General features: G+C 63.8%; 56 protein-coding genes (2 of these 56 running past the window's edge). 31 read left to right on the top strand and 25 right to left on the bottom strand.

Features of this window, described 5'->3' with window-relative positions:
- The 7 genes in view from O7B34_RS11695 to O7B34_RS11665 are tightly spaced (at most 51 nt apart) and all read right to left on the bottom strand, a layout consistent with a single transcriptional unit that may run on beyond the window.
- On the bottom strand, window positions 1-476 hold the 5' portion of the coding sequence (locus O7B34_RS11695; protein ID WP_140714781.1) for a sugar isomerase domain-containing protein. Its footprint begins 316 nt before the window's first position; only the first 476 of its 792 coding nucleotides appear in the window; its start codon is at window positions 474-476; the stop codon falls past the left edge of the window.
- 40 nt (window positions 477-516) lie between these two features.
- Complete coding sequence (locus tag O7B34_RS11690; protein WP_140505665.1) at window positions 517-1,287, bottom strand: GntR family transcriptional regulator; 771 nt, start codon at window positions 1,285-1,287, stop codon at window positions 517-519.
- Window positions 1,284-2,159: an ROK family protein gene (locus O7B34_RS11685; RefSeq protein ID WP_337146222.1), complete on the bottom strand. Its 876-nt coding sequence runs from the start codon at window positions 2,157-2,159 to the stop codon at window positions 1,284-1,286. Before O7B34_RS11685 ends, O7B34_RS11690 begins: the two co-directional genes overlap by 4 nt.
- Window positions 2,156-2,896: a PIG-L deacetylase family protein gene (locus tag O7B34_RS11680; protein WP_337146221.1), complete on the bottom strand. Its 741-nt coding sequence runs from the start codon at window positions 2,894-2,896 to the stop codon at window positions 2,156-2,158. Before O7B34_RS11680 ends, O7B34_RS11685 begins: the two co-directional genes overlap by 4 nt.
- Window positions 2,893-3,747, bottom strand: coding sequence for a carbohydrate ABC transporter permease (locus O7B34_RS11675; RefSeq protein WP_337146220.1), 855 nt, complete (start codon window positions 3,745-3,747; stop codon window positions 2,893-2,895). Before O7B34_RS11675 ends, O7B34_RS11680 begins: the two co-directional genes overlap by 4 nt.
- A complete protein-coding gene (locus O7B34_RS11670) occupies window positions 3,744-4,676 on the bottom strand; it encodes a carbohydrate ABC transporter permease (RefSeq protein WP_337146219.1) in 933 nt (310 codons plus the stop codon). Before O7B34_RS11670 ends, O7B34_RS11675 begins: the two co-directional genes overlap by 4 nt.
- A gap of 51 nt (window positions 4,677-4,727) precedes the next feature.
- Window positions 4,728-5,999, bottom strand: coding sequence for an extracellular solute-binding protein (locus O7B34_RS11665; RefSeq protein ID WP_337146218.1), 1,272 nt, complete (start codon window positions 5,997-5,999; stop codon window positions 4,728-4,730).
- 321 nt (window positions 6,000-6,320) lie between these two features.
- Between O7B34_RS11665 and O7B34_RS11660 the strand changes: the two genes are divergently transcribed.
- From O7B34_RS11660 to O7B34_RS11650, 3 genes are read left to right on the top strand one after another with little or no spacing between them, the layout of a single operon-like run.
- On the top strand, window positions 6,321-7,613 hold the full coding sequence (locus O7B34_RS11660) for an ABC transporter substrate-binding protein (RefSeq protein WP_337146217.1): 1,293 nt from the start codon (window positions 6,321-6,323) through the stop codon (window positions 7,611-7,613).
- A 47-nt stretch (window positions 7,614-7,660) separates the two neighbouring features.
- Window positions 7,661-8,551, top strand: a complete 891-nt coding sequence (locus O7B34_RS11655) for a carbohydrate ABC transporter permease (protein WP_337146216.1) — start codon at window positions 7,661-7,663, stop codon at window positions 8,549-8,551.
- Window positions 8,548-9,411: a carbohydrate ABC transporter permease gene (locus O7B34_RS11650; protein ID WP_337146215.1), complete on the top strand. Its 864-nt coding sequence runs from the start codon at window positions 8,548-8,550 to the stop codon at window positions 9,409-9,411. Before O7B34_RS11655 ends, O7B34_RS11650 begins: the two co-directional genes overlap by 4 nt.
- Window positions 9,412-9,588: 177 nt before the next feature.
- Here O7B34_RS11650 and pcaD read toward each other — a convergent pair whose 3' ends face one another.
- From pcaD to O7B34_RS11635, 3 genes are all read right to left on the bottom strand, one after another.
- Window positions 9,589-10,401, bottom strand: a complete 813-nt coding sequence (pcaD, locus tag O7B34_RS11645; RefSeq protein WP_337146214.1) for a 3-oxoadipate enol-lactonase — start codon at window positions 10,399-10,401, stop codon at window positions 9,589-9,591.
- A 264-nt stretch (window positions 10,402-10,665) separates the two neighbouring features.
- Window positions 10,666-11,166 carry an aldose epimerase family protein gene (locus O7B34_RS11640; protein ID WP_337146414.1) on the bottom strand — a complete coding sequence of 167 codons (501 nt, stop codon included), beginning with the start codon at window positions 11,164-11,166 and terminating at the stop codon, window positions 10,666-10,668.
- Window positions 11,142-11,594, bottom strand: a complete 453-nt coding sequence (locus O7B34_RS11635; protein ID WP_337146213.1) for an aldose epimerase family protein — start codon at window positions 11,592-11,594, stop codon at window positions 11,142-11,144. Before O7B34_RS11635 ends, O7B34_RS11640 begins: the two co-directional genes overlap by 25 nt.
- A 52-nt stretch (window positions 11,595-11,646) precedes the next feature.
- Here O7B34_RS11635 and O7B34_RS11630 point away from each other — a divergent pair, with 52 nt between their 5' ends.
- The 8 genes from O7B34_RS11630 (at window position 11,647) to O7B34_RS11595 (ending at window position 19,917) form a co-directional block, all read left to right on the top strand.
- Window positions 11,647-12,447, top strand: coding sequence for a FadR/GntR family transcriptional regulator (locus O7B34_RS11630; RefSeq protein ID WP_337146212.1), 801 nt, complete (start codon window positions 11,647-11,649; stop codon window positions 12,445-12,447).
- On the top strand, window positions 12,444-14,171 hold the full coding sequence (locus O7B34_RS11625; RefSeq protein ID WP_337146211.1) for an IlvD/Edd family dehydratase: 1,728 nt from the start codon (window positions 12,444-12,446) through the stop codon (window positions 14,169-14,171). The genes O7B34_RS11630 and O7B34_RS11625 overlap by 4 nt, the downstream gene beginning before the upstream one ends.
- A gap of 11 nt (window positions 14,172-14,182) precedes the next feature.
- Window positions 14,183-14,962 (top strand): SDR family NAD(P)-dependent oxidoreductase, encoded by a 780-nt coding sequence (locus tag O7B34_RS11620; protein WP_337146210.1) that lies wholly within the window; start codon window positions 14,183-14,185, stop codon window positions 14,960-14,962.
- Window positions 14,963-14,994: 32 nt separating this feature from the next.
- On the top strand, window positions 14,995-15,993 hold the full coding sequence (gene araD1, locus O7B34_RS11615) for an AraD1 family protein (RefSeq protein WP_337146209.1): 999 nt from the start codon (window positions 14,995-14,997) through the stop codon (window positions 15,991-15,993).
- A gap of 52 nt (window positions 15,994-16,045) precedes the next feature.
- Window positions 16,046-17,071, top strand: a complete 1,026-nt coding sequence (locus O7B34_RS11610) for an ABC transporter substrate-binding protein (protein ID WP_337141385.1) — start codon at window positions 16,046-16,048, stop codon at window positions 17,069-17,071.
- Between the two features lie 76 nt (window positions 17,072-17,147).
- Entirely contained in the window at window positions 17,148-18,251 is a 1,104-nt protein-coding gene (locus O7B34_RS11605; protein WP_337146208.1) for an ABC transporter ATP-binding protein, read from the top strand.
- A 35-nt stretch (window positions 18,252-18,286) separates the two neighbouring features.
- Window positions 18,287-19,120, top strand: coding sequence for an ABC transporter permease (locus O7B34_RS11600; RefSeq protein WP_337146207.1), 834 nt, complete (start codon window positions 18,287-18,289; stop codon window positions 19,118-19,120).
- Window positions 19,117-19,917, top strand: a complete 801-nt coding sequence (locus O7B34_RS11595) for an ABC transporter permease (protein WP_337146206.1) — start codon at window positions 19,117-19,119, stop codon at window positions 19,915-19,917. The genes O7B34_RS11600 and O7B34_RS11595 overlap by 4 nt, the downstream gene beginning before the upstream one ends.
- A 3-nt stretch (window positions 19,918-19,920) precedes the next feature.
- On the opposite strand, the gene O7B34_RS11590 is transcribed toward O7B34_RS11595, so the two are convergent.
- The 7 genes from O7B34_RS11590 to O7B34_RS11560 form a co-directional block, all read right to left on the bottom strand.
- Window positions 19,921-21,315 (bottom strand): FAD-binding oxidoreductase, encoded by a 1,395-nt coding sequence (locus O7B34_RS11590; RefSeq protein WP_337146205.1) that lies wholly within the window; start codon window positions 21,313-21,315, stop codon window positions 19,921-19,923.
- 213 nt (window positions 21,316-21,528) lie between these two features.
- Window positions 21,529-22,788 (bottom strand): ABC transporter substrate-binding protein, encoded by a 1,260-nt coding sequence (locus O7B34_RS11585; RefSeq protein ID WP_337146204.1) that lies wholly within the window; start codon window positions 22,786-22,788, stop codon window positions 21,529-21,531.
- A 47-nt stretch (window positions 22,789-22,835) separates the two neighbouring features.
- Entirely contained in the window at window positions 22,836-23,267 is a 432-nt protein-coding gene (locus O7B34_RS11580) for a hypothetical protein (protein WP_337146203.1), read from the bottom strand.
- Window positions 23,264-24,319 carry an aldo/keto reductase gene (locus O7B34_RS11575; protein WP_337146202.1) on the bottom strand — a complete coding sequence of 352 codons (1,056 nt, stop codon included), beginning with the start codon at window positions 24,317-24,319 and terminating at the stop codon, window positions 23,264-23,266. The genes O7B34_RS11580 and O7B34_RS11575 overlap by 4 nt, the downstream gene beginning before the upstream one ends.
- Window positions 24,316-24,675 (bottom strand): TIGR04076 family protein, encoded by a 360-nt coding sequence (locus tag O7B34_RS11570; protein ID WP_337146201.1) that lies wholly within the window; start codon window positions 24,673-24,675, stop codon window positions 24,316-24,318. Before O7B34_RS11570 ends, O7B34_RS11575 begins: the two co-directional genes overlap by 4 nt.
- Window positions 24,668-25,156, bottom strand: coding sequence for a DUF3830 family protein (locus O7B34_RS11565; RefSeq protein ID WP_337146200.1), 489 nt, complete (start codon window positions 25,154-25,156; stop codon window positions 24,668-24,670). The genes O7B34_RS11570 and O7B34_RS11565 overlap by 8 nt, the downstream gene beginning before the upstream one ends.
- Window positions 25,153-25,887, bottom strand: coding sequence for a GntR family transcriptional regulator (locus O7B34_RS11560; protein ID WP_337146199.1), 735 nt, complete (start codon window positions 25,885-25,887; stop codon window positions 25,153-25,155). Before O7B34_RS11560 ends, O7B34_RS11565 begins: the two co-directional genes overlap by 4 nt.
- Before the next feature lie 126 nt (window positions 25,888-26,013).
- On the opposite strand from O7B34_RS11560, the gene O7B34_RS11555 reads away from it, so the two are divergent.
- Genes O7B34_RS11555 through O7B34_RS11535 form a run of 5 tightly spaced genes read left to right on the top strand, consistent with a single transcriptional unit; the run spans window position 26,014 to window position 30,746 of the window.
- Complete coding sequence (locus O7B34_RS11555; protein WP_140714819.1) at window positions 26,014-26,814, top strand: ABC transporter ATP-binding protein; 801 nt, start codon at window positions 26,014-26,016, stop codon at window positions 26,812-26,814.
- Window positions 26,811-27,560, top strand: coding sequence for an ABC transporter ATP-binding protein (locus O7B34_RS11550; RefSeq protein WP_337146198.1), 750 nt, complete (start codon window positions 26,811-26,813; stop codon window positions 27,558-27,560). Before O7B34_RS11555 ends, O7B34_RS11550 begins: the two co-directional genes overlap by 4 nt.
- Window positions 27,557-28,465, top strand: coding sequence for a branched-chain amino acid ABC transporter permease (locus O7B34_RS11545; RefSeq protein WP_337146197.1), 909 nt, complete (start codon window positions 27,557-27,559; stop codon window positions 28,463-28,465). The genes O7B34_RS11550 and O7B34_RS11545 overlap by 4 nt, the downstream gene beginning before the upstream one ends.
- Complete coding sequence (locus O7B34_RS11540) at window positions 28,462-29,445, top strand: branched-chain amino acid ABC transporter permease (protein ID WP_337146196.1); 984 nt, start codon at window positions 28,462-28,464, stop codon at window positions 29,443-29,445. Before O7B34_RS11545 ends, O7B34_RS11540 begins: the two co-directional genes overlap by 4 nt.
- Window positions 29,442-30,746, top strand: a complete 1,305-nt coding sequence (locus O7B34_RS11535) for an NAD(P)/FAD-dependent oxidoreductase (protein WP_337146195.1) — start codon at window positions 29,442-29,444, stop codon at window positions 30,744-30,746. The genes O7B34_RS11540 and O7B34_RS11535 overlap by 4 nt, the downstream gene beginning before the upstream one ends.
- A gap of 22 nt (window positions 30,747-30,768) precedes the next feature.
- On the opposite strand, the gene O7B34_RS11530 is transcribed toward O7B34_RS11535, so the two are convergent.
- From O7B34_RS11530 to O7B34_RS11515, 4 genes are read right to left on the bottom strand one after another with little or no spacing between them, the layout of a single operon-like run.
- Window positions 30,769-31,425 carry a GntR family transcriptional regulator gene (locus tag O7B34_RS11530; RefSeq protein WP_337146194.1) on the bottom strand — a complete coding sequence of 219 codons (657 nt, stop codon included), beginning with the start codon at window positions 31,423-31,425 and terminating at the stop codon, window positions 30,769-30,771.
- 16 nt (window positions 31,426-31,441) lie between these two features.
- The gene (locus tag O7B34_RS11525) at window positions 31,442-32,740 is read right to left on the bottom strand and encodes an aspartate aminotransferase family protein (RefSeq protein WP_337146193.1); all 1,299 of its coding nucleotides are present in this window, start codon (window positions 32,738-32,740) and stop codon (window positions 31,442-31,444) included.
- Window positions 32,741-33,799, bottom strand: a complete 1,059-nt coding sequence (locus tag O7B34_RS11520; protein ID WP_337146192.1) for a phosphotransferase — start codon at window positions 33,797-33,799, stop codon at window positions 32,741-32,743.
- Window positions 33,796-35,097, bottom strand: a complete 1,302-nt coding sequence (locus tag O7B34_RS11515; protein ID WP_337146191.1) for an ArgE/DapE family deacylase — start codon at window positions 35,095-35,097, stop codon at window positions 33,796-33,798. The genes O7B34_RS11520 and O7B34_RS11515 overlap by 4 nt, the downstream gene beginning before the upstream one ends.
- 579 nt (window positions 35,098-35,676) lie before the next feature.
- Between O7B34_RS11515 and O7B34_RS11510 the strand changes: the two genes are divergently transcribed.
- From O7B34_RS11510 to O7B34_RS11490, 5 genes are all read left to right on the top strand, one after another.
- On the top strand, window positions 35,677-36,198 hold the full coding sequence (locus tag O7B34_RS11510) for an AraC family transcriptional regulator (RefSeq protein WP_337146190.1): 522 nt from the start codon (window positions 35,677-35,679) through the stop codon (window positions 36,196-36,198).
- 121 nt (window positions 36,199-36,319) lie between these two features.
- Window positions 36,320-36,982, top strand: coding sequence for a 2Fe-2S iron-sulfur cluster-binding protein (locus O7B34_RS11505; RefSeq protein WP_337146413.1), 663 nt, complete (start codon window positions 36,320-36,322; stop codon window positions 36,980-36,982).
- A 2-nt stretch (window positions 36,983-36,984) separates the two neighbouring features.
- Window positions 36,985-37,971, top strand: a complete 987-nt coding sequence (locus tag O7B34_RS11500; RefSeq protein ID WP_337146189.1) for an FAD binding domain-containing protein — start codon at window positions 36,985-36,987, stop codon at window positions 37,969-37,971.
- 9 nt (window positions 37,972-37,980) lie between these two features.
- Entirely contained in the window at window positions 37,981-40,272 is a 2,292-nt protein-coding gene (locus O7B34_RS11495) for a xanthine dehydrogenase family protein molybdopterin-binding subunit (protein ID WP_337146188.1), read from the top strand.
- Between the two features lie 138 nt (window positions 40,273-40,410).
- Entirely contained in the window at window positions 40,411-41,085 is a 675-nt protein-coding gene (locus O7B34_RS11490; protein ID WP_337146187.1) for a GNAT family N-acetyltransferase, read from the top strand.
- A 13-nt stretch (window positions 41,086-41,098) separates the two neighbouring features.
- Here the strand turns inward: O7B34_RS11490 and O7B34_RS11485 are convergent, their stop codons facing one another.
- Both O7B34_RS11485 and O7B34_RS11480 read right to left on the bottom strand, forming a co-directional pair.
- Window positions 41,099-42,742 carry an acetolactate synthase large subunit gene (locus O7B34_RS11485; RefSeq protein ID WP_337146186.1) on the bottom strand — a complete coding sequence of 548 codons (1,644 nt, stop codon included), beginning with the start codon at window positions 42,740-42,742 and terminating at the stop codon, window positions 41,099-41,101.
- Window positions 42,743-42,836: 94 nt separating this feature from the next.
- A complete protein-coding gene (locus tag O7B34_RS11480) occupies window positions 42,837-43,739 on the bottom strand; it encodes a LysR substrate-binding domain-containing protein (RefSeq protein ID WP_337146185.1) in 903 nt (300 codons plus the stop codon).
- 102 nt (window positions 43,740-43,841) lie between these two features.
- Between O7B34_RS11480 and O7B34_RS11475 the strand changes: the two genes are divergently transcribed.
- The 6 genes from O7B34_RS11475 (at window position 43,842) to O7B34_RS11450 (ending at window position 49,609) form a co-directional block, all read left to right on the top strand.
- Window positions 43,842-44,831, top strand: a complete 990-nt coding sequence (locus tag O7B34_RS11475) for a zinc-dependent alcohol dehydrogenase family protein (protein WP_337146184.1) — start codon at window positions 43,842-43,844, stop codon at window positions 44,829-44,831.
- Window positions 44,832-45,016: 185 nt separating this feature from the next.
- Complete coding sequence (locus O7B34_RS11470) at window positions 45,017-45,316, top strand: TFIIB-type zinc ribbon-containing protein (protein WP_027145106.1); 300 nt, start codon at window positions 45,017-45,019, stop codon at window positions 45,314-45,316.
- 73 nt (window positions 45,317-45,389) lie between these two features.
- Window positions 45,390-46,382 (top strand): Tim44 domain-containing protein, encoded by a 993-nt coding sequence (locus tag O7B34_RS11465; RefSeq protein WP_337146183.1) that lies wholly within the window; start codon window positions 45,390-45,392, stop codon window positions 46,380-46,382.
- Window positions 46,383-46,740: 358 nt separating this feature from the next.
- Window positions 46,741-47,292: a MaoC family dehydratase gene (locus O7B34_RS11460; protein ID WP_337146182.1), complete on the top strand. Its 552-nt coding sequence runs from the start codon at window positions 46,741-46,743 to the stop codon at window positions 47,290-47,292.
- Between the two features lie 2 nt (window positions 47,293-47,294).
- Complete coding sequence (locus O7B34_RS11455; protein ID WP_337146181.1) at window positions 47,295-48,455, top strand: CaiB/BaiF CoA transferase family protein; 1,161 nt, start codon at window positions 47,295-47,297, stop codon at window positions 48,453-48,455.
- Window positions 48,456-48,487: 32 nt separating this feature from the next.
- Window positions 48,488-49,609 (top strand): extracellular solute-binding protein, encoded by a 1,122-nt coding sequence (locus tag O7B34_RS11450; protein WP_337146412.1) that lies wholly within the window; start codon window positions 48,488-48,490, stop codon window positions 49,607-49,609.
- 19 nt (window positions 49,610-49,628) lie between these two features.
- On the opposite strand, the gene O7B34_RS11445 is transcribed toward O7B34_RS11450, so the two are convergent.
- Together O7B34_RS11445 and O7B34_RS11440 are read right to left on the bottom strand one after the other, a co-directional pair.
- Complete coding sequence (locus O7B34_RS11445; RefSeq protein WP_337146180.1) at window positions 49,629-50,468, bottom strand: amidohydrolase family protein; 840 nt, start codon at window positions 50,466-50,468, stop codon at window positions 49,629-49,631.
- 65 nt (window positions 50,469-50,533) lie between these two features.
- On the bottom strand, window positions 50,534-51,319 hold the full coding sequence (locus O7B34_RS11440) for an IclR family transcriptional regulator (protein WP_023771193.1): 786 nt from the start codon (window positions 51,317-51,319) through the stop codon (window positions 50,534-50,536).
- Between the two features lie 168 nt (window positions 51,320-51,487).
- Between O7B34_RS11440 and O7B34_RS11435 the strand changes: the two genes are divergently transcribed.
- From O7B34_RS11435 to O7B34_RS11420, 4 genes are all read left to right on the top strand, one after another.
- Complete coding sequence (locus O7B34_RS11435; protein WP_337146179.1) at window positions 51,488-52,807, top strand: ABC transporter substrate-binding protein; 1,320 nt, start codon at window positions 51,488-51,490, stop codon at window positions 52,805-52,807.
- A gap of 122 nt (window positions 52,808-52,929) precedes the next feature.
- Window positions 52,930-53,826 (top strand): carbohydrate ABC transporter permease, encoded by an 897-nt coding sequence (locus O7B34_RS11430; RefSeq protein ID WP_337146178.1) that lies wholly within the window; start codon window positions 52,930-52,932, stop codon window positions 53,824-53,826.
- 17 nt (window positions 53,827-53,843) lie between these two features.
- On the top strand, window positions 53,844-54,710 hold the full coding sequence (locus O7B34_RS11425; RefSeq protein ID WP_337106681.1) for a carbohydrate ABC transporter permease: 867 nt from the start codon (window positions 53,844-53,846) through the stop codon (window positions 54,708-54,710).
- Between the two features lie 4 nt (window positions 54,711-54,714).
- Window positions 54,715-55,441: the 5' portion of an ABC transporter ATP-binding protein gene (locus O7B34_RS11420; RefSeq protein WP_337146177.1), read on the top strand. Its footprint extends 371 nt past the window's final position; the window shows 727 of its 1,098 coding nt (coding positions 1-727); it begins with the start codon at window positions 54,715-54,717; its stop codon lies beyond the right edge, outside the window.

The following is a 55,441-nucleotide window of genomic DNA, read 5'->3' as shown; positions in this document are numbered from 1 at the left end:
CGCTTGCCGGAGGAATGCGTCGCCGGCTTGTCGAGATTGTTCTTGCTGGTCACCGCGACGACGAAGATGCCGCGCTTCCTGGCATAGAGAGCGGTGTCGATGCCGGACGAATTGCGGCCGCTGTGGCCGAAGATGATGATTGAATCGCCCTTGTTGAGCGGCTGGTGGTCGAGGAATTTCTCGGCATACTTTTCAGTTCGCTCCAGCCACAGAAGCTCGCGCACGCCGCCGGCGCCGAGCACGTTGTGCCACATCACGCGCGGGTCGGTCAGCGGGTTGAAGCCGACATAGCTGCCGTAGCGCGGGAACACTTCCTGCACAGGCAGCACCGAATGGCCCGAACCGTAGAGGTGGACCAGCCCGCCGCCTTCCAACGAGTCGGCAAAGCGGCTGGCGGCCTGGCCGAAGGCCTCTTCATTGGTTTTCGCTGCCTTGTCGATGAGAGCGGCGAGACGGTGGATGTAGAGATCGGACACGTGGGGTACTCCTTTTTAAAGATCTGCTTGGGAGGGTGGATCAGCTTCGCGGATTGGACGGGACGCGCCCGGCGCGCAGTGTCGAGCGGATTTCGTAGCGGTCGCCGCGCATGATGGAGACGGTGAATTCGAACGGGCCGCGCTCGTCGGTGGTGATGCGCTCGACGATGAAGGCGGGGCTGCCGGCGGGCAGGTCGAGCAGTTCGGCATCCGCCGCCCCAACCGCGCCGACGCGGTAATTTTCCCGCGCGGCCGCCGGCACAATGCCGTAGTGACGCTCCAGCGCCTCGTAGAGCGAACCTTGCAGCAGGCCGGCGTCGAGGAAGCCCGGCACGCGCGCGGCCGAAAGCTGCGCCGTCTGGATGCCGATCGGCTCGCTGTTGCCCAACCTGAGACGCCTGATGCGCACCACCGGATCGCCCTCCTCGATCTCCAGCGCGCCGGCGGCAGCCGCATTGGCTGATGTCAGTCCGCAGTCAAGCAGGCGCGAGCCGGCGACCACACCCATATTGCCCATTTCCTGGGTGAAGCTGGTCAGCTCGCGCGTGCCGGCCACCAGCGTGGTGGAGCGCACGAAGGTGCCGCGGCCATGCTCGCGCCTGAGCAGTCCGCCTTCCTCCAGATTGCGTAGGGCGTGGCGCAAAGTGATGCGGCTGACACCGAACAGGGCACACAGCCGGTCTTCGGCCGGGATCTGGTCGCCGGTCGCCCATTCGCCGCTCTTGACGATGGCGCGGATCGCCTCCTCGACCTGATACCAGAGCGGCTCCGGCCGTCTGCGGTCCGGCTGCTGAAAACTCGCTTGGCTCATCGCACCTGTCTCCACTCTTTCCCCGCGCGACCAGCCAATGCCGCGCCGATAAGGCCGGCGCCCGGGCCGAACCGGCCGGACCGAACCTCGATGCCACGCAGATGCGACGGCAACTGGCGCAGCAGCGCGGCAAGCAGCGGTGGTCGGATCACGTCCAGCGCCTCGGCCAGTCCTCCCGAAATCAGAACCGCCTGCGGATCGAGCAGCGCCACGGCGCCGGCAAGCGCGGTGCCGAGCCGCCGCGCCGGCACTTCCAGCAAGGTCTGCGCGGCGAGTTCCCCGCCTTGGGCCGCGGCGATCAGCTGGCGGCCATCGGCGAGGCCAATCTGGGCGGCAAGCGCATCGAGTGCCCGGCCCGAGGCGACGCGCTCCAGCCAGCCACTGCGCTCCTCGCCATGATCCTTGATGTCGGCGCAGGCCCAGCCGAACGAACAGGCGCCGCCATGCGCGCCGGCAACGATGCGGCCGTTGGCCAGCACGGCCGAGCCGATGCCGGTGCCGATGGCGAGCAGGATCGCATCCGACATGCCCTTGGCCGCGCCCTCGACGACTTCCGCCAGCAGCGCGATCTGCGCGTCGTTGCCGAGCGCCACGGGCAGGCCTGGAAACAAGGCCTGGATGTCGACGCCGTCGAGAAACGGCAGGTTCGGGATCCAGCGGCAGACGGCACCTTCGACGAGCCCAGGCACCGCGATGCCGAGCGCCTCGATCGCCCCAGCCTCGGTGCGCAGGGCCTGGATGCGGGCGACGAACGAATCAAGACTGGCCGGCGCCGGCTCGCGGCTCGGCATGTCCAGCGCACCGACGTCGCCGGTGAAGACGGCGGCGCGCAGATTGGTGCCGCCGAGATCGATGGCCAGAACCCGCGTCATCGGCCAGGCCCTTTGCCGAACGGCGGCGCGAACAGGCCGCTGCCGGCATTCCACGAATGCGACGCCGCCGCGAAGCCTTGTGCGTAACGCGTACCGCGCAGGCAGCCGCGCAGCCGGTAGAGCGCGCTGTAGTAGTCGACATAGGGAAAGCTGCTGAGGCCCCGGGCCAGCTCGTATTCCTCGACCGCCTCGCTCCAGGCCTCGAAGCCATCGCTGACATCGACGAGATGCTCGGGCCGAAAACCGTCATCGTCCTCCCAGTTCTCGCCGAACAGGAGCAGTTGCGGCGTGTGCGCCGCGTGGTCGCTGGCAACGGTCGGCAGGGCGGCGTAGAAGATGCCGGTCCGCGTCAGATGCGCGGCGGCGCGATGGTCCTTGTGCCAGCTGCCGTGCCAATGGGTAATGACGATCTCGGGTTTGAGTTCGCGAATGATGTCGCATACCTCGAGCGCCGTCTCGTCGTCCGACGGCAGGAAGGCGTCGCGCAGGCCGAGGCTGCGCACCTTGACACCAAGCCGCTCAGCCGCCCTGCCCGCTTCCTCTTCCTTCTGCACGCAATAATGCGCGGGGATGAGACAGGGATGCCCCTGCTCGCCCATGGTCAGGTGCAGGAATGTCACCGTGGCACCGCGCTTTACGGCGGCGGCGGCCAGCGGCCCGGCGATCACCTCGGCATCGAAGGCGTGCGCGCCGACAACCAGGATGGACTTGGCGGCGTAAATCCTGTCCTCGATCATTTCATACCTCCCCCGGCACCGACGCCTTCGCGAATCTGGCGGGCAAGCAGACAATACATGATCAGGATGGGCGCCATGGAGATCGCCAGCGAGGCGAACACCAGGCCCCAGTCGGTGCGGAACTGGCCGACGAAGACGCTGATCGCCAGCGGCACAGTCTTGTAGCGGTCGTCGAAAATGAAGATCAGCGGAAAGAAGAAGTCGTTCCACACGGCGATCGCCGTGAAGATGGCGACGATCGAGACCGCCGGCTTCACCATCGGCAGGATGATCTGGAACAGGATGCGGACCTCGCCGGCGCCGTCCATACGCGCCGCCTCGTCGAGTTCGGAGGGCAGCACGCGCATGAAGTTGGCGAAGATGAAGACGGCGAAGGGAATGCGGATCGCCGAATAGACGAGGATCAGGCCCGTCAGGGAGTCCAACAGGCCGAGGTTGCGCATCAAGGTGAACAGCTCGACAGAGGCCAATCTGATCGGCAGCATGATGCCCGACAGGAACAGGCCGAGCATGATGGCGTTCCAGCCGAGCTTGTAGCGGCTGAGCGGATAGGCAGCCATCGCCGAGACGACGATGATGAGAATGACCGCGCCGCCGGTGACGATCAGGCTGTTGATGAAATTGTGGCCGAGATCGGCGCGCATCCACGCCCGGACGAAATTGTCGAAAGCCCAACTTTGCGGCAGGCCGAGCCGGTTGTCGTAGATTTCGGCCGTGGTCTTGAAGCAGGAGACGACGAGAATGTAGAGCGGCAGCAGAACCGCCGCTGTCCAAATGGCCAGCAAGGTCCAGCCCGGCAGCCGCGCCAGTCTTGGCGGAAACGTCCTGTACGGGATCGCCGGCGCGCTCATAGCTGCACCGTGCGGCGATCGAAGAAGCGCAGCATCAGCAGCGTGCCTATGCTGAGGATCAGGAACAGCACGGTGCCCAAGGCCAGCGCCAGACCGATATCAGTGATACCGACAGCGCCCTCGGCGCCGAAGGCCAGCCGGTAGAAATAGGTCACCAGCGTGTCGGTCGAATAGCTCGGATTGCCCTGCACGCCTTGCATCACATAGACGATGTCGAACTGGTTGAAGGTGTTGATGAACGACAGCGTCGTCAGCGTGCCGAGCGCCGGCATCAAAAGCGGCAGCGCGACGGAAAACAGCAGGCGCGCATTGCCGGCGCCGTCGAGCTTCGCCGCCTCGAAGATCTGGCCGGAAATCTGCCGCAGGCCCGCCGTGTAGATCAGCACCGGCAGGCCCATCCAGTTCCAGGCGTCGACGGCGATCAGCATTCCAAGCGCGGTGTGGCTGTTGCCGAGCACGGTGAGGCTGCCCTGATGGAGGCCGAGCCCGTTCAGCGCCCATTCGACGACGCCGCCCGGCGCCAGAAGCAGGCGCCACAGCGCCCCGACGATGACGGGGCTCAGAACCGCCGGAAAGAAAAACACCGACTGGAAGAAGGCCGCTCCCCTGTCGCGCAGGAACAGCAGCCAGGCGAACAAAAGGCCGATGCCATTCTGGAAGAGCATGATGCCGAAAAACCAGACGGTGTTGTGCCACAGCGCGCCATAGAGCCGCGCACCGCTGGGAAAGACAAACAGGCGCGAAAAATTCGACAGGCCGGCGAATTCGACCATGCGCAGGCCCTTCCAGATGAAGAAGCTGCCCCACAGCGACATCGCCAGCGGATAGAGGACGAAGAGCATGTAGACGGCCAGCGCCGGCAGGATGAAAAGCACGGCCATGCGCTGCTGCGTGCGTTTCAGGCTGCTTGGGTGGTGAAAATTGGTCATGCGTTGTTCTGTCCGGCGAGAGGCCGGCCGCGATGCGACCGGCCTGGCTCCTCACTGCTTCGGCTTGAACCAGGTGGCGACGGCGGCCTGCATATCGGCGGCCAGCTTCTCCGGCGCGATGTTGCCCTCGACCATGTCGATGATCTCCGACTGCAACACAGAGGACGCCGTCGGCGACTGCCAGCGGAAGCCGACCAGTGTCAGATAGGGCGTCGAGTTCTTCGACATTTCCATCATCTGCGCCAGCACCGGATCCTTCACGGTGACGTCGGTGCGGGCCGGCGGCCAACCGAGCTCATCGGCGAACATCTGCGCGAATTCGGCCGAAGCCATGAAGCCCAGCACCTTGGTCGCGGCCTCCTTGTTTTGACTCTCGGAGACGAGACCATAGGAGCCGTCCGAGAAGGCCGACGTGTAGAGCTTTGCCCCGGCATCGTCGGCTGGGAACGGGAAGATCGAGAATTTCAGCTTCGGGTTCTGCGCCTTAAAGCTGCCGTTCTCAAAGGACCCACCGAGGAACATCGCCGCCTTGCCGCCGATGAACTGCTGCGTGGCCGTGGTGTAGTCGATGCCGGCGAAGCCGTCCGGGAAATAGGGCCTCAGCTCGGCGAAGCGTTTCAGCGCCGCGACATAGCGCGGATCGTCGAAGGTCGCCTTGCCGGTCATCATCTCGTCGTAGAAACCAGGGCCGTAGACGGTCGGGCCAATGACGCCGACGCCGATCTCCAGCTCCCAAGCGGAGCCATTGGCGCCGCCGGTTGCGATCGGGGTAATGCCGGCCGCCTTCAGCTTGCCGCAGGCGGCGACGAAATCCTTGTAGGTCTTGGGGATCTCGATGCCTTGCGCGGCAAAGATATCCTGATTGTAGAACACGCCCATCATCGGCACCGAATAAGGCACGCCGTAGAGCTTGCCGTCGGCGCGGCCGCGCGCGCCGCCAAGGGCGGCATCCGGCATGTTCTTCAATTCCGGCACGCTGTCGTCGAGCGCGTCGAGATAGCCGGCATCGACGAAGGGCTGCAACTCGCCATAGGCTTTTAGCTGGGCGATATCGGGCCCGCGACCACCGCGCAGCGCGGTGCTCAGCCGGTTCTGGTAATCGGCGTCCGGCGTGAACTGAATGTCGACCTTGATGCCGGGGTTCTTGGCCTCGAAGGCATCGAAGATGCGACGCATCGCGGCCTCGTCCTCGGTGCGCCAACTCCACAGGGTCACCGTGCTGTCGGCCCACGCCGGCGGGGTGACGAAGGTACCCGCGCAAGCGGCGGCAAGGCCGCCGATCAGCCCAAGCGCGGCGCGCCGGTGAATTGAAAGCATGCTCATTGCCAGTTCTCCCGTTTTCCCTGTCCGTGGCGTCTCGCGGCGCCTCGATGCCGCAAGAGAGTCATTCGTTCGACCCAAGTCATTATAACGACATAGCGTTGTTCGCAAGAGGTGTCATTTTCCATTCGGGCAGAATCGTCGAGTTCCCGATCCAACAAATCTGCATAACTTGCTGTTTTAAACACACAAAATTATTACTTCTGAAGCACAAGAAGATCCGCGTCGATTCTGCAAGCAGCTTTTTCGCAAACAGGGCCTTGCGCCCCTGCTTCATGTTGTCATAACGTCATCGTGATCGCTATGCTCAAATGGAGGACGAGGATGTCGTTTGCCTGGACGTCGAAACTGGCACTGGCCGCGGGCCTTGCCATCCTGCCGGCCAGCGGCTGGGCGCAATCGGTCAACATCTCCTACCTGACGCACTGGTCGCCCGAAACGGTGGCGCTGCTGGAGGCGGCGGCCAAGGGCTATGCCAAGACCAATCCGGATGTAAGCGTCACCGTGCGCGCCGTTCCGTTTGGCGACCTCCTGACCACGCTTCGCTCCCAAGGCGGTAGCGCGGACGGCCCAACGATCGGCGGTATCTACGATCTCTGGCTGCCGGAACTCGCCCGCGACAAGCTGGTCGCGCCCGCCCCTGAGGCGGTGGCGAGCGAAGTCAAGGGCGCCTGGCCGGCGGGCGTCGTCAGCGCCGCTTCGGTCGGCGGCAAGCTCTACGGAATTCCCAATGAAATCGACGTCTATGCGCTGAACTACAACAAGGCGCTGTTCAAGCAGGCGGGCATCGCCGCTCCACCAAAGACCTGGGACGAGTTCAGGGATGCGGCGAAGAAGCTGACCAACAAGGATGCCGGCCAGCAGGGGTTCGGCATGATCAATTCCTGGGCGGCCGGCGTCGTCCATCCCTTCGCCTCGCTGCTGGTTTCCAATGGCGGCGAGCTGGTCAAGGACGGCAAGCCGGTGCTGGACAGCAAGCAGTCCGGCGAGACGTTTCAGCTCTATGAAGACCTCATCAAGTCTGGCGCCAGCGTGCCGGGCATGGCGACGGCCGACGCCAACACCACCGGGCCATTCCTCGACAATTTCGTCTCCGGCAAGACCGGCATGATCATCATGGCCAACTGGTGGGAGAGCGCGCTGAAGACCGGCATGGGCGACAAGTTCACCGACATCGCCACGGCACCTATCCCGGTCGGCCCGAGCGGCGAAAAGCCACATTCGATCTCCTATTCCTGGATGACCGTGGTCAACGCCAATGCGGGCCAGGCCGAGCAGAAGGCGGCATGGGAATTCCTCGCCTGGCTCAACAATCCGAAATCCGGCAAGAGCGGCGCTTCGGCGATGTCCGATATCTTGATGTCGATGGGCATCCTGCCGTCGCGCACCTCCGACATCGAAGCGCACAAGGACAAGCTCGGCTCGGAATTCCTGTCCGGCTATGTCAGCGTGCTCGCCGATGCAAAACCCTTCCCGGTGGTGCCGGGCGGACAGGAATTCTCGGAATCCCTACAGCAGACGATCGAGGCGTTGCAGTATGGCCAGGTCTCGGCCAAGGATGCGCAAGCGACGGCGCAGGCCGACGCCACTTCGATCCTGGAACGCGCCGCCAAGTAGTAATCAGAGCCAAGTAGTAATCAGAGCCAAGTAATGATCAGACCATAATGATCCAGAGGTACCGTGCCTCGGCGGGCATCATGCTTACGCCCGCCGCGACGCTGATCGGCATCTTCATCCTGTTGCCGATGCTGCTCACCGTCTGGCTGTCCTTCCAGGACTGGTCGACGCAGACGCCATTTTCCAGTGCGAGCTTCATCGGCCTCGACAATTTCCGCGAGATCTTCGGGCCGACCTCGGTCGGGCGCGACTTCAAGGGCGCGCTGACCAACACCGCGATCTATACCGTTCTGTCCGTCGTCCTTATCCTGCCGCTCTCTGTGACCTTCGGCCTGATGGTCTACCAGCGCGATGTCGCTGGCGGCACGGCGCTGCGGACCGTGCTGTTCTCCACCTATATGGTGCCGATGATCGCGGTGGCGCTGGTCTGGTCGAAGCTCTATTCGCCGAGCGAAGGACCGCTCAACCAGATGCTTGGCCTGGTCGGTGTCGGACCGCAGCCCTTCTTGTCGTCGCCGCGTTCGGCGCTGATCTCGATCGTCTTCCTCAACGTCTGGCAGCAGGTCGGTTATTTCACCGTGCTGGCGATCGCCGGTCTGACGCAGATCCCAGGCAGCCTCTATGAGGCGGCGAAGCTCGACGGCGCCAACCGCTTCGAACAATTCCGCTTCATCACCTTGCCGCTGATGCGGCGCACGCTTCTGTTCAGCGCCGTCATCGCCATCATCAACGCTGTGCAGGTGTTCGAGCCTGTGGCCCTGATCACGCAGGGCGGGCCAGTCGGCTCGACCAATGCCTTGACCTATCACATCCGCCGCGTCGGTATTGAACGCGCGCAGGGCGGACTGGGCTCGGCCATGGCTGTCATGCTGATGCTGTCCCTGATCGTCGTCGTCTGGGCACTCTTCGCACTCGCCAACCGGAAGGACCAGGAATGAGCGCGGGATCGTCGAGCCGGTTTGCGCGAAGACGCCCCTCCGGCCGCAAGGCGCTGCTGGCGACGCTGATGCTGCTCGTCGCCGTCGCATCCGCCTTCCCGTTGGTGTGGATGGTGCTGTCCAGCCTGAAAACCCCGGCCGAAAGCATGCAGGTGCCGCCGGTCTGGATCCCGCATACGCCGAGTCTCGATGCCTATGAAAAGGTTTCCGGCGTGGTCAATGTCGGCCGCTCGATGTGGAACTCCCTGGTCATCGCCTCGATCACCACGGCCGGCATCCTGGTCACCAGCATGATGGCCGGCTACGCCTTCGCCAAATACCACTTCCCCGGCCGCTCGCTCTTGTTTTCGGTGCTGATCGCCACAATGTTCCTGCCGCCGATCGTGACGCTGATCCCGCTCTACCGCCTCGTCGGCTCGATCGGCCTCAATGCCAGCCTCGCCGGCATCATCGTGCCCAACCTCGCCAACGCCTTCGGCATCTTCCTGATGCGCCAGTTCATTGCAGGCGTGCCCGACGATCTGATCGACGCCGCGCGCATGGACGGCGCCTCGGAGCTGCTGATCCTGTTCAAGATCGTGGCGCCGAGCGTCGCGCCGGCGATCGCGGCACTGGCACTCTTCGCCTTCGTCTATCACTGGAACAGCTATCTGTGGCCGCTGACGGTGCTGCAGGGCAATGCCGACGCCTATCCCATCGTCATCAGCCTCAGCCGGCTGTTGAGCTACAACCGGGGCGCTGTCAACACCGGGCTGGTGATGGCCGGCGCGACGCTGGCCGTGCTGCCGCCGCTCATCCTGTTCGTCTTCCTGCAGCGCTTCTTCGTCGATTCCATCGTCGGCTCGGCGATCAAGGGTTAGCTAAAGCACGATCCCGAAAGGTGGATACCGGTTTTCGGATAAGATCATGCTCAAACAGAGATAGAGCCCCATCCCCGATCCATCGGGATAGAACAGGCCCTAACAGGGCAGGCCGACATAGTTTTCCGCCAACTTGATGATCGAACGCTCGCGCTATCGATGGGGTTTTTGGAGACATCATCCTTGAGCGGGCTTTCCCTCGGGAAGCGAGGCGACAAAGTCGCGGATCAAGGCGGTGAGCGCTTCAGGTTGTTCGACGCAAGGAATATGTCCGGCGTCGCGGATGATCTCGAAACGCGCGCCGGGGATCAGGCCGGCCAGCGAACGGACGAGATCGGGAGGCGTCGAGCCATCCTGGTCGCCGACGATGCAGAGCGTCGGCACGGCGATGCGGCGCGCCGCGTCGGTGAAATCGGCATCGCGGACCGCCATGCAGGTTCCGATATAGCCGGGCAGTGCCTGTCTGATCAGCATGTTGCGGCAGCCGGCAAGATCGGCGGCGCGCCCGGCATGGAAATCCGGCGTGAACCACACTTTCATCACGCCGTCGGCGATCGCCTCGATGCCGTCGCGCTCGATGGTCGCAATGCGGCTGTTCCAGCTCTCGGCAGTGCCGATCTTGTGGGCCGTATCGCTGAGGACCAGGGCGTGGACGATCTCGGGCCGGCGGGCGTAGAGGCGTTGCGCGACCATGCCGCCAACCGACAGGCCGACCAGGACAACCCCGTTGAAACCGAAATGGTCTATGAGGGCGCTCAGATCGTCGGCATGGTCGTCAATCGAGCGTACGCCGGTGCCATTGTCGGAAAGCCCGTGACCTCGCTTGTCATAGACGAGCAGAGGCATCTCGCCGGCCAGAAGCGCAACGACCTCGTCCCAGATGCGGAAGTCGGTGCCGAGCGAATTGATGAAGACCAGCGGTGGCGTCCTGCCGTTCGCCTCGACATACCGGTGATGCAGCGTGATCCCGCCAAGGGTGACGAATGGCACGATTTCGATCCTCCATGTCCACATTGCACAAGGCATTTGGTTCGGCAAAATGATATTTGCACCAACGGCATGACCGCGCCGGCCACCGAGATCGAGACGGTCTCGGAATCATTCGGCCGCGCCTTCATGCGGCAGAGCCATGCGGTGTGATCATTTCAGCCGACGAGGTCGCCAACGAGATCTCGAGCGGCGGTCGGAGATGAAGCACGGATGCCATTTGGCGGCGTCAGGGCTCCGGCGTCGTCTTGCGGCTGACAAGGAAGATCAAACCGCCAATGACGGCGTGAAGCGAACGCTGGCGGATCGCCTTTGGCCGGGCGCCAGCACGATGCAGCCGGTGCTGACATCCTCGTGATCTATCCGGTTGAAGGCATCGGTGATGTTGCTGACCGGCTCGGCGCAAAAGAACGGCTCGCCGGGCGGGGTGTAGAGGACGAGGAAATCGAGCGGCGCCTCCGCCTCGATATCCAGCTGCCGTCCACGTTCGGGCCAAGAAATCCGGGCGTGGCGCGCCCATCCGGTGAAGACCGTGTCGAAGTCCACTTCCGATACGTCAAAGCCGATGGATGGGTCGGCGCCTGCGGGCGGCGGGATATGCCGGATGGGCAGGACCTGCGTATCGGTTTCCCACATGCCCGATACCCGGGCCTGGACATGCGTCCACGGTGTCGCCGGAAAGTAGGGATGGAGGCCGAAGCCGACCGGCATCGGCGCGTCCGACAGGTTGCGCACCGCAATGGTCATGCAAAGCCTGCCGCCTGCCAGAGAGATCTTCTGCTCGGCTTCATAGCTCCATGGCCAGGAATCGGGGCGTGGCGATAGCGCAGGACGATCATGCTCGCTTCATGGCTCACGACCGTCCATGGGTGACGCCAGCCATGGCCGTGCTCATGATGTGGATCGTCCGGACCCGTCGGGAGTCGAATGGGGCGCCCGGCGAATTCGAAGCGGCCACCCCTGATCCGGTTGGAATAGGGCACAAGCGGAAAGCAAGCCATGGCGCCGGCATCGCGACGGCTGATCGCCGCTGGATCGGCCGGGCGTAGCCAATCCACGGCTGAACCATTTTGCCACCACCGATACGACGCTAGCGCTCCGCCGGCTGCCGGAGCAATTTCGACCGTCGCGATGCCGTCAGTGATCGAGACCAGCTCCGTGCGTTGCGCGGCAACGGCTGCGGATTTCTTTGTCATCGGCACTCCCCAATCCCTTGACTCCAACCGCCATGGCTATAAGACATATCATATGAATAGTATGAAGAATAGAAAATCATTCAGCACCGCGCGCACGTCACGGGTTGCTGTGGCGGTTTCCAGCGGTTCCACCGCGCTGCACGCGACGGTGGTCGAGCAGATCGGCTTGCGCATCGTGCAAGGCGATTTCCTGCCCGGCGAAGCCCTGCCGAATGCCGATGATTCCAGCGAGATGCTGGGGGTCAGCCGCACGGTGCTGCGCGAGGCGATCAAGGTGCTGGCCGGCAAGGGGCTGGTGGAATCGCGGCCGAAGACCGGCACACGGGTGCGCCCGCGCGCGGACTGGAATTTCCTCGATCCCGACGTCCTGTCATGGCGCTATGCTGGCGGTGTCAGCGCCGACGATGTCCGGGCATTGTTCGAATTACGCCGCGCCATCGAGCCGATGTCGGCGGCCCTTGCCGCCCAGCGCGCCACGCCGGTGCAGGTCGCCGAGATCCATGCCGCGCTCACCGAAATGGAAGCAGTCAGCGACGACGGTGACCGCTTCGCCAAGCCTGACCTTCTGTTCCACCAGACTATTCTGCGCATGACCGGCAACGAGCTGATCGGCTCGCTGGCGGCGCTGGTCGAGACCGCATTGGTAATGAGCTTTCGCCTCTCCAACGACAATCCTGCGGGCCAGCGCCACTCCTTGCCGCTGCACCGGGAAGTGGCCGAGAAGATCGCCGCCGGCGATGCCGCGGGCGCGCAAAAGGCGCTGCTGGTGCTCATCGACAATGCCGAGGATGACGTGCGCCGCAGCGTCGAGAACCGCAACAAACGCCGCAACGATCGGGGCCTGCAATCGTGACCGAGACCAAGCGCAAACTGCGGTCCGAAGCCTGGTTCGGCGGTGAAGGCAAAAACGCCTTCATGCATCGCAGCTGGATGAAGAACCAAGGCATCCCGGCAGATGCTTTCGACGGCCGCCCGGTGATCGGCATCTGCAACACCTGGTCGGAACTGACCCCGTGCAATGCCCACCTGCGGGCGCTGGCCGATCACGTCAAGCGTGGTGTCTATGAAGCCGGCGGCCTGCCGCTGGAATTCCCCGTGATGTCGCTGGGCGAAAGCAACATGCGTCCGACCGCCATGCTGTTCCGCAACTTGGCCAGCATGGATGTCGAGGAATCCATCCGTGGCAATCCGATTGACGGCGTCATCCTGCTGGTCGGCTGCGACAAGACCACGCCGGCGCTGCTGATGGGGGCTGCCTCGTGCAATCTGCCGACCATCGCCGTCTCTGGTGGGCCGATGCTCAACGGCAAGTTCCGCGGACAGGATATCGGCTCGGGGACGCATGTCTGGAAATTCGCCGAGGAGGTCAAGGCCGGCCGCATGCCGATCTCCGACTTCCTCGCGGCCGAGCAGGGCCAGAGCCGGTCGGCGGGCAGCTGCATGACGATGGGCACGGCCTCGACAATGGCCAGCATGGTGGAGGCGCTCGGCATCGGCATGCCGGACAATGCCGCGATCCCGGCGGTTGATTCGCGCCGTGGCGTGCTCGCCCAACTGGCCGGACGGCAGATCGTCGACCTCGTCCGCCGGGACGTGACGATTTCGCAGATCTTGACCAGGGAGGCCTTCGAAAACGCCATCCGCGTCAACGGCGCGATCGGCGGCTCGACCAATGCGGTGCTGCATCTGATCGCCATCGCCAACCGGGCCGGTGTCGATCTCAGCCTCGATGACTGGGACCGCCTTGGCCGCGACGTTCCGACCATCGTCGACCTGATGCCGTCGGGCCGGTTCCTGATGGAAGATTTCTACTATGCCGGGGGGCTAGCTGCGGTCATGGCGTCGCTTGATGAAGTGGGGCTTCTTCATCGCGACGCCATGACCGTCAGCGCCAAGACCATCGGTGAACTGATCGATGGCGCGCCAAACTACAACCGTGAAGTCATCCGGCCGCTGAGCGAGCCGCTGACCAAGGAAGGAGGCATCTCGATCCTGCGCGGCAATCTGGCGCCCAATGGGGCGGTCATCAAGCCGTCGGCGGCAACGCCCGAGCTGATGCAGCATCGCGGCAAGGCCGTCGTCTTCGAGAACATCGAGCATTACTACGCCCGCATCGACGATCCGGAGCTGGATATCGATGCGTCTTCGGTGATGGTGCTGAAGAATTGCGGACCGCGCGGTTATCCCGGGATGGCCGAGGTCGGCAACATGCCGCTGCCGGCCAAGCTGCTCAGGGAAGGCGTCTCCGACATGGTGCGCATTTCGGACGCGCGCATGAGCGGCACCGCCTACGGCACGGTGGTGCTGCATGTGGCGCCCGAGGCCGCGGCAGGCGGCACGCTTGCGCTGGTGCGCGACGGCGATCTCATCGAGCTCGATGTTGCCGGTCGCCGGTTGGAGCTGCTGGTCTCGGATGAGGAACTGGCGATCCGCCGCCGCGACTGGAAGCCGCCGGCCCCGCCGCAGGGTGGCTACCAGAGCCTCTATGTCGAGCGCGTGCTGCAGGCCGACAAGGGCTGCGATTTCGACTTTCTCGTCGGTCGGCGCGACGCCGGCATCCCCCGGCATTCCCATTAGAGAGGCGCGTGATGACGGATCAGATCGGCAGCTACGCGACCTACCCCAGCCTCAAGGGCCGCAGCGTGTTCATAACCGGGGGCGGCAGCGGCATCGGCGAGAGCCTGGTGCGCCATTTCTGCGCCCAAGGCAGCCGCGTCGCCTTCGTCGACCTGGCGCAGGAGGCTTCACGACGCCTGGTCGATGCGATCGCGACCGAAGGACATCCCGTCCCACTGTTCATTCCCTGCGACCTGCGCAATGTCGAAGAGCTGCAGGCCGCCACCGCGCAGGCGGCGCGGCACAACGGGCCGATCCAGGCGCTGTGCAACAATGCCGGCAATGACGACCGCCATCAGACCAAGGATGTGACTGTGGCCTATTGGGATGACCGCATGGCGGTCAATCTGCGCCATCAGTTCTTCGCGGCCCAGGCGGTGCGTCCGCAGATGAGCGCGCATGGCGGCGGCTCGATCATCAATTTCGGCTCCATCACCTGGATGGTCGGCGATCCCGATTGTCCGGCCTATGTCACCGCGAAAGCCGCTGTCTATGGTATGACGCGGGCGCTGGCCCGCGAACTCGGCCCCGAGCGCATCCGCGTCAATTGCATGGTGCCTGGCTGGGTCATGACGGAGCGCCAGATGCGGCTGTGGCTGAACCCGGCCGGCGAACGCCAGATCGCGGAGCGGCAGTGCCTGCCCGACCGGCTGCAGCCTTCCGATATTGCGCGCATGGCGCTGTTCCTTGCCGCCGACGACAGCCGCATGTGCACGAGCCAGCAGTTTATCGTCGATGCGGGCTGGGTGTGACCGGTACAGCCTCAAGGGAAGAAGGGTATTTCATGCGTCTTGTTCAGTACACATCGCTCGATGGCGGCAGGCGGGTCGGCCGCGTCTCCGATGACGGCAATCGCCTGCATCCGCTCGACAAGACCAGCACCGTGCTGGAACTCGCCGAAGCGGCGATCGCCGAGGGCGTGTCGATCGCGTCGCTGATCGAGAAGCGGACAGGTGCGGCCACGGTCGACTATGGCGAATTGCTGCGCGAAGGTCGCGTGCTCGCTCCCGTCGACCATCCGGAACCGGCGCGGTTCCTGGTCACCGGCACCGGCCTGACCCACACCGGAAGTGCCGCCGCGCGCGACAAGATGCACGTGCTGACCCACGGCGAGGACGCCGAGGAATCGGACTCGCTGAAGATCTTCCGCATGGGTCTGGAGGGCGGCAAGCCCGGTGCCGGCAAGATCGGAATCCAGCCCGAATGGTTCTTCAAGGGTGTCGGCACCTGTGTCGTGCCGCCTGGCGCCGATCTGCCGATGCCCGCATTCGCGAAAGCTGGCGCAGAAGAGGCCGAGATCGTCGGGCTCTACCTCAATGGGCCGGACGGCCGCCCCTACCGCATCGGCTATGCGCTGGGTAATGAATATTCCGACCATGTGACGGAGGCCGAGAACTACCTCTATCTCGCCCACTCGAAACTCCGCTCCTGCTCGATCGGCCCGGAACTTTTGATCGGCGACCTGCCCGAAGAAGTGCGCGGCCATTCCCGCATTCTGCGCGACGGCACTGTTATCTGGGAACAGGAGTTCCTGTCGGGCGAAGCGCACATGTCGCACTCGATCGCCAATCTCGAACATTTCCATTTCCGCTACCCGATGCACCGCAGGGCGGGCGACCTGCACGCCTATTTCTTCGGTGCGGCGGTGATGAGCTACGCCTCCGGCGTCAAGACGGCTTCCGGCGACGAATATGAAATCCAGGCACAGGCATTCGGCAAGCCGCTGCGCAACCGGATGATGTCGGTGCCGGACGAGGGACTGGTCGCCGTCACCCGGCTGTGACGGCGACAGCCCCGGAAATTACGGTCCACCAGAACGACAATGGGAGATTAAAATGGGACTGAAGAAAGCGTTTCTGAGACTAGCGACCATCGGGCTCGGTATCGGCCTGATGACATCGGCGGCGCTGGCCGCGAACCTGCGCGTGCTGGCCTGGGACGGCTATGCCGACCCGGACTGGGTGAAGGACTTCACCGCCGCCACCGGCATCGGCGTCGATGTCGTCTTCATCGGCAGCGATGACGAAATCTGGGCCAAGATCAAAGGCAGCGAAGGGCAGGACTTCGATGTCTTCGCCGTCAACACCGCCCAGCTGCAGCGCTACATCAAGGCCGATCTGGTATCGCCGATCGACATCACCAAGCTGGCGAACCAGAAGGACGTGCTGCCGCGCTTCCGCGATCTGTCCCAGGTCAGCGGCGACACCAAGGACGGCAAGGTCTACGGCATTCCGTTCTGCTTCGATTCCATCGGGCTGATCTACGACACCGACAAGGTCAAGCCGGCGCCTACCTCGATGTCGGTCCTGTGGGATCCGGCCTACAAGGGCAAGATCCTCGCCTATGACAATGGCGAGCACAATTTCTCGTTCACCGCGCTGACGCTCGGCTACAAGGATCCGTTCAACCTCAATGAGGAGCAGATGGCGGCGGTCAAGGCCAAGCTGGTCGAACTCAAGCGCAATGTGCTGAGCTTCTACACCACCGCCGACGAGGCCCAGCAGATCTACCAGAACAATGACGTTGCGCTGATCTGGGCCAATTACGGCCAGCAGCAGGTCAAGGCGCTGCAGAAGATCGGCGCCCATGTCGCCTACGTCAACCCGAGCGAAGGCGCGCTTGCCTGGCTCGACAATTGGGTGATCTCCAAGGGCGTCCGCGACAATGCCGCAGCCGAGAAGTGGATCGACTTCATGCTGACCAAAAAGGTCAGCGGCGAGCTTTCCGAGCGTACCGGGTTCGGCAACACCGTGGTCGAGTCGAGCAGCGCCGGCGGCAATGACAAGCTGGTCTGGCTCAACAATGTCGAGGACCCGCTCAAGCGTTCGGACATGTGGAACGAGGTCAAGGCGACGCCCTGATCCCTTCCGCACTTGACCTCGAAGGACCCGGCGGTCCGGTCGTTCCGGACCGCCGAAGCGTATGCGAGAATAATCCATGAGCCAGAACACCGACCTCTTGACGCTGCGGTCCGTCTCGAAATCCTACGGCACGGTTCCCGTGCTGCACGACATCGACCTGTCGATCCGGGACGGTGAGTTCCTCACCGTTCTCGGACCATCAGGCTCGGGCAAGACCACGGTCCTGCGGCTGATCGGTGGGCTGGAGCCGTTGAGCTCGGGCGAGATCCAGCTGGACGGCCAGGACATCAGCCGCATGCCGATCAACAGGCGGCCGTTCAACACCGTGTTCCAGGACTATGCGCTGTTCCCGCACATGACGGTTTCCGGCAATGTCGGCTATGGGCTTTCGGTGCGCCATCTCAAGCGCAAGGAGATCGCGCGCCGTGTCGGAGAAGCCCTCGAACTGGTACAGCTCGGCCGCTTTGCCGAGCGCTTCCCGGCGCAGCTTTCGGGCGGCCAGCGCCAGCGCGTCGCGCTCGCCCGGGCGCTGATCTGCCAGCCGCGCCTGATCCTGCTCGACGAGCCGCTCGCGGCACTCGATCTCGAATTACGCCGGCAGATGCAGGAATTCCTGAAATCCATCCAGCGCGAGATCAAGACCACTTTCCTGTTCGTCACCCACGACCAGGAGGAAGCGATCGGCATGGCTGACCGGATCTGCGTCATGCAGGCCGGCCATATCCGCCAGCTCGGCACGCCGCACGAGCTCTACTACAAGCCGAATTGCGAGTTCGTGGCGCGCTTCTTCGGTGAGAACAATCTGGTGGCCGGAAAGCTCGGTCCCGTGCAGGGCGGGCAGCGTCCGATCGAGACGGCCCTTGGACGCCTGGTCTGCTCGATCGGCGACCAGCCGCATCTGAAGACCGCCCCCGACGGCGCCAACGCCTTTGCGGCGTTCCGTCCTGAAGCCTTGCGTCTTGCGGATGCCAATGATGGCGACAACCGCTTTTCCGGCAGCATCGCCGAGCTGGCCTTTGCCGGCTCGTCGACAGTCGCCACGATCATGGCGGGGGCGGACGATGCAGCGCAACGCCTGCGGTTGCGCATGCCGAGCCGGATCGACGGCAGCGCGCTCAAGTCAGGCGAGACGGTCTCGCTCTGCTTTGCGCCGCATGAAGGCCATCTGGTGCTGGCATGAGCGGAGCCGGCTCGACACACGCGGCGGAACGGCGATTGTCACAGTTGGTCACACTGCTGGCGTTTGCCCTGCCGGTGATCTTCGTTCTCGTGCCGCTGGCGATCTTCCTGGTCTATAGTTTCTTCAGCGTCGACCAGGGCACGATCGTCTACGCGCCGACGCTCGGCAACTATGTCAGGTTCTTCACCGACCCTATCTTTCTGCCGGTGTTCTGGAACACCATCGTGCTGTGCGTGTCGGTGGCGGTGATCTGCATCCTGCTCGCCTATCCCGCGGCCTATTTCCTGACGACGCTGAAGGGACGGTGGCGCTATGCCTTGCTGATGCTGCTGCTGGTGCCGCTGCTGATGAGCTACGTCATCAAGATCTACGCAATCCGCAGCATCCTCGGCCTAAACGGCTTCCTCAACAAGGCGCTGGTGGCGATCGGCATCCTGGATCAGCCGTCGACGCTTTTCGTGTTCAACATGAACGCCATCCTTTTGACGCTGAGCCTGCTTTTGATCCCGTTCGCCATCCTGCCGATCTTCCTGTCGCTGGAGCGGATCCCGCAGACCTTGCTGCGTGCCTCGGATGACCTTGGCGCGAGCGGCCTGCAGACGTTCCTGCGCATCACTTTGCCGCTCAGCCTGCCCGGCGTCGCCTCGGCGGCGAGCTTCGTCTTCGTGCTGGCGATCGGCGATTTCCTGACGCCGCAGATGGTCGGCGGGATCAGCGGCTTCACCTTCGGCCGCATCCTCTACAGCCAGTTCGGCACCGCCTATAACTGGCCGTTCGGCGCGGCGCTGTCGGTGGCGCTTGCGATCGTGGTGGTCGCCGCCATTCTCATCGGCGAACGGTTCGGACGTAGCCGGGGGACGTCGGTATGAGCGCGCTACCCCGGCCGTCCACCATCTTCTTGGCCGCGATCACAACGCTGGTCGCGGTGCTGCTCTACAGCCCGCTTTTCGTGCCGATCGTGTCGTCGTTCTTCACCATTTCACATGGCAATGTCGACTGGTCGTCGCCCACCCTTTCGACCTATGTGGCGCTGGCGGGGAACCATGACATCCTGGCCGCCCTGCGCACCACGTTGATCGTCGGCGTCTGTACCGTCGTGCTGTCGGTGGTCAGTGGAACGCTGCTGGCGCTCTACTATCACGGCCGCCGCTCAGGACGTTCAATCCTGCAGTTCATCGTCTTCCTGCCATTCCTGATGCCACCGATCATCAGCGGCCTGGCGCTGCTGATCTTCTTCCGCGAGATCGGCCTCGAGCGCTCGCTGCTGACGGTCGTCATCGGCCACACCGTCTTCGTGCTGGCGATCGTCTATCGCACCGTGCTGATGCGGCTGCAGTCGATGAGCCGCACACTCGTCGAAGCATCCTACGATCTCGGCGCCAGCGGCTGGCAGACCTTCTGGCGCATCATCCTGCCGAACCTGTCGAGCGCCATGGTCGGCGGCGCCATCCTGGCCTTCGCGCTGTCGTTCGACGAAACCATGATCACCATCCTGGTCACCGGCACGCAAAGCACGCTGCCGGTCAGGCTGTGGGCGATGATGCGGCTTGGCTTCTCGCCCGACATCAACGCGCTGGTGGCGCTGATCCTGATGTTCACCGTCCTGCTCTGCGTGCTCGCCGCCCGTTTTCTCATTCCCAAGCAGATGGCGACGGAACGGAACTGAGGTTTAAGCCAACGGGTTGAGGTCGAAGACTCGTCCTGGATTGAGAATGTTGTTCGGATCGAGCGCGGCCTTCAGCCGCCGCATCGTGGCGATCTCGGCGTCGCTGCGCACCAGATGCAGCCACTGCTTCTTGTCGAGGCCGATGCCGTGCTCGGCCGACACGCCGCCTCCGGCCGCCGCCACGCCGCGATAGATGATACCGTAGGCCGCCGCCGGATCCACCGTCAGGACCTGATAGTGCAGGTTGCCGTCGCCGAGATGGCCGAAGACATAGATGTCGGCGCCGGGATCCACGGCATGAATGGCGGCATCGGCTTCCCGCAGGAAGGTTGCCATGCGCGCCAGCGGGATGCTGATGTCGACGCCGATCAGGCCTTTCATCGAAAACAGGACGCGGTTGGCATCCTCGCGCACATCCCACAGCGCGCGGAATTCGCGCGGCGACTGCGAGACGACCACATCGTCGACGACGCCGTCCTCGACCGCCTGCATCAGCACCTCGGCGAAGCGCTCGCCGTCGCGTTCGGGCTCGCTGCCCTGGATTTCGGCCAGCACATAGACGGGTGAGCCGGGAGGCAACGGCGCCGGCATGGCCATGCTGGCGACCATGATGTCATAGAGCGGCGCGAAGTTGACCTCATAGGCTGATAACAACGGACCGAGCTTTTGCCGGAGCAGCGCAAGCAAGGCGATCGCCGCATCGAGCGAAGGCAGCGCGCAGAAGGCGTTCACCTCGGAAGCACGCTTCGGGTGCAGTTTGAGCGCGGCGCGGGTGACGACGCCGAGCGTCCCTTCCGTGCCGATGAAGAGCTGGCCGAGGTCGTAGCCGGAATTGTCCTTGGGCAGGCCTTTCAATGAAGTCAGAACGCTGCCGTCGGCAAGCACGGCCTCCAGTCCCAGCACCTGTGCGCGGTACATGCCGTAGCGCAGCACGCGGATGCCGCCGGCATTGGTGGCGATGTTGCCGCCGACCATGGCCGAGCCGCGCGCGCCGATATCGACGCCGAACATCAGACCGGCGCCATCGGCGGCCTCCTGCACGGCCTGCAACGTTGCGCCGGCTTCGACAACGATCGTGGCGGCTTGACGATCCGGCGCGGCAAGGCCGGTCATGCGCTCCAGCGACAGCACGACCTCGCCCGGCTGGACGCGCGCGCCACCGGCCAGCCCGGTGCGTCCGCCCTGGATGACGACCGGCTGGCGAAGAGCGTTGCACGCGGCTAGTGCTGCCGCGACACCCTCGGTGTCGCGCGGGCGCAGCACGGCTTCGGCAAGCGCGCCGAGCTTGCCGTCGGGATCGTCAAGGTAGCGCTGGTCGACGTCGGAGCCGGCGAGCACGCCGCCCGCGCCCAGACTGTCGCCAAGCGCGGAGAGAAGCTGTTGCGTTTCAGGCGACATCGGGCTCAGGCGCCTGCGTGACAAGGCGCATCGTCAGCATCCAACAACCGGATGGCCCGATGAGTATCCTTATCCAACACGCTCGCCATTCCCCAAATTGCAGCCGGCCGATCCTATTCGTGATTGCATGCCGTGCAAGCGATACCGGCCTGCCTTAGGCGATACCGGCATCAATCGCGAGAGCCGAGATTGATGCCGGAAGGACCGCGCAGATTACTGAAGCTTGGCCTGCAGCGCGTTGACGTCGTCGGTGGTCATTTCGCCGTCGGTGGTCACCTTGCCGTCGGCAATTTTCCACAGCCGGAACGGACCGGTGATGTCGCCAAACTTGTCGAAGGCGACCGGACCGATGACGCCTTCATAGCGGATCGGCTTGCCATCCTTGATCAGGCCGAGCGCCTTGGCGAATTCTTCCTTGCCGGCATAGATCGGCGTGCCGGCCGGGTCGACCGCCTTGTACATGGCATCCTTGATCTTGGCCGGCTCCTCGGAGCCAGCAATCGCGATGGCGAGCCCGACAATGGCACCGGCATCATAGGAGCGGTCGGCCGCGGGGTTTGACGGTTCGATGCCGGAAAACGCCTTGTAGTTCTTGGTGAAATACTCCGTCGAGGCGGTCGGGCTGGTGCCAGAGGACGTGCCATAGGCGTCCTTCAGATAGTCGGCGCCAACCGACTCGATGAAATCAGGGCTGTTCATGCCGTCGTTGAGCAGGAATTTCTGCACGCCGCCCTGCGAGATCCAGGTGCGGGCAATGGTGGCGCCGTCGACGGGCGTGCTGACCAGGTAAAGCCCATCCGGCTCGCCGGCCATCGCCGCGGTGACTTCCGAGGCATAGCTCGACTGCTTCTCGTTATAGGGCGTGTCGGAGACGATGGTGCCGCCGAGCGCTTTGTAGGCACGCGAGAATTCGGCCACCATGTTGACGCCGAAGTCGTTGTTGACGTGGATGATGGCCAGCTTCTTAAAACCCTTGTCGACGGCGTATTTGGCGGCGGCCACGCCCTGCAGCGCGTCCGAGGTGATGGTGCGGAAGAAGATGCCGTTGGTTTTGCCGTCGCGACCGAGTGTCGTCAGCGTGGGCGAGGATGAGGCCGGCGAGACCTGGACGATCTTGGCCGGCGCGGTCACCGAGGTCAGGATCGGGATCGACACAGAGGAGATGATGCCACCGATGATAACAGGCACTTTCTTGACCTGAACCAACTGGGTGGCGGCGTCGACCGCGATGTTGCCCTGGCTCTGGCTGTCGCGCGTGTCGGTAACGAGATCGCAGCCGCGTACCCCGCCGGCTTCGTTGATGTCGCGGAAGGCCATCTCGACCGACTTGGCGCCGGCCTGGCCGTATTCGCCGGCCGGGCCGGTCAGTTCCATGACGAGGCCGACGGTGATCTTGCAGTCGGCGGCCTGTGCGGCACTGGCAATCGTGACGAGAGCAAGAGCGGTGGTGAGCTGGAGTATCGTTTTTCTCATTGTTGTTCCCCTTGAGTTACACGAACTGATTTGACGTCTGGAAAGTCTCAGTGTTCCGGCACCTGCAGCCAGGTTTCATGCAGATGCCGCCATTGGACGCCGTTGGGCGCCGATGAACTGGTGGTGAAGACCGCGCTCGACTGGCGACGGCTGTGCTTGCCCGCGCGCAGCTGCGCCTCGACATAGAGGACGACGATCGTACCGGCTGCCTGCCAGCCGGGCCGGATGTCCTCGATCGAGATGGCGAAGCCGTTGTCGCAGGTGGCGCGGCTGGAGCGCACATGGTCGATCACGGCATCGCGGTCGAGGATCTGGCCGCCTGGTGCGATCATGGTCAGGCCTTCGCCCATGACGGCTTCGAAGCGGCCGAAATCCACTTGGTCAGCGCGTTCGGCAATGAACCAGTCGACGAAAAAGCGATGCAGGTCGACGACTTCGGCGCTGCCCCGCGAAAACAACTTGTCGTTCGTGGTTTTCATATCCGGCCCGCGTTGAGATTGTAGTGCATGATCGAGCCGTGGCGGCCGTGCCGGTCGCGCTCCAGCGTGTAGACGTCTCCCTCAAGACCGTTGCCCCGCGCTATGACGGCGGCAATCCGCGCACGGTCATCGGCGTCGAGTACGACATCCATGATTCTGGCGTTGGCCAGCGCATGCGCCTGGTTGCGGGCACCGACGATGACCGCCGCCACTTGCGGCTGCTCCAGCACCCAGGCGCTGGCGATCGTGGCAATGTCGACGGCGTGGCGGTCGCCGACCGCCTTCAATGCGCGAAGCAGTTGCTGGAACAGGTCCCAGCCGCCGAAATCGTCGATGATCAGCTTGTATTTCACCAGCGAGCGGTTTTCGAGCGGCACGGCGGGTTCGGCGACATCGAGCCATCTGTCGCTGAGGAAGCCGCCGGCCACCGAGCCGTAGCAGAGGAAGCTCACGCCGTTTTCCTGTGCAAGTGCGGCGAGGCTGTGCGCCGGGCGCTGATCGAGCACCGAATATTGCAGCTGCTGGCTAACCAGCGGTATGCTGGCTGCCAGGATTTCAGCAAGCCGGGGCGTGTCGAAATTGGTGGTACCGAGATTGCGCAGCTTGCCCTCGAGCCGAAACTCGTTGAGCCAACCCATCGCCTCGACATAGCGCGGCTGCGCATAATCCCACCAATGGAACTGCACGAGGTCGAGCCGCTCGGTCTTCAGCCTGCGAAGCGACTGGTCGACGATGCCCCTGATGTAGTCACGGCTGATCGTAGCGAGCCGTTCGAGGTCGGGCACCAGTTTGGTGTGCACCTTCATTTTGGCCGCTGCATCAAGGCCGCGCTCATTGGCCAGCCGCAGGCGCGCGGCGCCGATCAGCTCCTCGACACCGGTGTAGATATCGGCGCAGTCATAGGTCCAGATGCCGGCGTCGAAGGTGGCGATGAGGTCGGTCACGGCTTGGCTACGATCGATGGCGCCATGGCCGCCGGCCAGTTGCCAGCCACCTCGTATGACACGCGAAACGGTATAGCCGGGGCTGAGCTCGAAGGCCTTGGCGGTCATGTCAGGTCATTCTCCTTCGGCAGCGGCACGGCCGTGGTTTCGGCATGGCTGAACCGCCGCTTACCGGTCCTGACGATCCTTAACCGGCTGGCGCAGTTGGGATCGGGACAGGCGATCTCGGCGTCCGAGGTCATCCAGTCATTCGGGTGGGTCGGGCGCTGCTTCGCCGCCAGCAGCGGCAGCACCGCCGAGATCGAATAGATCGAGAAGCCCTGCCCCGCCGGCATCGACAGCATCTCGCCCTTGAGTTCGAAATAGTCGCCGGCCTTGGCGCCGCAATAGATCGGCTTGCCCTGCGGGATGACCGCCTCGACGCGAAGATCGAAGAGCTCGAAACTGTCGTCGCGTTCAGCCATTCAAGCCTCCCAGGCTGAAGGTAACGTCGCAGGCGCCATTGCGCCGGATCACCCCGCAGGCAGCCGCGAATTGATCGCGCTCTTCGAGCTTCACTTGCGCCACCACGCTTCCGGCCAGCCAGCCGATCGGGAACAGAAGCCGCGCGCCCTGCCCGTAGAACAGGCCGATGTCGAAGATCGCATTGGGATTGCCGCCCCACATGCGCGGCGGCACGTAGGACAACACGATGTCGCCCGGCTGCGGCGTCAGCGTCGCGTTCTCGGCCGGCAGCGGTTGGGCATAGGCCCGCCCCTCGAGATCGGCGGCGGGAACCGGGCAGGAAATCTCAGGTCCCGTCCACATGGCGTGAATGGCGGGGACGACACGTGGCGTGGCGAGATAGGCCGTGAGAAAGGCAGCGTTTTCCGGCGCCTTCCCCGGCAACAGCAGCGCCGTGACGGAAAGCTTCGAGCGCGGCTCGCTGATCCTGATGGAGGTCATATCTGGGCTTTCGCGGCGGCGGATTGCAGTTTGCTGCGTAGGAAGGTGAAGGGTCGGCTGATGTCGGCCACAAGCGCTTCGCGCGCCGCGCGTGCGTCCTGCGTGGCCAGCGCCTCAACGATGCGGCGGTGATACTGGGCGGTGTCGACCTCGCCGGCTTCCGAGAAGGCGTAGATGGCGACGCGGATGCAAGGACCTGATTGCAGCCACAGGCTCTCGATCATCGGGATCAGCACGGCCGAGCCGCAGGAGCGGTAGATCTCGAAGTGAAAGCTCTGGTTGAGCGTCACTTCGCGGTCGACATCCTTCTTGTGTTTCAGCGCCCGCATCTCGTCCCATTCGCCGAGAATGGTTTCGATGGTGGCTATCTGGCGCGGCCCCATGCGAGCGGCGGCCAGCGCGATCGCCTCGCCCTCGATCAGGATGCGGGCCCGCAAAAGATCGTCGAGACGTTCCAGCGTGATTGGCGGTACCCGCACTGAACGGTTGGGCAGCGCCTCCAGCGCCTTTTCCGTGATCAGCCGGCCAAGCGCCTCGCGCACCGGCATGGTCGAGGTGACCAGCGCATCGGCCAGACCGCGGATCGTAAGCACCTGGCTCGGCTCGAACAGACCGCCGATCAAGGCCCGACGCAGCTCGGAATAGACGCGATCCTGCACCGTTTCGCGACCGACCGGCGCGAGTTGGGCCGCGATCGCCTCGTTGTTTTTTTCGACGGCAGCCTTTTGCATGGAATTCCGTTCTCGGCGGGTTTTCGGCTTGCGGATGAAATTAAAGCCGAATAGCGTGATCAAAGCAAGTGTGATCACAAATCATAATCAGGAGACGGCGACGACCGTCTTCGGCCAGAGGGTTTGATGAGCGAGGCAGCGGAAAGGCAGGGGAAGGAGACCCGTCCGCCGGTTCTGACGGCAAGCCACGTCGTCAGGCGGTTCGGCGGCCTTGTCGCCGTCAATGATGTCTCATTCGATGTCAAAGCGGGCGAAATCCTTGGCCTGATCGGACCCAACGGCGCCGGCAAGACGACGATGTTCGACCTGCTGGCCGGCAGCATCCTGCCCACCAGCGGCGATATCCTTCTCGACGGCACGCGCGTCTCGGGCGAAGCCGCTCACCTGCGCATCGGCCGTGGCCTTGGCCGCACCTTCCAGATCCCCCGCCCGCTGCCCAATCTGACGCTGATCGAAAACATCATGCTGGCGGCACAGGGCCAGGCCGGCGAAAGGCTGCTCGCCAACTTCATCACGCCGTGGCGGGTGGCGGCGCAGGAAAGAGCTGCCCGGACAAAGGCGCTCGAACTGCTGGAACTCGTCACCCTCAGCCATCTCGCGCATGAGCCGGCGCGCGTGCTGTCTGGCGGCCAGCGCAAGCTGCTCGAACTCGCCCGGGTGATGATGGCCGATCCGGCGATCATCCTGCTCGACGAACCCGCGGCCGGCGTCAACGCAACGCTGCTCGAAGTCATCATCGACCGCATCCGCGACATCAACGCGCGCGGCATCACCTTCCTGCTGATCGAGCACAATATCGACATGGTGACGCGGCTCTGCCATCGCGTCCTGGTCATGGCGAGCGGCCAGTTGCTGAGCGAAGGCACTGCGGAAGAAGTCGCCCGAGACCCGCGCGTCATCGAGGCCTATCTCGGAGGTACCGCATGAGCGAGGCCGTCCTCGATGTCCGCGACCTCGAAGCCGGTTACGAACCCGGCGTACCGATCGTGCGCGGCGCCTCCATCACCGTCGGCAGAGGCGAGATCGTCGTCGTGCTCGGCCCCAATGGCGCCGGCAAGTCGAGCTTCATCAAGGCAATCGCCGGCCTTGTCCCGATCACCGGCGGCACGGTGCTGCTGGACGGCAGGGACATCACCGCCGCGCCCGCCCACACCATGGTGCGGCTTGGCCTTGCCTTCGTGCCGCAGACCGAGAACATCTTTCCGCTGATGTCGGTGGAGGACAATCTCAGGGTTGCCTGCGGCATTCTCGAGCGGCGCGAAGTCCCTGTCCGCATCGAGGAAATGTACGCCGCCTTCCCCGACCTCGTCCGCCAGCGGCGCACCGCCGCCGGCAATCTGTCCGGGGGACAGCGGCAGATGCTTGCCGTGGCGCGGGCACTGATCATCCATCCCAAGGTGCTGGTGCTGGACGAGCCGTCGGCTGGCCTGTCGCCGAAATTCGTCGCGATGGTATTCGAGATGCTGGCCGGCATCCGCAAATCCGGCGTTACTATTCTTTTGGTCGAGCAAAACGCCAAGGCAGCGCTTGCCATCGGCGACCGCGCCTATGTGCTGGTCGAGGGCAAGGACCGGCACGAGGGCGTCGCCTCCGAACTGTGGAATGATCCTGTCGTGGCCGAGCTCTATCTTGGCCAGCGCCCCTCTCAAGCCGGCAAGGGAGGCGCGGCATGAGCCTGCAATTCATCGTCGACGGATTGCTGACCGGCTCGATGATCGGCCTCGGCGCCATCGGCGTCACGCTCACCTATTCGATCCTGCGCTTCTCGAACTTCGCGCATGGCGACTTCATGGCCTGGGGCAGCTATGCGACGCTGGCCATGGTCGGTGCCATCGGCGCGACATTCGGCAAGGTGGCGCCGATCGGGCCGCTGTCCTTCGGCTGGCCGCTCCTTGTTGCACTGGTCATCGGCATGGCATTCACCGCTTTGCTGGCGCTGCTGCTCGACAAGGTGTTGTTCTCGCGGCTGCGCTCGCAAGGCCAGGCAATCATCGTTGTGATGGCGAGTTTCGGCGCCTCGATGGCGCTGCGCAGCCTGCTCGAATTCACCTTCACCTCGCGGCCGACCTACTTCAGCCGGGCGATCCAGATCGCCATGCCGGTCGGCTTCGGCATCCGCATCACGCCCGACCAGATCGCCCTGTTGCTGCTGACCGCCGTGCTCGTGCTCGGCGTGCATCTGTTGATGACGCGTACGCAGACCGGCCGCTCGATGCAGGCGCTGAGCCAGAACGCGGCACTGGCCCGCATCGTCGGCATCGACGTCGCCAAGGTGGTGCGCGTCACCTGGATCATCGGCGGCGCGCTCGCCTGCGTGGCTGGCGTGATGATCGGCATCCTGGTGCAGATCCGCCCGTTCATGGGCTTCGACATGCTGCTGCCCATGTTCGCCGCCGCTATCCTCGGCGGCATCGGCAGCATCCCAGGCGCGGTGCTTGGCGGCCTGATCATCGGGCTCGCCGAAGCCGGCGCGGTGCAACTGATTGGCGCCGAATGGCGCGCCGCCGTCTCCTTCATCATCCTGATGGCGGTGCTGTTCGTGCGGCCGATCGGCCTTTTCGGAGTTCGGGAAAGATGATCGATCTGGTCGGCTACGGCGCGTTTTTCCTGACCACGGCGCTGATCTTCTCGCTGGTCACGCTGGGGCTCAATCTGCAATGGGGCCTGACCGGCCTGTTCAATGTCGGCCTCGCCGGTTTTGTCGCCATCGGCGCCTACACCTCGGCACTGCTGACGACACCGGACGACCCCGCGCGCCTCGGCGGCTTCGGCCTGCCCATCCTCGCCGGCTGGGCGGGCGCCATGATCGTCGGCGGCATGGCCGCCGCGCTTACCGGCATGGCGACGCTGCGTCTTAGATCCGACTATCTGGCGATCACCACCTTCGGCGTGGCCGTCGTCGTACAACTGGTCGCGCTCAACGCGCAGAAGCTGACCGGCGGACCATTCGGCATCGGCTTCATCCCGCGTCCCTTCGGCGGCCTGGCCGAAACGCCGCTGCTGTTCAACCTGTCGAACCTTGCTGTCGTTTGTGCCGTGACGCTGATTGCCTATCTCGCTTTGGAACATCTGTCGCGAAGCCCGTGGGGTCGCGTGCTGAAGGCGCTGCGGGAGGACGAGCGGGCGGCGATTTCCCTCGGCAAGAGCGCGCGCTTCTATCGCGTCCAGGCGTTTGCCGTCGGCGGCGCCATCATGGCGCTGGCCGGCGCGCTGCAGGCGCACTTCACCGGCTTCATCGCGCCAGACAATTACCTGCCGATCCTCACCTTTCAGGTCTGGGTGATGCTGATCGTGGGCGGCTCGGGCAGCAATCTTGGCGCCGTCATCGGCAGTGTCCTGGTCTGGGGGATATGGGCGGGATCGGGCACGCTGACCAGCGTGTTCTTCCCGCCCGAGCAGCAGGCACGCGCTGCCTCGCTGCAGATCGTCGCCATCGGCGTCATGCTTTGTGTGATCCTGCTGATCCGGCCGAACGGATTGTTCGGCGACAGGCCGCGGCGGCCGCGCTTTGGCAAGCGTAAGCGGATCGCTACGGACAAAAGCAGTTCCGGCTCATGAATGCTCCGGTCCGGCAGGGTGCGAATGGCACTTCGCTCTGGCATGCGATCAACCGCGATCGCCGGGAACGGCCGACGCTGCAAGGCAGGCTCGATGTCGATCTGGCCATCGTCGGCGGTGGATTTTCCGGTCTGTCGACTGCGCTGCACGCCGCTGAAAAAGGCATCTCCGTCGCTGTGCTCGAAGCCGAGATCATCGCCTGGGGCGCGACCGGCAGGAACGCGGGTTTCGTCGTGCCGAACTTCGCCAGGATGGATCCGGACAACATCCTTGCGCATCTCGGCCCCGAGCGCGGTGAACGCCTCATCAATTTCGCCGCCGGCAGTGCCGACCTCGTTTTCGGCCTGATCCGGCGGCACGGCATCGACTGCCACGCTGTGCAGAACGGATGGATCCAGCCGGCGCACTCGCCCGCCGCCTTGCAGAAGGCCAAATCACGTGCGGACCAATGGGCGCGGCGCGGACGGCCTGCCGTCACCCTGGATCGGCAGGAGGTCGAAGCGCTGACCGGCGCGCGCGGCTATGTCGGTGCCTGGATGGATCGTTCCGGCGGCGTGCTCAATCCGGTCGCCTATGCGCGCGGACTGGCCGATGCGGCGGAGAAGACTGGCGCGAAGATTTTCGAACACACGCCGGTCACCTCGATCGATCGCGGGGCCGATGGCTGGGTGCTTAAAACAGGGTTGGGCTTGGTACGCGCGGCCAAGGTATTGATCGCCACCAACGCCTATGGCGGGTCGCTCAGTCCGTTGCTGCGGCGAACCTATATTCCGCTGAAGGTTTTCCAGATCGCGACCGCGCCGCTGCCGCTCGAAATCCGCACGCGACTGCTTCCCGGGGGGCAAGGCGTCGGCGATACCAGGCGCAATCTCTTCACCTTTCGCTTCGACGCCGATAACCGCCTGATCAGCGGCGGCATGCATATTCTTGGCGCTGGCGCCGATACGCGCGTGCCGCAAACAATCTGGCGGCGGCTTGCCAGCCACCTCGACCTGCCCGATTTGCCGCCGCTTGCCTACAGCTGGTCGGGAATGGCGGCGGTCGAACCGGATTTCCTGCCGCACCTCCTGGACCTCGGCCCGGGGCTGATCGCCGGCCGCGCCTGCAATGGACGCGGCATCGCCATGACCACGGCGATGGGCAAGGTGCTGGCCGACTGGGCCGCTGGAACCGACGCGCGTGATTTACCGCTGCCCTTTGCACCGCCGGCGCCGATCCCGTTCCATGTCCTGCTGCGGCACGCACCCAACATGCTGCTTGGCTGGAGCATGCTGCGCGACCGGATGGACGAGACGGCATAGGCCGACCGAGCCTGCCGTGCGATCAGTCCGTCGTGCAAAGGTTTTCGGATAGGATAGCGGCCGCCGCGACAATGTCCTGCTCGAGGGAAGCCCGAACGGCTGGACCGTTGCGCTGTTCCAGCGCGACGACGATCCTGTGGTGTGCGTCATTGGACTGCGGGATGTAGCAATCGGCCCGCATCAGCAGCTTGAGATAGGGCCCGACCCGACCCCAGAGATCGCGGATCATATTCAAGAGGATCGGCGCGCCGGCATGCTCATAGATAGCAAAATGGAAGGCCTCGTTCAGGGAAAGATAGGTCGTGGCGTCCTGCGCCTCGATGGCCCGCTGCATGCCGGCGAGCGCGGCTTGTATGTCGGCCAGCCCGCTTTCAGTCATCCGTGACGTAGCCATCTCGCCCGCCAGCCCCTCGACGGCGATGCGGATGCGCGTCAGTTCCGCGAAAGCGGGCGCGGAGAGCAACGGCACGATGATCGAGCGGTTGTTCTGCATTTCCAGAAGCCGCTCGGCGACCAGCCTTTGCAACGCCTCGCGGATCGGCGTGGTCGATATGCCAAAGGTTTCGGCGAGCTTGCGGATGACCAGCGTCTGGCCGGGGCTGAAACCACCTGAAATCAATTCCTGCTTGAGCGCGCCATAGGCGCGGTCATTGAGGGTTTGATGCTCGAGCTTCAGCATGCGCGGACTGCTCCGCTCACCATTTCGACAGCGCGCGGTCGAGCGTCTCGGCCAGTTGCTCGGCATTGTCTCTGGAAAAGGGCAGCGGCGGCCTGATCTTCAGCACATTGCCACGTGGGCCACAGGACGAAATCAGCACGCCGTCCTCGCGCATGGCTTCGACGACGGAAGAGGTCTTGGCAGCGGCGGTGGCCCCATCCTCCGCCGTCAGCTCGACGCCGAAATAGAGGCCATTGTGCCTGACATCGGCGACCATGCGGTGGCGGCTCTGCAAGGCGCGAAGCAGGTTCCTCGTATGGGCACCGACTGTCCGCGCGTTCTCGATCAGCCCCTCGCCCTCGATCACCTCGAGCACGGCGATGCCGACGGCGGCCGCGACCGGATTGCCGCCGAAGGTGTTGAAGTAGCCGGTGTTCGAACCGAACGAGCTCACCAGCTGCGGCCGCACGATCACCGCACCCATCGGATGCCCGTCGCCGATCGGCTTGCCCAAGGTGACGATATCAGGCTCAAGGCCGTAATTGGCGAAGCCCCACATGCCCTGGCCAAGCCGGCCGAAACCGGACTGGACCTCGTCGGCGATGACGATGCCGCCGGCTTTCCTGACGTGATCGGCCGCCTCGCGGATGACAGAACCATCGGGGAAGAAAATGCCATCGCTGGAAAAGGCCGAATCGAGCAGCAGCGCCGCCGGGCGGATGTTTTGCGCGCGCATATCGTCAATGGCGGCGGCGACATTCCTGGCGAAATCATGCGCGGCGCGGCCGCCGTCGCGGAACGTGTCCGGCGCTGCCACGGCTCGATGTTGCGCGGGTACGCCCTTGGCGCCGACCGCCGCCGGCGACAGCTGCGCGGTGGCGATGGTGGCGCCGTGATAGGCGAAGTCGGTGATGATCACGCCGGTGCCGCCGCTCGAATGCTGGGCGATACGGATGGCGAGGTCGTTGGCCTCGCTGCCGGTGCAGGTGAACATGGCGTGGCCGAGATGGGACGGAAGCGTGCCGAGAAGCTTTTCCGCGTAGTCGAGGATGATCTCGCTGAGATAACGCGTGTGCGTGTTGAGCGTGGCTGCCTGCCCCGACAATGCCTCGACGACGCGCGGGTGGCAGTGTCCGACCGAGGCGACGTTGTTGTAGGCATCGAGGAATTTTCGGCCCTGCGCATCGTAGAGCCAGACACCGCTGCCACGCACCAGATGGATCGGGTTGCGGTAGAAGGCGCGATAGGTCGGCCCGAGCAACCTGGCGCGGCGTTCAAGCAGCGCGCGCTCGGCATCGGCAGAAGCACTTGCGGGCGAGGGCTGGGACACGGGCATCTACTCCGGCTTGGAATGGTCGAGAAAATAGCGGCGGGCTTCAGCGGACGAGAGACCGTCCAGCCGCCCGAGCGAGGCCCAGACCTCGGTGATGAGGCGCAGGACATAGTCGCGTTTGGCCGGAAACCGCTCGGCCTGCCAGCTGGCTATATTGGCGATGAGTGCGAGGCGGGCACGAATGAGGTGGAAGAGGATGCCAAGCTCTTCAATCTCGAGCGGCTGCACGGACTGATAGCCGGCGACGAAGCGTGCCGCAGGCGCCAGCGGATGACCTTCAGCCGGCCAGCGATAGACGGCCCCGATGGCGAGATCGCAGATCAGCGGCGAGTGGATCATGTCGCCGAAATCGAGAATGCCGCTGACCATTTCCGGCCGCGAGGCATCCATCACCACATTGTAGGAGTTCATGTCGTTGTGGACGATCTGCGCGCGCAGCCCGGGGATGACCGGCGCCGCGTGCTGCTCGAAAGCGTCGATGACGCGCTCGACCATGGCGCGATGGCCGGCGTCAGTGATATGCGGCAGCATCGGCCGTGTCTTGGCGACCTTGCGGATGTCCCACAAAAGGTCGCTGCCGGCGGCCGGATGGAAGAAGCCGCGCAGTGCCCGGCCAAGCCGGGCGAGGAAGATGCCGAGATTGCGATCCTGCGCCGCTGACGTGGGCGAGCGCGAAAGCAACTGGCCGGGCAGATAGGTAACCAGCCGGACGACGCGCGGCGCCGATCCGCCGACGCTGACCATGAACTGCGCTTCGCCTTCGAGGCTCTTGCGCACCGAGGGAACGGGCAAGGCCGGGTCGACCGTCATGATATGGTCGAGCGCCTTGTTCTGGAAATCGGTGAAGCCGGCCTCTTCCGCCGGATGCGAGACCTTCAGGACGAACTCGCCCTCGCCTTCTGTCTGGATATGGAAATTATGGTCGCGCTCGCCCGGTAGCGGGCGCGCACTGCCGGTGAGCCCGTAGTGCCGGCGCAATATGGCAAGCGCCTCGGCGATCGAAACGTCAGGCGCATTCTCGGCGAGCGTTTCGCCGAAGGCATCCGATACGGCCGCGTTCATGACCTGACCTCGGCATCGACGGGTTCGAGACCGCACCAGTCGGCGATGAAGAGCGCGATGGTCTGGGTGACCTTGCGGACGGAGTCGAGATCGACGGCCTCGTCATAGCCATGCGGCATGCGGCAGATGGGGCCGTAGACGATCGCCGGCGTGTCGGCATAAAGGCCGAAGAAGCGCGCATCGGTGGTGGCCGAGGTGACATGCTCCGTCAGCGGCTCACCCCACACGGCGGTATGGCTGCGCCGCAGCACGGCTTCCATCTCGTCGGCACCTTCCAGCACATAGCCCTCGGCCATGAAGCCGTTATAGGTCATCCTGGGCGGGCGATTGGCGAGGAACGGATCGGCGCGTGCCGCATCGGCGATGCAGGCCTCCAGTTCGGCCCTCGCATCCTCCAGCTTCTGGCCGGGATAGGTCGCGACACGCATCTCGAAAACACAGCGCGCCGGAACGCTCGATGTCCACTCGCCGCCCTCGATCTTGCCGAGGTTGAAGCGGATGGGGTGCGGATGATCGCAGAAATGCTTGTCATCGACTTTTCTCGCGTTCCAGACGATTTCGAGCTGCTTCAGCGCCTGGATGATGAGGAAGGCCTTTTCGATGGCGTTGGCGCCGGCCGAGAAAGCGCCCGACGCGTGCTGCGGATCGCCGTCGACCTCGACCCTGAACCAGATCGGCCCGACCTGCGCCCGCATCAGCCTTGGCTCCAGCGGCTCAGGAATGAAGGCGGCATCGGCGCGGTAGCCGCGCTGCAGGCAAGCGAGCGCGCCGTTGCCGGTGCACTCCTCCTCGACCACCGACTGCAGGAACACTTTCGCCGCCGGCTGGTAGCCAAGGCCGCGCAAGGCGGCCAGCGCATAGAGACAAGCCGACAGGCCGGCCTTCATGTCGCCGGCGCCGCGGCCATGCATCCAGCCGTCCTCGATCACGGGATCGTAGGGGTCGCGCACCCAGCGGTCGAGCGGTCCCGTCGGCACCACGTCGATATGGCCGTTGAGGATCAGCGAGCGACCGGTGGCATTTCTCGGCGTGTGGGTGGCAACGACGTTGAAGGCATCGTCATACGAAACCGCGACGGGTGAAAATCCGGGCAGGTCGCGAATCGCGTCAACGTCGACACGCCTCATATCGACCGCATAACCATTGGCTTCATAGGCAGCCGCCATGAAGGATTGCGCGGCATGTTCCTCACCGCGTTGCGAGGGAAAGCGCACGAGATCGGCCAGGAAGGCAAGTTGACGGTCGAATCCATCGTCGACCGCCCGCAAAATGGCTTCATCCGCAATCCGCTCAGGCATTATATTCCGCTTTCCCGTCAATGGTGTATCATATCTCATATGCCATTAGAAGGGAGGCCGGTCGCTCAAGAGGCAAGCCTAAGCCCGGCCGACCTGGAAAATGGGCCAGGCTGCCCCACATACGTAGCAGGGGCGTTCGCATAGGTCACCGGCGGGTCCGGATGCAAAGCGTTTGGACCAACAGGGCTGCGCGAGACAAAACGAAGGGATGTCGCTTTGTCATTCAGACCGCTGCTTGGTGACGGACTGATCCGGGCCAGCAATCAAAACACGGAGGCCCCGCAAACGGCTTCTTGGGACGATTCATCCGTTGTATTTGACAGTCGGCGGTGGACTTGCCAGGAGGCAGAACTCCGTTGGACAGCGCCTCATCACCTCATTGTGCTCACCGAGGAAGGCGGCACCTCCCGGACATCTATCCGCTCCGAAGCAAAATCTCTCTACGATGGGAAGGACAGGCCAGGAGCCCTCACTTTCGTCCCCGCTGGCGCGGAGCGGTTCGGCTTTTATCGCAACGTCGACCTCTCCTATTCCGCCTTGTGGGTTGACCCAGATCGTGGGATTCCCGGATCCGAATGCTTGAGCGATTTGCCAATCCTGGTGAACAAAAGCGACGGCGTTGTCAGCGCGCTCTTACGTTCGCTTCGCGCCGAGATGGCGTTCGGCCACAAGCCGGACACCCTTTACGTCGAGCATCTTGTTGCCCTTGCCAGCCTCCGCGTGGCTTCGATGGATCGCGCTCAACCGTCGACCGCGTCACATGGCTGCCTCGGCCGCCGAACGCTGGCTCGGGTCAGGGATTATATAGACGCACACATGAAGTCCGACATTTCGCTGAGCGATCTGGCGACTATCGCAGGAATGGCGGCCGACACATTTGCGCGTCGCTTCAAGGCGACGACCGGTCGCGCACCCTATGCTTATGTGATCGAGGAACGTGTCCGGCGGGCGGAGTCGCTGCTGCGTGAATCCGAATTGCCGATAAGCGTGATCGCATTCCACTGCGGCTTCTCGAGCCAAAGTCATTTCACCTCGACCTTCGGACGACTGAGGGGAATGACCCCTCGGGTCTATCGGGCCCATTTTTCTCCGGAATCCTGACATTGTGCCCGGTTTCTTGAAAGAAACCGGCTTGGCTCTCCCCTACGTCAGTCGCGCCAATGAAGCAAAAGCCCGGCGAGACCGCTTTCGGCTTTTGCCGCAGCGAAGAGGAGAGCATTGCATGGTCGAGACTGGCAAGAAGAATTGGCCGACGCGCCGAACGGTGCTGGAAGGTGGGGCTGCGACCGGTTTGCTGCTGGCAGCCGGCGTGCCCGTCCAAGCCCAACGGGCGGATGTCGTCGCAACGCCCGTTTCCGCTGTGACGCCCGTGCCGACGATGCCGATGTCGTTGAGGATCAATGCAGAGGAATTCGCTGTCGAAATCGATCCGCGCACGACACTGCTAGACGCGCTGCGCAATCATCTCGGCCTCGTCGGTTCCAAGAAGGGCTGCGACCATGGCCAATGCGGTGCCTGCACCGTTCTGGTGAACGGGAGGCGGATCAACTCCTGCCTGACCCTCGCCGCCATGCATGAAGATGATGAGATCACCACCATTGAGGGCCTCGCTAACGGCGATGAACTGGGTCCAATGCAGGCGGCATTCGTCGCGCGTGATGGTTTCCAGTGCGGCTATTGCACCCCCGGTCAGATCTGCTCGGCCGTCGGAATGCTAGGCGAGGTGGAAGCCGGCTGGCCAAGCCATGCCAGCGCCGACATCACAGCGCTTTCCGTAGCGCTCACTGACGCCGAGATCCGCGAGCGCATGAGCGGCAACATCTGCCGCTGCGCCGCTTATCCCAACATTGTCGCGGCGATCCGCGATGTGGCAGAGGACGCCTGAACATGCAGTCTTTCACCTATGAGCGTGCCAGTGACGTGAGAGAGGCAGCCGCCGCAATAGCCGCCCGACCGGAGGCGAAGTTCATCAGCGGCGGCACCAACCTCCTCGATCTTATGAAGCTCGAGATCGAGAAGCCGGCGCATCTGGTCGACATCAGCCGGCTGCCGCTCGATCGGATCGAGGACGGGCCGAATGGCGGCCTTCGCATCGGAGCGCAAGTCCGCAACAGCGACCTTGCTGCCGACCAGCGCGTGAGGTCCCGCTATCGGGTCCTATCTCAGGCACTTCTCGCAGGCGCCTCGGGCCAGATTCGCAACAAGGCTTCTACCGGCGGCAACCTGCTGCAGCGAACGCGTTGCTACTATTTCTATGACCGCAACATGCCCTGCAACAAGCGCGAGCCGGGTTCCGGCTGTGCGGCACTCCAGGGATTCAACCGGGTGCACGCCGTTCTCGGTGCTAGCGAAGGCTGCATAGCGGTCCATCCCTCGGACATGGCAGTGGCCATGGCTGCGCTCGACGCCCAAGTCGAGACCGTCGCGCCCGGCGGCGAAACCCGCACTATACCGATTGGCGACCTTTACCGGCTTCCGGGCACAACGCCGCATATGGAGACGGCACTCGGCCATGGCGAAATGATTACTGCCGTGACCTTGCCACCTCCGTCTCCAGGCCGGCAACTTTATCGCAAAGTGCGCGATCGTGCCTCCTTTGCGTTCGCGCTGGTATCGGTCGCGGCGATCGTCGAGGTCTCCGGCGAGCGCGTTCGGAGCGCGCGGATCGCCATGGGCGGCGTCGCTCCGAAGCCGTGGCGTGCAGCGAAGGCTGAAAGTGCACTCGTCGGCGCGGCTGCTTCCGACCATGCCTATGCGGAGGCCGCCGAGGATGCCCTCGCCGGCGCGGTGGGCCATGGCGATAATGATTTCAAGATTCCGTTGGCGAAGCGAATGGTGCGGCACACACTCGCCGTGGCCGTCAAAGGCGCATGAGGTGGCAAGATGACCAGAACTACAACCAACGCGACGGAGCGGAGTTCTCCAAACAGCAGCGTTATCGGCCGGCCGAGCGACCGCATCGATGGTGCGCTCAAGGTTATGGGTCGGGCAACCTATGCCTATGAGCATGCGGCGGGCGAAGCCACCGCCTATGGTTATATTCTCGGCGCTGCGATCGCCAAGGGTCGCATCGTGGAGATCGACACGACAGATGCCGAGCAGGCACCGGGCGTCCTGCATGTGATGACCCACCGGAATGCGCCGCCACTGCCGGTGTTCGGCCCGCCGGTCACGCCGACGGTGCCCGAGGTTTTCACCCGTGCTCGGCCCATGCTCGCGACCGACCGCGTGCGCTACTACGACGAGCCGGTCGCCCTTGTTGTGGCCGAGACATTCGAGGCGGCGCGCGCCGCCGTAGGGCTCATCAGGGTCCACTACGAGCGAGAAGCGGGCATCTTCGACCTGAAGGAGCGTCTGACCGAGGCCTACACGCCCAGACGGACCAATGCTGGCTTTGAGACAGACAGCGCCGTCGGCGACTTCGAGGGCGCCTTTGCCGCCGCTTCCGTGAAGATCGATGCGACCTACCGAACGCCCTTCGAGCATCACAACCCAATGGAACCTCACGCTACGCTGGCGATCTGGTCCGGCGACGAGGTAACGATTTATACTGCGGCCCAGACGCTCGCGAACTTCCGGGCCGGCATCGCCAATACGCTCAACATCTCGCCCGAACGCGTGCGCATCGTGAGCCCATACATCGGCGGCGGCTTCGGTTCCAAGCTTATCATACATGCCGATACGGTTCTGGCGGCACTCGCCGCGCGGATCCTCGAGCGCCCGGTGAAGATCGCGCTGACTAGGCAGCAGATGTTCGCTAACGCAGGCCACCGCGCGGAGATGATCCAGCAGGTAAGGCTCGGTGCGAACCCTGACGGGCGGCTTGCAGCGATCGGGCACGATGTCTATTCGGCGACGTCCCGCTTCGAGGAGTATTGCGAGCAGACGGCGGTCTTCGCACGCTCGCTCTACGCGGCTCCAAACCGACTGACGCGCCACCGGCTCGTCTCCGTCGACCTCAATCGCGGTGAGTGGATGCGCTCGCCCGGCGAGGCGCCGGGCATGCTGGCCTTCGAATGCGCCGTCGACGAACTCGCCGAACGCCTCGGCCTCGACCCGATCGAACTGAGGATCCGCAACGAACCAGCAGAGGATCCGGAGCGCCGGGTGCCGTTTTCGACCCGCAACCTTGTCGCCTGCATGAAAGAGGGTGCACACCGCTTCGGCTGGGTGCACCGGAAGCCGGCACCGGGAAGTACCCGCGAAGGGCGCAACCTGATCGGCTACGGCATGGCCGCGGCGATCCGGCCGAACTTTATCGGTGCGTCGAGGGCACAGGTCACACTCGATGCAAACGGACAGGTGACGGCCCGGCTCGACATGACGGACATCGGGACCGGAACCTATACGATCCTAACCCAGATCGCGGCCGAGAGCCTCGGCGTGCCGATGTCGTCCATCAAGGTGGAACTCGGCGACAGCAGGTTCCCCCGCACCGCCGGTTCGGGCGGCTCATGGGGTGCGGCGAGCGCCGGCTCGGCGCTTTATCATGCGTGTACCGCGCTCAAGGAGCATATCCTAGAAACGGCACTGACGAATGAAAGCTCACCGTTTTACCGCGCAAATACGGACGATACGCGTTTCGCAGATGGAGAGCTCAGGATAGGCGGTCGTTCGGAGCGGCTCGCCGATCTCGTTCGCCGGATCGCCCCTTTGGGGTTCGAGGCCGAAGGCTCGGTTGGACCGGCCAGCGAAACCGACGGCTACAAAGCGTATTCCCAGCACTCCTACGGCGCGCACTTCGCCGAGGTCGCGGTCGATTGTGATACGGGTGAAATCCGAATGCGCCGTTTGCTCTCGGTTATCGGCGCCGGGCGCATCCTCAATCCGAAGACCGCCCGTTCGCAGATCATCGGCGGCATGACCTGGGGCATCGGCGCGGCGCTGATGGAGAAAACTGTGCTCGATCCCCGCCACGGGCACTTCGTCAATCACGACCTCGCCGAGTATCACGTCGCGGTCAACGCCGATGTCCCCGACATGGAGGTCATCTTCTTGGAAGAGCATGACGACAAGGCCAATCCGCTGGGAAGCAAGGGCCTCGGCGAACTCGGCGTTTGCGGCGCCGGGGCTGCGGTCGCCAACGCGGTCTACAACGCGACCGGCTTTCGGGTCCGCGAATTCCCCATCACTTTGGACCAGATGCTGCCGATTTTGCCTTTAACCGGGATTTGACCCGCCATCTCGAAAAATCTCGCGAAATGCAAGAGCCGCGGCGGCGAAATCCATCCAACGGCGCCGCCGGCTATGGACGGTTGGCATCCGCCGATGCTAGCCGATACTGCTGTCGGACACACGGACCGAGGACAAGCTTTGATCACCGAAGATGCGATGCCGGCCGAAATCACCGATCTCACCGTCGGCTACCGGCGTCTGCCGGCCGGCAAGCTCGCCAATGCGGTGACCTGGATGGAGGCGCGCGCTCCCCTGCCCGGTCTGGCGCGGCCGCTCGCCATGAAACGGATCACGACACCCGACTGCGCCTCGTATCGGGCGATCTTCCTCGAAATCGGCGCGCCCTGGCTGTGGGACCGCGTGTCCGAAATGTCCGACGCCGAGATAATGGCTCACTTCGCCGATCCGCGTCAGCACCTCTATTATGGCCACGATGAAACCGGCGCTCACATCGGCATGGTCGAATTCTTCGTCGCCGGCAGCAACGAGATCGAGATCACTTATTTCGGCCTGTTCCCGTCCCTGACCGGCCGCGGTTTCGGCAAGCGGCTGATGGCCGGCGCGCTCGACCTGGCTTGGCGCCTGAACCCGAGCCGCATCTGGTTGCACACCAGCAGCTTCGATCATCACAGCGTCATCGGCTTCTACGGCGCATGCGGGTTCGTGCCCTTCGCGACCGGGTTTGAGATCATTGACGATCCCCGGATAAAGGGAACCTTGCCGCGCGATGCGGCGCCGCAGATTCCGCTGATCGAAACGGAACAGGGCGCCCAGGGCGAGAACGTCGCACGGCGGCGAGCAGGCAAGCCCTGAGGTAGCATCTCCGTCAGGTCGCCTGCGGCGCCGGCAGCCGTTCGCGCAATTCGTCGACAAGCACCCTGGTGTTTTCGGAATAGTCGATGGGCACGACGACGAGATGCACGCCGCCGGTGAAGGCCTGTTCCAGCGCCGGCCGCAACTCGGCGATCGCGCCAACCCTGGTCCCTTTGGCGCCATAGGCCTCGGCGTATCTAACGAAATCGGGATTGCCGAAGGTCATGCCGAAATCCGGGAATTCGTCGACCGCCTGTTTCCAGCGGATCATGCCATAGGCATGGTCTTCCAGCAGCAGGACGACGAGGTTCAGCTTGAGCCTGACGGCCGTCTCCAGTTCCTGGCTGTTCATCATGAAGCCGCCATCGCCGCAGATGGCCATGACACGGCGCTGGGGATAGAGCAGCGCCGCCATCATCGCCGACGGCAGCCCGGCGCCCATGGTGGCCAGCGCGTTGTCGAGCAACAGCGTGTTTGCCATGCGCGTGCGGTAGTTGCGCGCGAACCAGATCTTGTACATGCCGTTGTCCAGCGCGAGGATGCCGTCGGCCGGCATCACGGCGCGCACGTCGTGCACGATGCGCTGCGGCGTGAAGCGGTCTTCGGTGGCGCGCGCGGCGATGCGGCTCAAAATGCCTTCGCGCAGCGGCAGCAGCGCCTGCGCGTTGGGGATCTTGCCTTCGATGCGGTCGGCCAGCAGCGCCAGCGACGGGCCGAGGTCGCCGACGATCTCGGCTTGCGGGAAATAGACCTGCTCGACATCAGCCGACTGGTAGCCGACATGAATAACCTTCGGTCCCTTCGCGCCCATGATGAAGGGGGGCTTCTCGACCGTGTCGTGGCCAATGGTGATGATCAGATCGGCCTGTTCGATGGCCTCGTGGACATAGTCGCGCTCCGAAAGCGCCGCCGTTCCCATGTAAAGCTCGGTGCCGCCGGGCACGGTGCCCTTGCCCATCTGCGTGGTGAAATAGGGAATCCGCGTGCGCAGCACGAACTGGGCGACGTCGGGGGTCACGCGCGGCCGTGACGCCGCGGCGCCGAACATCAGCAGCGGACGCTTGGCCTCGAGGATCATGCGGGCGGCGCGATCGAGCGCGCCAGCGCTGGCCAGGGGCAACTCGACCGGATGCGTCGGCACCAACGCAATCGGATCGCACTCGGCCGCCGCGATGTCTTCCGGCAGTTCCAGGTGCACGGGGCCGGGGCGCTCCTCCTGGGCAACGCGGAAGGCTTCGCGCACCAGCGACGGGATCATCTTCGGCGAGACGATCTGGCGCGACAGCTTGGTCAGCGGCTTCATCGCCGCAACGATGTCGACGATCTGGAAGCGCGCCTGCCTGGACGACAGGATGCCCTTCTGGCCGGTGATCATGATCATGGGCATCGCACCGAGCAGCGCGTAGGCCGAGCCGGTCGTCAGGTTAAGCGCGCCGGGGCCGAGCGTGGTGATGCACACGCCCGCCTTGCCGGTGAGCCTGCCATAGGTGGCGGCCATGAAGGCGGCCGCCTGCTCGTGGCGCGTCAGGATCAGCTGGATCGACGAGCGGCGGATGGATTCGACGATGTCGAGATTTTCTTCGCCCGGAATGCCAAAGATCCGATCGACCCCTTCATTCTCGAGGGCCGCCACGAACAGATCCGAACCCTTGGTCATGAACCGTCTCTCCTGCGATGCGCGCATCTGGTCAGCCATCTTCATATGGCACCGGAACGCGACACCTCAAAGAGCGCAAGTCGTCTGCTGGCGATCACGCCATCATTTTCGGCAAGGCGGCCGCCAATGCGTCGACGGCCAGCCGGACCTTGAGCGGCAGATGCGGCGTCTGCAGCCAGAGTGCATGACAGTCGTAGGGATAGCGTGGCTGATCCGGCAACAGCTCGACCAGCGCCCCGGCCTGGATGCGCTGGCGAGCCAGCCAGTAAGGCAACCACGCCAGCCCCATGCCGCCGACGGCGGCATCGGCGATGGCATCGAGATCGTCGAGCCGCAGCCGGCCGTTTGGGATGACCTCGAGCGCGGCTTGTCCTTCGCGCGCGAACAGCCAGGGCTGAATGATCATGCCGAGCCGGCGATAGACAATCGCCTGATGATCGGCGAGATCTTCGATCCGCCGCGGTTCGCCATGAATTTCCAGATAGGAAGGCGCGGCACAGACGACCATGTCCTGGCGTGCAACACGGCGCGCGATCACGCCGGCCTTGTCATCCAGCTCACCGGTCCGGATGGCGAGGTCGTAGCCATCCTCGGCAAGATCGGAGAAGCGGTCGCTGAGCGAGAGGTCGAGCTCCAGCATCGGATACCGCCGCGCCAGTTGCAGCAATACGGGAGTCACGCAGTGGCGGCCGAAATGCGCAGGCATGGTGACGCGCAATTTTCCGCGCGGTTCCGAGAGCTGGTCGGCGGCGAGTGCATCGGCGGCCTCGGCCTCGGCCAGCACCAGGCGGCACCGCTCATAGTAGGCGCTGCCGAAATCGGTCAGGCTCTGGCGGCGCGTGGTCCGGTTGATGAGGCGCACGCCAAGTCTGTCCTCAAGAAACCGGACATGCTTGCCGACCATCGGTCCAGATAGATCGAGCGCTGAGGCCGCCGCCGCGAACGAGCCGAGATCAACCGCCCTGACGAACACGGCCATGCTTTCAAGCCTATCCATATTCGAAACTCCTGGTTCCTACTGTACAATCTGAATAGCCATTTATCGCCAACAGGCTTCGCATCATAGCTCATTTGGTTCAGATAATTTGGAGTTGGCCGAATGACCCGTGTAGTCCGCTTTCACCAGCATGGTGGTCCCGAGGTCCTGCGCATCGAGAAGGTCGACCTGCCCCCACCGGGCCAGGGCGAGGTTCAGATCCGCGTCAGGGCATTCGGCCTCAACCGCGCCGAGGCGCTGCTGCGCGCGGGCAGCTATATCGAAACACCCGCCCTCCCTTCCGGGCTTGGGCTGGAAGTGGCAGGCGTCATCGAGGCAATTGGCGAAGGCGTGACAGGGCTGGCGCCCGGTGACGCGGTCAGTGTCGTCCCGCCGCAATCGATGGTCCGCTGGCCGACCTACGGTGAGCTTGTCACTTTCCCCGCCGGGCTCATCGTCAAACATCCGCCGTCCCTCGACTGGCAAACCGCGGCGGCGGTTTGGATGCAGTACCTCACTGCCTACGGCGCCCTGATCGATTTCGCCAGGTTGAACAGTGGAGATGCCGTTATCATCACCGCGGCCTCGAGCAGCGTCGGACTTGCCGCGATCCAGATCGCCAACAGGGTTGGCGCGACAGCGATCGCGGTGACGCGGACATCCGCAAAGAAACAGGCCCTGCTTGACGCTGGAGCGGCTGAAGTCGTGGTCCTCGCAGACGAAGATCTTGCCATGCGGCTGAGTGGGATCGCTGGGCAGGAAGGCGTGCGCGTCGTGCTCGATGCAGTCGGCGGCCCGATCTTCGAACCGCTGACGGCGGCCATGTCGAAAGGCGGCATTCTGATCGAATATGGCGGCCTCAGCAGCGACCCGACACCGTTTCCGTTGCCTGCGGTACTGGGCAAGACGCTGACGTTGCGCGGCTATCTCGTCCACGAGATCACCGGCAATCCGGAGAAGTTGGAGGCTGCCAAGGCGTTCATCCTCGAAGGGCTTGAGGACGGCACGCTGAGGCCGATCATCGACAGAACGTTTCCATTCGACCAGATCGTCGAGGCGCATCGCCATCTCGAATCGAACGAACAGTTCGGCAAGATCGTCGTCACCGTTTGAGCAGCAATCATTCTCACCGGCAATATTGCCCCTTGAAGGCGCCGTCCCGCATTCCTAAATCCCGAATGCGGGCCGGGCCCCTCTGACTGTCGCTTTTGGCGACCGTGATGTCGGACCGCTTCAACGGGCCCGTTTCCATTCCTTTCGGTCGAGCGGGCTCATTCCTTTCTGGTTAGGAGCCCCTGATGACATCATCTCTCCTTGGTATGGTCTGCCCCTCCTGCCGCGTCGCCCTCGTGATGAGCGAACGCCAGGGGATCGAGATCGACTACTGTCCGCAGTGCCGCGGCGTCTGGCTTGATCGTGGCGAACTCGACAAGATCATCGAACGTTCCGGCAGGGATGCGTCGCCCGCGCCACAAGCGCAGCCCGCGCCATTTGCCCAGCCGCAACACAGCCGGGACCGCGATGACGACTATTCCCGCTCGCATGGCCAACGCTATCCGAAGCGAAAGAAGTCATTCTTCGAAGAGCTGTTCGATTGACGGCATGACGCCCGCGACCCGGGCCAGCGCCTTGCTGAAATTTTCCGAAACGACATCGATAAGGTTCTATCAGATGATTTCCCGTACAAGCCGAATCGCTACCCTCTTTGCCGGCCTGTTCCTCGCCTTCTCCATGGTCGCGATCGATCATGCCGAGGCGCGGCGCGGCGGCAGCTTCGGCAGTCGTGGCGCGCGCACCTTCCAATCGGCACCGCCGACCCGGACCGCGCCGGCGCCGACCGCGCCGGTCGAGCGTTCGATGACACCCAATACCGGCGTGAACAATGCAGCCCGGCAGCCGCAGGCCGGCCCGCAGAGACCCGGCTTCATGAGCGGCTTCGGCGGAACGATGATGCGCGGCCTGCTGCTCGGCGGCCTGATCGGACTGCTCGTGGGCCAAGGTTTCGGCGGCCTCGCCGGCATGTTCGGATTCCTGCTCCAGGCCCTGCTCATCGGTGGCGCGATCATGCTGGCCATCAGGTTCTTCCGGTCGCAGTCCGCGCGTGGCCCCGCGCCCGCGCTCGCCGGCATGGGCAATGCCCAAGCTTCGCGGTTTGAGAACCGCGCAACGGCACAGCAGGAGACGGGAACCGCGGGCTCCTTCACCATTCCCGGCTTTGGCGGCGGTTCGGGCGGAGGCTATGAGGCCACCCGCTCCGAGGAGATCACGCTGGCCCAGACCGACCTCGACGCCTTCCAGCAGTTGTTGACCGAGGTCCAGGAAGCATTCGGCCGCGAAGACCATGCCGCATTGCGCCGGTCGGTGACGCCCGAGATGGTGTCCTACCTGTCGGAAGAACTGGCCGACAATGCCCAGAAAGGTCTCAGGAACGAAGTGTCCGATGTCACCCTGCTGCAGGCCGACATCGCGGAAAGCTGGCGCGAGGATGACCGCGACTACGCCACCGCCGCATTGCGATATGAGTCGCGCGACGTGATGCGCGAACGGGCGAGCGGCAAGGTCGTCGAGGGCGACGAGGGCCACCCCACCGAGACGACCGAGTTGTGGACGTTCACGCGTCAGAGCGGCTCGAACTGGAAGCTCTCGGCGATACAAGAGGCTTGAGCCTGGCGAGTTTACTGGCGATCAAGCCACGATCTTGACGGACATCGGCGTGCTGATCTCGATGGCGGAGACAGCACCGCCGGCGCCGTGAAAATAAGGCGCCTTCCGGTTCAGGTTGCCGACAAACACCAGACAGGCCATTCCAGGCACCGCGCATGATTTGCTCCTGCCCTGTCCGCGCTTCCGCGCGCAAAAAACCGGCCAAAATTTCGCCTGTCCTCGCTTGCAACATAGCCCCATATGTGAAAATAGTATTTACAAAAGAAGATTGGCGGGGAGGAGACATCGTGCAATCAGGCGCTTCGATGCGTGCTCGAATGGTTGCCCGGGCGCTCTCGCGAGACCGGTGGATTGAGCCATGAACGATTTCGCGCCAACCGTCGGCGTTGCCTCGACGTACCCCAAGAATATGCCTGCCGATCATGCCGCGCTACCGGTGTGGAACGCCGAGAACTGGTTCTACGAAGATTGGCCCGTCGGCCAGAAGATCCGTTCGTTGCGACGCACCATGGCGGAAGGCGACAGCCATCTCTTCAACACGCTGGTGCTCGACATCCACCCTTACGTGCAGGACCAGATGTTCGCCGAGAGCGAAGGCATTTTCGGCAAGAGGCTGATCGCCGGCGCGTTCGTCTTTTCGGCTGGGCTGGGGCTGGTCGCCACCAACTGCGTCAACGCCTTCTCCTACGGCTATGACAAGCTCCGCTTCATAAAGCCCGTCTTCATCGGCGACACGATCTATTCGATCCGTTCCAACCTCGACAAGAAGCCCCGCTATAAGGAGATGGGGCTGATCCGCGCCAGCTACGAGGTGTTCAAGGGCGAAGGCGAGCTGGTGCTCTATTGCGAGCATCTGCAGACGGTGAAGTACCGCAACCCTGCCGATTTCGTCGGCAAGACGGAGAAATAGAGATGCCGGCAGCAGCCGAATTGCCGCTGGCCGGCCTCGTCGTCGTCGACATGAGCCAATTCCTGTCCGGGCCGTACTGCTCGCTCAGGCTGCTCGATCTCGGCGCCCGCGTCATCAAGATCGAGCGTCCTGACGGAGGCGATCTGTCGCGCCGGCTCTATCTCAGCGACACCGAGATCGGCGGCGATTCGACGATCTTTCATGCCATCAACCGGGCCAAGGAAAGCCTCGCCATCGATTTGAAGAAGGAGGCGGACCTCAAGGTATTGCGCGGGCTGCTGGCCAAGGCCGATGTGCTGATCCAGAATTTCCGGCCCGGCGTCATCGAACGCCTTGGCCTCGACTACGAGGCCGTCCGCCAGATCAACCCGCGCCTGGTCTATGCCTCGATCAGCGGCTATGGCGAGGAGGGTCCGTGGGTGAAGCGCCCGGGCCAGGATCTTCTGGCGCAATCGCGCTCCGGCGTGATGTGGTTGAACGGCGACGAAGACCAGGGGCCGGTGCCGTTCGGGCTCGCCATCGGCGACATGCTGGCGGGTGCGGCCTGCGCGCAAGGCATCCTGGCAGCACTGGTGCGGCGCGGCATCACCGGTCAGGGAAGCCATATCGAGACCAGCCTTCTGGAAGCGCTGGTCGACTTTCAGTTCGAGGTGCTGACCACGCATCTCAATGACGGTCGTCGCCTGCCCAGACGCTCAAGTTTCCGCAGCGCGCATGCCTATCTCTCCGCGCCTTATGGTGTCTATCCGGCCAAGGACGGATATCTCGCCATCGCCATGACGCCTATCCCCAAGCTCGCCGACCTCTTGTCGCTCAGCGAGTTGGCCCCCTATCGCGACAAGCCGGCATCCTGGTTCACCGCGCGCGACGATATCAAGGCAATCATCGCCCAGAGGATCGCCACCAGGACCATCGACGAATGGCTTGGTATCCTGGAGCCGGCCGACATCTGGTGCGCCAAGGTGTTGAACTGGCCGGAGATGCTGGCAAGCCAGGGTTTCCAGTCGCTCGACATGCTGCAGACGGTGACGCGTGAGGATGACGTCTCGATCCTGACCACCAGTTCACCGCTCAGGGTTGATGGGATCAGAGCCAAGGTTGACCGCGCGGCGCCGCGCATCGGCGAGCACAGTGCGAAAATCCGCGAGGAGTTCGGCCTGTGAGCACGCGCTTCCTTAAGCCCACACTCAGGGGCATGACCTGGAGCCACCCGCGCGGCTATGATCCGATGATCGCGTGTTCATCCCTGTGGGAGCAGAAAACCGGCGTTGCGATCGAGTGGGACAAGCGTTCGCTGCAGGATTTCGAATCCTATCCGGTCGAGGAGCTGGCGCGCGCCTATGATTTGATCGTCATCGACCATCCGCATGTCGGCCAGATCACGGCGGAGCGCTGTCTTGAGCCCCTCGACGTCACCGGCCGCGAGGCGCAGCGCGCCGCGCTTGCCTCGGGCAGCGTCGGCCAATCCTATCCGAGTTACACCTGGCAGGGCCGGCAATGGGCGTTTCCGATCGACGCGGCGGCGCAGGTGCAGGCCTGGCGGCCGGACGCGCTCGATGCGCCGGCAGCGACGTGGAGCGAGATGCTCGCTGTCGCCCGGCAGGGCCGCGTGTTGCTGCCACTGCGGCCACCGCATTGCCTGATGACATTCTACACGCTGGCCGGCAATCTCGGGCATCCCTGCGCGACCGATCCGTCGGGCGATCTTATCGACGTCGAGATGGGCTGCGAAGTCTTCGAGACGATGCGAGAGATCGCGGCGCTGGTCGACCCCACCTGCTTCGACATGGATCCGATCGCCATCTCGGAGCGCATGGCCGAGGCCGGCTCCCGCATCGTCTGCGCGCCGCTGATCTATGGCTATGTCTCTTATGCGGCGTCGGGTTTTCGCGCGAACAGGCTGGCCTTTGCCGATATCCCGGTCATTGGTTCCAATGCCCCAATCGGCTCGGCGCTCGGCGGCACAGGCATTGCGGTCTCGGCCTTTTCCAAGGCGAAAGACGCCGCGATCGATTTCGCCTACTGGATCGCCAGTGGCGATGTCCAGCGCGGCATCTATGCTGCCGGCGGCGGCCAGCCGGGCCATGCGGCTGCCTGGGAAGACCAGACGGTCAATGAAGCGACCGGTAATTTCTATCGGGACACGCGCGCGACGCTGGAGGGCGCCTGGGTGCGGCCGCGCCGTGACGGCTACATGGCGTTCCAGCAGGCGGCATCCGACCGCATCAATTCCGGCCTGACCTCCGGCCACCCGGCCGGTCAGGTCGTCGCCGATCTCATCAACCTGTTCCGGGCCAGTACGCAGGCTGCCATCTGAGGGGACCTGAACTGGATCCTTACTTCAACCGCCACAGCTTTCGGGCGTTACCCGACAACAGCTTGTCGCGTTCCGAGACACTGCAGCCGGCAAGCAGCGCATATGTCGCCGCCACCCAGGTCGAGAGACCACCACCAAGCGTACAGACCGGCCAGTCGCTGCCCCAGACAACACGGTCCCAGCCGAATGAATTGATGGTGTGTTCGACGTAAGGCCGGAGTGTCTCGACCGTCCAACTGCCGGAGTCCGCATAGGCGACCACCCCGGAGACCTTGGCCATCACGTTCGGACGCCGCGCGATCTCGCTCATGTGTTCACGCCAGGGATGCTCGGCATTGCCCTTGATGTCCGGGACGCCGCAATGGTCGAGCACGAACTGGACATCGGGAGCCAGATCGGCGAGCGCCATCGCCTTGGGGATCTGATGCGGCAGTACGACGAGGTCGAAGGTCAGGCCCGTGCCGCCAAGCCGCTTGATGTTGTCACGGAACAATGCGCCTTCCGAAAGATGGTCCGGCACGACGTGGAGGACACGGCGAAAGCCTTTGACGAAGGGATTTGCCCGCTGGCGTTCAAGATTGGCAGGGAAATCCGCCTCCTCGGGACGGCAAGATGCAATCGCCCCGGTGAGCATGCTGCCCGCTTGCCGCGACAGGCCCTCGACACGGGCGGTTTCCGCCTCGATGTCAGCCGGGTCGACATCCACCTCCATATGCAGCACGCACCCGATGCCTACACGTTGGGCCTCCACCGCGTATTCCTCATAGGAGAAATCGCGGTTCAGTGCTGGCTCGCCGGCAAGCCAGGGATAGCGCAGCACCGAGCGATCGATGAGATGCAAATGGGTATCGATGATCATGACGATGCTCCTCCGCTGGCTTTCTCAGATCATCTCACGGGGGAATTCTTCATTCAAATAAGAATTCATGCCGATGAACCGACGGCCGACCCTGCCAGGTGCGACAGCTTTTCGCAGGTTGCCAGCAACAACTCGATGGTGCGGGTGATATCGGGCGCTGACGGCGCGTTGACCACGGTGATGTAGGGGATCGACAGCGCCGCTATGGCCTTGCCGTCGGAACCGCGCACCGGGGCGGAGAGGTTGAAGACACCTGCGGTCTGCATGGAAGCCATCATCTCGTAGCCGCGGTCGCGGATCTGGTCGAGACGGGCGAAGAACTCGGCCGGCTGCGCGGTCTTGTCGGTGCTGCGGACATGCTCCGAGATCATCATCTGCCGCTCTTCCGGCGAACGGAAGGCGAGCAGGACGTGGCCTGAACCGGTATCGAACAGGCTAATGTGGGAGCCGACACGGATCGAAATCCCCCAGTAGTTCGGCGCCTCCTGCTGGCCGATCACGACAGCGGAACCGCGATCAAAAACAACGAGTTGGTTGGCTTGCTGCGAGGTCTCGGCCAACTCGCGCATCAGCGGCGTCGCATAGGAAACCAGCCGTCGCACCGGCGCGTGCAATTGCGCCAGGCCAAACAGCTTGAGCGTCAGCGAATAGCGGTCTCCGTCCAGCCGCGTGACGTAGCCACGCCGCACCAGCCGGTCCAGCATGCGATAAAATTCATTGGGGCTGCGGTCGAGTTTCTTGGCGATTTCCGCCTGCGTCAAGCCGCCGTCGACGCCAGCCAGCAGTTCGAGGATGTCGAGCCCCTTGTCGAGCGCCGGCGCGCGGTAGCGCTCGTCTTCGCTGTCGTCCATGGCTCGTCCCTCCAGTGAATTCAGCTTTTCATATACGCAGGAACGCGGCTGGCGGAAACAAATTTCGCCTTGACGTATCCATGAATGTTTTGTTTGTATATGAATGTAGGACTTCTTGTCATCAGACGAGTTGCGGTCGCCGCTGAGGCGCACCAAGGGAGGATATCAATGAACAGACTGCTTTCCGGCGTGTCCGCCGGCGCATTGGCACTCGCATTTGGCGCGGGTGCTGCCCTTGCCGGCGACCTGCCCGGCAAGTTCGAAGGCGTGACCGTCGACATAAAGCTGATCGGCGGCCAGCAATATGAAAAGCTCTACGAGCGCATCCCGGAATGGGAGAAGGCGACCGGCGCCAAGGTCAATATCCTGACCAAGAAGAACGGCTTCGACATCGACAAAGAGCTCAAGTCCGACATCGCCTCGGGCAGCACCAACTGGTGCGTCGGCTGGAACCATTCCTCCTTCGCGCCGCAGTACACCGGCCTCTACACTGATCTCAGCAAGCTCCTGCCAAAGTCGGAGATCGACGGCTTCGTGCCGTCGACGATCAAGGCGGCAACCATCGACGGCAAGCTGGAGATGCTGCCGCGTGCGCAGTTCGACGTTTCGGCGCTCTACTACCAGAAGAGCCTGTATGAAAACGCCGACAACAAGACCAAATTCAAGGCCAAATACGGCTACGACCTGGTGCCGCCGGACACCTGGAAGGAAGTCACCGACCAGGCCGAGTTCTTCGCCAACCCACCCAATTTCTACGGCACGCAATTCGCCGGCAAGGAAGAGGCGATCAACGGCCGCTTCTACGAAATGGTCGTCGCCGAGGGCGGCGAATATCTCGACAAGGACGGCAAGCCGGTCTTCAATTCCGAGGCCGGCATCCGGGCGCTCGACTGGTTCGTCAACCTCTACAAGGCCAAGGCCGTGCCGGCTGGAACCACCAACTACCTTTGGGACGATCTCGGCCAGGGCTTTGCTTCGGGCACCGTCGCCATCAATCTGGATTGGCCGGGCTGGGCCGGATTCTTCAACGACCCGAAGTCGTCGAAGGTCGCCGGCAATGTCGGCGTCAAGGTCGCGCCGAAAGGCTCCGCTGGAGTGCGCACCGGCTGGTCGGGCTTCCATGGTTTCTCGGTGACCGAGAATTGCCCGAACAAGGAAGCCGCCGCGTCGCTCGTATGGTGGCTGACCAACGAGGACAGTCAGAAGCTCGAGGCCGCCGCCGGCCCGCTGCCAACGCGCACCTCGGTCTGGGATTGGGACCTGCAGCAGGCCGCGAACGATCCTTACAAGAAGGAGGTTCTGTCGGCTTTCCAGGAAGAAGCCAAGCACGCCTTTGCCGTGCCGCAGACGCCCGAGTGGATCGAGATCTCGAACGCCGTCTATCCCGAGTTGCAGGCCGCTATCCTCGGCGACAAGACCTCCAAGCAGGCACTGGATGAAGCCGCCGCCAAGGCGACGCAGATCCTGCAGGATGCCGGCAAACTCTAGGCATTGTTCCCAAGACCGCCTCCCCCACTGTCAATGGGGAGGCGATCGCGTCTTGCCGGTGCTGTCCATTCACCGGTCAGGCCCCGGCCCCAAAATTGCATGCGAGATACCAAAGGACCCCGATGAAGGGCTTCAAGCCATCCGCACCATTCCTGCTGCTGCTTCCGGCGTTCATCGTGCTGGCGGCGGTCGTGGTGGTGCCGTTGCTTCTCTCGCTCTATTCCAGCTTCACGCCTTTCCGGCTGACCAAGCCCGAGACGTTTTTCGCCTTCATCGGCTTGCGGAACTATCTTTCGATCCTGGTCAATATCGATTTCTGGTGGGCGTTCGGGCGCACGGTTCTGCTGCTGACGATCGCGCTCAATCTTGAAATGCTGCTTGGCCTCGGCCTCGCCATGCTGGTCGAGAAGGCGACACGCGGCCAGCGCATCCTGCGCACGCTGATGATGTTTCCGATGATGTTCTCGCCGATCCTCGTCGGCTTTCAGTTCAAGTTCATGTTCAACGACAATATCGGCCTGGTGAACAACGCGCTGCAGTCGCTCGGCATCACCAGCGACGCCATCCCGTGGCTGATCGAGGGCCATCTCGCCTTCATCGCCATTTCAGTCGCCGAGATCTGGTCGTCGACGGCGATCTTCGCCATCCTGATCTTGGCGGGGCTGCTCGCCATGCCCAAGGAACCAATCGAGGCGGCTCGCGTCGATGGCTGCACGCCGTGGCAGACATTCCGTTATGTGACGTGGCCGTTCGTCATGCCCTTCGCCTACATCGCCATGACCATCCGCTCGCTCGATGTGGCGCGCGCCTATGACATCGTCAAGATCATGACCGATGGCGGACCGGCCGGCCGCACCGAACTGCTTTGGACGCTGGTGGCGCGCACCGCCTATAGCGACGGACGCATGGGAATGGCCAACGCCATGGCCTATTTCTCGATCCTGCTGTCGATCGCCTTCACAGTCTACTTCTTCAACAAGCTCGCCGCGGCGCGCACGCAGATCGGTGCCGAGTGGTGAAGGGCGGGGTGGTGAAGATGGACGAGAATTCTTCCGCCCGCCTCAAGCGCCGGCTGCTTGATATCGTCTATCGCATCGGCTTATTCGTGGCGATGCTGACGATCTGCCTGCCCGGCCTCTGGATCGTGCTGTCGTCGCTGCGGCCGACGGTCGAGATCATGGCCAAGCCGCCTGTGTGGATCCCGCAGGACATTTCGTTCGATGCCTATGTCGCGATGTTCTCAGGCATCGGCAAGGGCGGCATCCCTGTCATCGAATATTTCCGCAACTCGCTGATCATCTCGGTGACCTCGACGGTTATCGCGGTCGCCATCGGCATGGCCGGTGGCTATGCCTTCGCGCGCTACCGCTTCCGCGGCAAGTCGAGCGTCTTCCTCGGCCTGATGCTGACGCGCACGGTGCCGGGCATCGCGCTGTCGCTGCCACTGTTCTTCCTCTATGTGCGGCTCGGCATCATCGACACGCATTTCGGGCTGATCCTCGCCTATGTCGCACTCAACGTGCCGTTCACCATCTGGCTGATCGACGGCTTCTTCCGCCAGGTGCCGAAGGACCTCGCGGAAGCAGCACAAATCGACGGCTGCACGCGCTGGCAGGCCTTCTGGCAGGTGGAATTCCCACTCGCCGGACCGGGCATTGCGTCGGCGGCGATCTTCGCCTTCCTGACCTGCTGGAACGAGTTCGCGCTGGCTTCCCAACTGACCCGCTCGGTCAGCGCCAAGACGCTGCCGGTCGGCCTGCTCGACTACACGGCCGAGTTCACCATCGACTGGCGTGGCATGTGCGCGCTCGCCGTTGTGATGATCATCCCGGCGCTCACCCTCACTTTCATCGTCCAGAAACACCTTGTCGGCGGCCTGACCTCCGGCGCGGTGAAAGGCTGATCCAATGGCAACGGTTTCCCTCAAAAAGCTGACCAAGCGCTACGGCAATATCCAGATCGTGCATGGCATCGACCTCGACATCACGGACCGCGAATTCATCGCGCTGGTCGGCCCGTCAGGCTGCGGCAAGTCGACGACGTTGCGCATGATCGCCGGGCTGGAAGAGATCAGCGCCGGCTCGATCGAGATCGGCGGGCGCGTCGTCAACGACCTGCCGCCGCGCTCGCGCAACATCTCGATGGTGTTCCAGTCCTATGCGCTCTACCCGCATATGACGGTGCGCGAAAATCTCGGCTTCTCGCTGAAGATCGCCGGTGCCGCCAAGGAGGATATGGACACCCGTGTCGCCGAGGCTTCAGCCATCCTCGGGCTCGATACTTTGCTCGACCGCCGCCCGTCGCAACTCTCCGGCGGACAACGCCAGCGCGTCGCCATGGGCCGCGCCATCGTGCGCGACCCCGATGTCTTCCTGTTCGACGAGCCGCTTTCCAATCTCGATGCCAAGCTTCGCACGCAGATGCGCACCGAGATCAAGAAGCTGCATGCAAAGGTCCAATCGACGGTGATCTACGTCACCCACGACCAGGTCGAGGCGATGACGCTTGCCGACCGCATCGTCATCATGCGCGACGGCTACATCGAACAGGTCGGCACGCCAGACGAGGTTTTCCGGCGCCCGGCGACACGCTTTGTCGCCGGCTTCATCGGCTCTCCGCCTATGAACCTGCATG

This window comes from Mesorhizobium sp. Cs1299R1N3 (genome assembly GCF_037179625.1).
Lineage (GTDB): Bacteria > Pseudomonadota > Alphaproteobacteria > Rhizobiales > Rhizobiaceae > Mesorhizobium > Mesorhizobium salmacidum.
This window is presented reverse-complemented; position numbering and strand designations above follow the sequence as displayed.

What these genes read in the sequence shown, in the direction of transcription:
- O7B34_RS11690 (WP_140505665.1), bottom strand. Translation starts at nt 1,287, where the DNA reads ATGAGCCAAGCGAGTTTTCAGCAGCCGGACCGCAGACGGCCGGAGCCG.
- O7B34_RS11530 (WP_337146194.1), bottom strand. Translation starts at nt 31,425, where the DNA reads ATGCTGAAGCTCGAGCATCAAACCCTCAATGACCGCGCCTATGGCGCG.
- O7B34_RS11660 (WP_337146217.1), top strand. Translation starts at nt 6,321, where the DNA reads ATGTCGTTTGCCTGGACGTCGAAACTGGCACTGGCCGCGGGCCTTGCC.
- O7B34_RS11555 (WP_140714819.1), top strand. Translation starts at nt 26,014, where the DNA reads ATGAGCGAGGCAGCGGAAAGGCAGGGGAAGGAGACCCGTCCGCCGGTT.
- O7B34_RS11665 (WP_337146218.1), bottom strand. Translation starts at nt 5,999, where the DNA reads ATGAGCATGCTTTCAATTCACCGGCGCGCCGCGCTTGGGCTGATCGGC.
- O7B34_RS11565 (WP_337146200.1), bottom strand. Translation starts at nt 25,156, where the DNA reads ATGACCTCCATCAGGATCAGCGAGCCGCGCTCGAAGCTTTCCGTCACG.
- O7B34_RS11475 (WP_337146184.1), top strand. Translation starts at nt 43,842, where the DNA reads ATGACCCGTGTAGTCCGCTTTCACCAGCATGGTGGTCCCGAGGTCCTG.
- O7B34_RS11585 (WP_337146204.1), bottom strand. Translation starts at nt 22,788, where the DNA reads ATGAGAAAAACGATACTCCAGCTCACCACCGCTCTTGCTCTCGTCACG.
- O7B34_RS11650 (WP_337146215.1), top strand. Translation starts at nt 8,548, where the DNA reads ATGAGCGCGGGATCGTCGAGCCGGTTTGCGCGAAGACGCCCCTCCGGC.
- O7B34_RS11580 (WP_337146203.1), bottom strand. Translation starts at nt 23,267, where the DNA reads ATGAAAACCACGAACGACAAGTTGTTTTCGCGGGGCAGCGCCGAAGTC.
- O7B34_RS11655 (WP_337146216.1), top strand. Translation starts at nt 7,661, where the DNA reads ATGATCCAGAGGTACCGTGCCTCGGCGGGCATCATGCTTACGCCCGCC.
- O7B34_RS11445 (WP_337146180.1), bottom strand. Translation starts at nt 50,468, where the DNA reads ATGATCATCGATACCCATTTGCATCTCATCGATCGCTCGGTGCTGCGC.
- O7B34_RS11495 (WP_337146188.1), top strand. Translation starts at nt 37,981, where the DNA reads ATGACCAGAACTACAACCAACGCGACGGAGCGGAGTTCTCCAAACAGC.
- O7B34_RS11680 (WP_337146221.1), bottom strand. Translation starts at nt 2,896, where the DNA reads ATGATCGAGGACAGGATTTACGCCGCCAAGTCCATCCTGGTTGTCGGC.
- O7B34_RS11435 (WP_337146179.1), top strand. Translation starts at nt 51,488, where the DNA reads ATGAACAGACTGCTTTCCGGCGTGTCCGCCGGCGCATTGGCACTCGCA.
- O7B34_RS11450 (WP_337146412.1), top strand. Translation starts at nt 48,488, where the DNA reads ATGACCTGGAGCCACCCGCGCGGCTATGATCCGATGATCGCGTGTTCA.
- O7B34_RS11560 (WP_337146199.1), bottom strand. Translation starts at nt 25,887, where the DNA reads ATGCAAAAGGCTGCCGTCGAAAAAAACAACGAGGCGATCGCGGCCCAA.
- O7B34_RS11465 (WP_337146183.1), top strand. Translation starts at nt 45,390, where the DNA reads ATGATTTCCCGTACAAGCCGAATCGCTACCCTCTTTGCCGGCCTGTTC.
- O7B34_RS11620 (WP_337146210.1), top strand. Translation starts at nt 14,183, where the DNA reads ATGACGGATCAGATCGGCAGCTACGCGACCTACCCCAGCCTCAAGGGC.
- O7B34_RS11525 (WP_337146193.1), bottom strand. Translation starts at nt 32,740, where the DNA reads ATGCCCGTGTCCCAGCCCTCGCCCGCAAGTGCTTCTGCCGATGCCGAG.
- O7B34_RS11590 (WP_337146205.1), bottom strand. Translation starts at nt 21,315, where the DNA reads ATGTCGCCTGAAACGCAACAGCTTCTCTCCGCGCTTGGCGACAGTCTG.
- O7B34_RS11570 (WP_337146201.1), bottom strand. Translation starts at nt 24,675, where the DNA reads ATGGCTGAACGCGACGACAGTTTCGAGCTCTTCGATCTTCGCGTCGAG.
- O7B34_RS11500 (WP_337146189.1), top strand. Translation starts at nt 36,985, where the DNA reads ATGCAGTCTTTCACCTATGAGCGTGCCAGTGACGTGAGAGAGGCAGCC.
- O7B34_RS11455 (WP_337146181.1), top strand. Translation starts at nt 47,295, where the DNA reads ATGCCGGCAGCAGCCGAATTGCCGCTGGCCGGCCTCGTCGTCGTCGAC.
- O7B34_RS11520 (WP_337146192.1), bottom strand. Translation starts at nt 33,799, where the DNA reads ATGAACGCGGCCGTATCGGATGCCTTCGGCGAAACGCTCGCCGAGAAT.
- O7B34_RS11635 (WP_337146213.1), bottom strand. Translation starts at nt 11,594, where the DNA reads ATGACAAAGAAATCCGCAGCCGTTGCCGCGCAACGCACGGAGCTGGTC.
- O7B34_RS11670 (WP_337146219.1), bottom strand. Translation starts at nt 4,676, where the DNA reads ATGACCAATTTTCACCACCCAAGCAGCCTGAAACGCACGCAGCAGCGC.
- O7B34_RS11485 (WP_337146186.1), bottom strand. Translation starts at nt 42,742, where the DNA reads ATGACCAAGGGTTCGGATCTGTTCGTGGCGGCCCTCGAGAATGAAGGG.
- O7B34_RS11630 (WP_337146212.1), top strand. Translation starts at nt 11,647, where the DNA reads ATGAATAGTATGAAGAATAGAAAATCATTCAGCACCGCGCGCACGTCA.
- O7B34_RS11515 (WP_337146191.1), bottom strand. Translation starts at nt 35,097, where the DNA reads ATGCCTGAGCGGATTGCGGATGAAGCCATTTTGCGGGCGGTCGACGAT.
- O7B34_RS11675 (WP_337146220.1), bottom strand. Translation starts at nt 3,747, where the DNA reads ATGAGCGCGCCGGCGATCCCGTACAGGACGTTTCCGCCAAGACTGGCG.
- O7B34_RS11550 (WP_337146198.1), top strand. Translation starts at nt 26,811, where the DNA reads ATGAGCGAGGCCGTCCTCGATGTCCGCGACCTCGAAGCCGGTTACGAA.
- O7B34_RS11595 (WP_337146206.1), top strand. Translation starts at nt 19,117, where the DNA reads ATGAGCGCGCTACCCCGGCCGTCCACCATCTTCTTGGCCGCGATCACA.
- O7B34_RS11440 (WP_023771193.1), bottom strand. Translation starts at nt 51,319, where the DNA reads ATGGACGACAGCGAAGACGAGCGCTACCGCGCGCCGGCGCTCGACAAG.
- O7B34_RS11480 (WP_337146185.1), bottom strand. Translation starts at nt 43,739, where the DNA reads ATGGATAGGCTTGAAAGCATGGCCGTGTTCGTCAGGGCGGTTGATCTC.
- O7B34_RS11505 (WP_337146413.1), top strand. Translation starts at nt 36,320, where the DNA reads ATGGTCGAGACTGGCAAGAAGAATTGGCCGACGCGCCGAACGGTGCTG.
- O7B34_RS11685 (WP_337146222.1), bottom strand. Translation starts at nt 2,159, where the DNA reads ATGACGCGGGTTCTGGCCATCGATCTCGGCGGCACCAATCTGCGCGCC.
- O7B34_RS11540 (WP_337146196.1), top strand. Translation starts at nt 28,462, where the DNA reads ATGATCGATCTGGTCGGCTACGGCGCGTTTTTCCTGACCACGGCGCTG.
- O7B34_RS11545 (WP_337146197.1), top strand. Translation starts at nt 27,557, where the DNA reads ATGAGCCTGCAATTCATCGTCGACGGATTGCTGACCGGCTCGATGATC.
- O7B34_RS11460 (WP_337146182.1), top strand. Translation starts at nt 46,741, where the DNA reads ATGAACGATTTCGCGCCAACCGTCGGCGTTGCCTCGACGTACCCCAAG.
- O7B34_RS11425 (WP_337106681.1), top strand. Translation starts at nt 53,844, where the DNA reads ATGGACGAGAATTCTTCCGCCCGCCTCAAGCGCCGGCTGCTTGATATC.
- O7B34_RS11575 (WP_337146202.1), bottom strand. Translation starts at nt 24,319, where the DNA reads ATGACCGCCAAGGCCTTCGAGCTCAGCCCCGGCTATACCGTTTCGCGT.
- O7B34_RS11470 (WP_027145106.1), top strand. Translation starts at nt 45,017, where the DNA reads ATGACATCATCTCTCCTTGGTATGGTCTGCCCCTCCTGCCGCGTCGCC.
- O7B34_RS11605 (WP_337146208.1), top strand. Translation starts at nt 17,148, where the DNA reads ATGAGCCAGAACACCGACCTCTTGACGCTGCGGTCCGTCTCGAAATCC.
- araD1 (WP_337146209.1), top strand. Translation starts at nt 14,995, where the DNA reads ATGCGTCTTGTTCAGTACACATCGCTCGATGGCGGCAGGCGGGTCGGC.
- O7B34_RS11430 (WP_337146178.1), top strand. Translation starts at nt 52,930, where the DNA reads ATGAAGGGCTTCAAGCCATCCGCACCATTCCTGCTGCTGCTTCCGGCG.
- O7B34_RS11610 (WP_337141385.1), top strand. Translation starts at nt 16,046, where the DNA reads ATGGGACTGAAGAAAGCGTTTCTGAGACTAGCGACCATCGGGCTCGGT.
- O7B34_RS11535 (WP_337146195.1), top strand. Translation starts at nt 29,442, where the DNA reads ATGAATGCTCCGGTCCGGCAGGGTGCGAATGGCACTTCGCTCTGGCAT.